This is a genomic window from Cupriavidus sp. YAF13 (assembly GCF_052113425.1).
Lineage (GTDB): Bacteria > Pseudomonadota > Gammaproteobacteria > Burkholderiales > Burkholderiaceae > Cupriavidus.
On record NZ_JBFRDD010000013.1, the window covers coordinates 55938 to 111375 of the forward strand.

A 55438-nucleotide genomic window follows, 5' to 3' on the forward strand; every position below is an offset into this window, starting at 1 on the left:
CGGTAACCCTCTGGTTCAGCCACGGCTTGAGGCGGTTCCAGTCGAAGGTCAGAATGATCACGACAAGCGCCGCGATCAGCACCAGCGGTGTCAGTACACTCCAGAGAACGGCCTTGCGGCGCAGGGGCATGGGATCGGTTTCCTGGTTGGCGCCGGCAGCCGCGCGCGCTCTGCGAGACAATGCGGCGATCGAACCACTGCTATGGGTATTGTATAGTTGCGCGCCCCGCTCCCCTGTCGGCGCTTGGCTGACAAGGTGCGGCAATGCGCGCTTTTCCCCTGCAGTGTCCTCCAATTCAGCCAGTTTCGAGCGTAGAAATGAGCAACCCCGTCCCCGCAACCTCCACCCCGCCGGAACCGGAGCTGGCACCACTGCCGCCTGCCCTTACCCACGAGAGCCCGGAGGATGACGACTACCACCGGCGCTTCGGCGGCGTGGCGCGCCTGTACGGCGCGGCGGGCCTGGCGCGGCTGGAGGCGGCCAACGTGTGCGTGGTTGGCATCGGCGGGGTGGGCAGCTGGGCGGCCGAGGCGCTGGCGCGCAACGCGGTCGGCCGCGTCACGCTGATCGATCTTGACCATATCGCGGTGTCCAACACCAACCGCCAGATCCACGCGCTGGGCGACGCCTATGGCCGCGCCAAGGTGCAGGCCATGGCGGAGCGCATGGTGCAGATCAACCCGCGCTGCCGGGTGACCGAGGTGGACGATTTCGTGACCCCGGAAAACCTTGTCGAACTGCTCGACGGGCACGACTACATCATTGATGCGATCGACTCGGTCAAGGTCAAGATCGCCATGCTGGGCTGGGCCCGCCGCGTGGGCCGGCGCATCATCACCTGCGGCGGCGCCGGCGGCCAGCTCGACCCGACCCGCATCCGCGTGGTGGACTTCTCCCGCACTGTGCAGGATCCGCTGCTGGCCAAGGTGCGCTCCACCCTGCGCAAGGACTGGGGCTGGCCACGCAACCCCAAGCGCAAGTTCGGCATCGACGCGGTCTTCTCCGACGAGCCGCTGCGCTATCCGGAGCCCGAGCAGCAGTCCTGCGAGATCGACGAGGCCCCGGAAGCCGCGCCAGGCGCCTCGGCCGAGTCCCCGGCCGGCCCGCAGGGGCTGGCCTGCGCCGGCTTCGGCTCCTCGGTGGCGGTCACCGCGGTGTTCGGGATGGTGGCGGCGTCCAGCGTGCTGGCCGCCCTCACGGCGCCGGACGTTCCGACGGCGCCGGAATGAGCATCGCGGCGGCTGGCTACGCCGCGAGCGTGGCGAGCAGGGCGTTCAGCGCGGTGTCGTCCGGCGCCGTATTGTCGAAGTAGGCCAGCTCGGGGTACAGCGCCGGCTCGGGCATGAAGCGCCGGGTCCGGTAGTCGTCCCAGTGCGCCAGCTTGTAGGCATCGTTGGGGTTGGCGCGCTTGACGATGCGCGCATGGGCCTCATCCTCCGGCAGGTGCACCCACAGGGTGCGCACGATGGTGCCGGCGGGCACGCGCAGCCAATCGGGATCGTGCAGCAGGTGGTCGCGCACCTCGCGCGATAGCGGGCCCACCACGATCACGCTGATGCCCAGCGCGAGGTTCTCCCGCGCGGTATCCAGCAGGCCATGATATTCCGCATTGCGCAGGTGCTTGAGGTAGGTCGGGCTGTCGCGGTCGTTCGGGTCGCCGGTCAGCGCGCCCATGGCCGCGGCGCTGTAGCCACCGTAGAGCGTGTCCTTGTCGAGCAGGCAGAACGGCTCGCCGGTGGCCTGCATCAGTGGGCCGATCAGGCGGTGGGCCAGGGTGGTCTTGCCGGTGCCGGCATGGCCGCAGAAGAAGAGCAGTCGGGGCATGGGAAGCCAGGGATCAGCCTGGTGCGGTGATAGGGCCAGCCTTGAGCATACCCTGCGCGTGCCGGCGGCCTTGGCGGCGCCGCGCTTTGTCCTGGATCAGTCCGAGCCGCCGCGGATTCGGTATCCTTGCGGTTTGCGTGATTTTGTCCCTTCCGATATGACCGATTCCTCTTCGCCTGGCACCGCCACGCTGGCCCCCGACCTGCTGTTGGGCGAGCCGGTCACCGATGCCACCCACGCCGAATTCGTCCAACTGCTGGACGCCGCCACGCGCGCCGACGATGCGGGCTTCCTGGCGGCCCTGGACGAGTGGATCGACCACACCCGCCATCATTTCGGCCAGGAGGAAGCCTGGATGGAGGCGATGGCCTTCGGCCCGCAGCATTGCCACCGCGGCGAGCACGAGCAGGTGCTGGCGGTGGCCGGCGCGGTGCGCGACAAGGTGGCCGAGGGCGACCTGGCGCTGGGCCGGCGGCTCTTGTCGGAGCTGCCCGGCTGGTTCGACCAGCACGTGAAGGCGATGGACGCGATGATGGTCAACCACATGCGCGAGAACGGCTTTAGCCTGATCGAGGCGCCGTCGGAGCAGGCGGGCTAGATGGCCGGATGACCTGGATGGCCCGATTGCCTAGATTGCGTCGGCGGCAGCCCGATCCAGCACGACAAAGTGCTTGCGCACCGGTTCGAGCACCTCGAACAGGCCGGTGAAGCCGGCCGGGATCACGCAGGCGTCGCCGGGCCCGAATTCACGGGCGTTGCCCGCGTCGTCGCTGATGCGCAGACGGCCGCTGATGACATGGAAGAACTCCTCCTTGCCGGCCGGAAACGCAATGCGCCACGCGCCCGGCTCGCAAGCCCAGATGCCGCAATCGAAATCGCCCTGGCTGGCGCTGTAGTGCGTCCAGGTGGTGCGGTCCGGGTTGCCGGCAACCAGCCGGTCTGGGCGTGGGCGATCGTGGCCGGGCAGCGGTTCGGGGTCGGTCTGGAAGTCGATCAGGCGGGGCGGGGAGGCAGTCACGGCGGAACAGGGAGGTTGCAGGGAAATAGAACGGCGGGCTCGGCCCGCCGCGTTCACCCGCCAGTTTAATTGAGCGCCGAGGCCAGCAGCCGGCGATAGCGCGACACCACGTCGGGCTGATCGCTCATCAGCTTGAATACCGACAACATGGCCGTGCGGCCGATATCGTCCTCGAAGGTGCGATCCGTGCGCGCGATGGCCAGCAGTTGCTCCAGCGCCGGCTCATATTGCCTGTGCGCGATCAGCGCGCGCGCCAGGTCCAGCCGCGCCTGCAGGTCGCCGGGGGTGTCGGCGACGCGGGCCGCCAGGGTGGCCGAGTCGGGCAGGCCGGAGGCGCCGCGCATGGCCTCGATCCGGGTGGCGAGCGCCGCGTAGCCGTCCTCCTGGGCCGCGTCGGGGTAGAGCATGCCGAACTCGGCCTGGGCCTGGTCCAGCGCGTCTTCATCCAGCAGGAAGCCAATGTATTCAAGGCGCGCCGCATCGAAGCCGGGGTCGAACGCCAGCGCCGCCTGGAACGCCGACCTGGCCGCCTCGCGGTCGCCCGCGGCTGCGGCGGCGCGGGCGGCACGCAGGGCCACCCTGCCCGGATCCGGCATCACGCGGGCAATAAACTCGCGCAGCCCGGATTCCGGCAGCACGCCGGTGAACTGGTCCACCGCCTGGCCGTCGGCGAACGCCACCACGTGGGGAATGCTGCGCACGCCGAAATGCGAGGCCAGCTCCTGGTTCTCATCCACGTTCACCTTGGCCAGCCGCCATTTGCCGGCCGCCTCGCCCTCAAGCTTTTCCAGCATCGGCCCCAAGGTGCGGCAAGGGCCGCACCACGGTGCCCAGAAATCCACCAGCACGGGGATGTGGCGCGACGTCTCGATCACGTTGGCGTCAAAATTCTGCAGGGTTACGTCGCTCATGGTTTGGCCTCGGAGTGTGGAACGCCGGCGCGAATGGCTCCACTCGCGCAAAGACGTCTTGCCTCTCATATTAGGACCGCCCCGCCGAATGCAACCTTTGCACGCTGCGCGGCATGGATGCTGGCGCAGGCAAGGGTAAGCGATGGATTGAAAAAAGAACGGTCGTTCGGTTATATTGCTCGACTGATTGCTGGTTTCGCCAGATTCACCTCTCGCCTCGCATCCAAGATCAGGTCGGATAGACCGCACAGGAGACCTTTATGCAGACCCCCCAGCCCGCACGCCCGCATTTCCAGTTCTGGCCCAAGCGCGTGCCTACCAAGATCGTGCTGCCGGAGACCTCGCTCTGGTACAACCTGGTGGTCTCCGCCCATCGCTACGCCGACAAGGCGGCTATCCGGTATTTCGGCAATGCCATCACCTTCCGGGCGCTGGAAGCCCAGGCCAGTGCCATGGCGGGCTGGCTGCAGCAAAAGGCCGGCGTGAAGAAGGGCGACCGGGTGCTGCTGTATATGCAGAACTGCCCGCAGTTCATCATTGCCTATTACGCGATCCTGCGCGCGGATGCCGTGGTCGTGCCGGTCAATCCGATGAACCGGTCTGAGGAATTCAAGCACTACATCACCGACGCGCAGGCCAGCGTGGCGATCTGCAGCGCGGATCTGGCCATGGGCGCCGAGCAGGCCAATGACGAGTTGCCGCCCGAGCAGCGCCTGCAGCACCTGCTGGTCACGCAATACAGCGATGCGCTGCCGGCCACCTACGAGAACCCCGAAGACGCACCGGGCGCCTGGCTGACCACGCAGCATCCGCTGCCGGCCGGCGCCACCCCCTGGGCCGAGGCGCTTGCCGCGCAACTGGTGCCTGGCCCGCATACCGCGGGCCCGGACGATATGGCGGTGATGCCCTACACCTCTGGCACCACCGGCTTTCCCAAGGGTTGCATCCACACTCACCGCTCCGTCATGCATAACGTGATCGGCGGCGGCATCTGGAGCGGCAGCGGCGCGGAATCGACGATCCTGGCGGTGCTGCCGCTGTTTCACGTGACCGGCATGCAGTACGGCATGAACGGCCCGATCTACAGCGGCGCTACCGTGGTGATGCTGCCGCGCTGGGACCGCGAAGTCGCGGGCCGGCTGATCTCGCGCTTCCAGATCACGCACTGGACCAATATCCCGACCATGGTGATCGACTTCCTGGGCAGCCCGAACCTGGACCAGTTCGACCTGTCGAGCCTGCGCTATATCGGCGGCGGCGGCGCGGCCATGCCGCAGGCGGTAGCGGAGCGCCTGAAGCAGCAGTTCGGCCTTAACTACATTGAAGGCTATGGCCTGTCCGAGACCATGGCGCCGACCCACAGCAATCCGGGCGACCGGCCCAAGCTGCAGTGCCTGGGCGTGCCCACCTTCAATACCGACGCGCGCGTGATCGATCCGGTCACGCTCGAGGAAGTGGCGGTCAACGAGACCGGCGAGATCATCGTGTGCGGCCCGCAGGTGTTCAAGGGCTACTGGGGCAAGCCGGATGCCACGCGCGATGCCTTCATCGAGTTCGATGGCAAGACCTTCTTCCGTACCGGCGACCTGGGCCGCATGGACGAAGAGGGCTACTACTTCATCACCGACCGGCTCAAGCGCATGATCAACGCGTCGGGCTTCAAGGTGTGGCCGGCTGAGGTGGAGAACCTGCTGTACAAGCATCCCGACGTGCAGGAGGCCTGCATCATCGGCACGCGCGATGCGTATCGGGGCGAAACCGTGAAGGCGGTGGTGGTGCTCAAGACGCACGCCAAGGGCAAGACCACGCCCGAGGAAATCATCGAGTGGGCCAAGGAAAACATGGCGGCCTACAAGTACCCGCGCGTGGTGGAGTTTGTCGACGCGCTGCCCAAGTCGGGCACGGGCAAGGTGATGTGGCGCGCGCTGCAGGAGAGCGAGAACGCGCGCAGCGCAGAGTCGAAGCCGGCAGCGGCCTGAGTGGCCTGAGCGGGTAGCGCCGCATCGGCGGGATGCGCGGGCACATCCGGGCCCGCGTCAGTGCCCGCGCACGCGCACCAGCATCTTCACCATGGTCTTGTAGCTGCGCTCGCGGGCGTGCCGGGTCGGGGTGGTGCCATCCCGGTCGGCGAGGTTGGCGTCCGCGCCCGCGTCCAGCAGCAACTGCACCGTGTCTTCATACCGCGCGCTGCCATCGCCCATGACGATGGTCTCCAGCAAGGCGGTCCAGCCCTGGCGGTTGATATGGTCGACCGCCACACCGGCTTTCAACAACACCTTCACCACTTCGGTATTGCCATGCTCGCACGCGGCGATCAGGGCAGTGTTGTCATAGCTGTCCGTGCTGTTGATGTCGGCCCCATGCGCCAGCGCCAGTTGCACCAGCTCGAGCTGCCCGGTGGACGCGGCCAGCAGGAAGGGGCTGTTGGATTCCATGTCCTTGTGGTTGACATCGGCGCCAGCCGCCACCAGCGCCTTGGCGACCTCGGTATGGCGGCTATAGACCGCCACCAGCAAGGCGCTGCGGCCGCGTTCGTCGGCGGCCTGCGCGGAAGCGCCCGAAGCCAGCAAGCGCTTGACCAGTTCGAGGTCTCCCAGTGTTGCCGCGGCAAGGAGATTGCGGTCGAGCCCGCCAACGCCGTCGTGCGCGGGAGCGGTGGAGCCGGCAGCGCCTTGCCCGTGCGAGCGCGGCGATGACTGGGCCGGGCCGCTGTTGGCCGGGCGCGCCGCCAGCGTCGATCCGCCGGGGCCGGCCAGCAGGGCGCCGCCCATCAGCAATCCGGTGAGCCCCAGCACTTCGGCAAGCACCAGTCGGCGGGGGCGGGCGGCAGGGCGTGGCATCCTGGTCGTTCCTGGGTCAGGCGGGTTCGCTGACAGCCTGTGCGGCCGTGGCATCCGTATCCTGCAGCCGGCGCCAGAGCCGGCCCAGGTAGGGGTCTTCGACCCCGTTGGTGGCAAGGCCAAGCAGCGTCTGCTGCAGGTATTCGCGGGCCGGGCCATACGGGCCGCAGGCGTGGCGCAGGCGGGCCACCACGCGGTCGTCCGGCAAGCGTCCGGCATAGGCTTCGTGCTCGCGGTTCATCACGAAGGCCAGGGCGCGCTGCGGCGGGCTGCCGGCCATCTTCACATTGAGCCAGCGCGGATGGTAGGCGCCGGTCAGCATCTCGCGGCGCCACAGCAGGCGGAATTCCTGCTCGATCATGTGATGGGGGATGCGGAAGACAACGCCCAGGCACGAGCCGCCGCGGTCCAGCGCGAGCACCAGGCCCGGGTCGTCCCAGGTGCCCCGGTTGATGCGCGAGTACAGGTAGAAGCCGCGGTGGTAGCCATGCACGGTAGCCAGTTGGCGGTCCGTGTGAATCACCATCGGGTTCCAGATCAGCGAGCCATAGCCGAACAGCAGGACATCGCCGGCCAGCCCGGGCGTATCCGGCCGCTGGTCCAGCGTAGCGCGCAGAGAGCGTTCGAAAACGTCTTCGGGAAGTAGCGAGGAAGCCACCGGCGTGCTGCAAAGAGAAGCACGCAGCCGATCTGTTTCGAGATCTTGTCGGGTGATGGCCATGATGCAAGCATAATCCAAAGCTGCGCGGCAGGCGGCATGGAAACCACATGGCACGCAGAAATGTCTGTAAGGTCCGGCAGGCTGTATGCGACTGACAACGGTCAGGCAGCCTTCGGAGGTCCAGCATGCACAAGCATCTCGAACAATCGGCGCAGGCCGATGCCATCGCGCACCGGCAAGCCGGGCCGTGCCCCCCATCCTGGAAATCCTGCAAGCCCAGGTCCTTGCCGGCGCGCTGGGCGCCGGTGCTGATGTTCGCCGCGCYGGCCGGCCCGGTGCGCGCGGCGGCCGGCGCCGTGCCGGCCGCATGCCTGCACGACAGCCCGCCCCAGCGGCTGGCGCTGATCGAGCTCTACACCTCGGAGGGCTGTAGCAGCTGTCCGCCGGCCGATCACTGGCTCGGCGCGCAGGCCGCTCGGCTGCCGGCCTCGCAGGCACTGGCGCTGGCGCTGCACGTCGACTACTGGGACAGCCTGGGCTGGCGCGACCGCTTTGCCAGCCCGGTGTTCACCGCCCGCCAGCGTACGCTCGCGGGCGCCGTCGGCAGTCATACGGTATATACGCCCGAGGTGTTTATCGGCGCGCGCGAGCAGCGCCGCTGGCACGATGCAGGCGAGGTCGCGGCGCGCGTCGCCGAGATCAACGCGCAAGCGCCCGGCGCCTCGCTTCGGCTGGGCTGGCAGGCGCTCGCCGCCGGACAGGTGCAGGTCGCGCTGAACGTGACACCGGCGGTCCGCTCCGGGCCACTGCAAGCCTATGCCGCGCTGGTCGAGGACGGGCTGGTGTCGTCGGTGAAGGCCGGCGAGAACCAGGGCGCCACGCTGCACCACGAGCGTGTCGTGCGGCTCTGGCTGGGCCCCTTCGCGGTGCCGGCCGAGGGGCTGGCCTGGTCAGGCAGCGTGCCGCTGCCAGCCGGGGCCGACCCGCACAGGCTGGCCTRGGTCGCCTTCGCGCAGCAGCCCGGCGCCGAGGTGGCGCAGGCGGTGCTGGCACCGCGCTGCGAATTGTCCGGGTGACGCAGGGATTCCTGTCGCGGGCTGGCACTATCTGCTGGGCAAGGTGGCGGTATCGCCTGCTATGTCTTTACAATGTGGCATCAACCAGGAGAACAGGCTATGGCGCGCACGCTCACGGTAGTTTTCGGTACCGGCAATGAATTTGGCTTCACCATTGGCGACGCAGAGTTGGCTGCGGTCACCGAGGATGCCGGCTGGCGCTGGTTCGACCGCGAATACGCCGAGCTCGATTGCCAGGCCTCCAGTCCGGTAGGCAAGGTGCTGGTGATCGACAAGATCCTCAGCGTGGCCAAGTTCTCCGGCGAGCAGCGCTTCAGCGGCGATGCCGCGTGGGCCCAGGACTACGCCCGCCATGCCGCCCGCCTGCTGGACCGCGACAAGGTCCGGGTCGACGTGGGCAACGCCGCGATCAGTTTCTGATCGCGGCCTGTCCGCGGCGCAATGCAAAGAGGGGCGCCCGTGGGCGCCCCTCTTGCTTGCGTTATCCGCGCAAGGTGCGGATGGATGCGATTGGCCGCTGCCGTAGCGGCGGCCAGGCGATCAGACTGCCAGCAGTTCCACTTCGAACAGCAGCGTGGCGTTCGGCGGGATCACGCCGCCCGCGCCGCGCGCGCCGTAGCCCAGCTCGGCCGGGATCACCAGGCGGCGGGTGCCGCCAACCTTCATGCCTTGCACGCCTTCATCCCAGCCGCGGATGACGTGGCCGGCGCCCAGCGGGAACACGAACGGGTCGTTGCGGTCCTTGCTCGAGTCGAACTTGCGGCCGGCTTGCTCGTTTTCGTAGAGCCAGCCGGTGTAGTGCACCGTGACATGCTTGCCTGCCGTGGCTTCGGCGCCTTCGCCGGTGACGGTGTCTTCAAATTGCAGGCCGGAGGGAGTGGTATTCATGGATGGCTTCCTTGTGCTGTATCAGCGAGGGTCACGGGTTCGGTGAGGCCGGCGGCAAACCGGCCGCACCGGGCGGATTGGTTGAACGGGTTTGGCTCAGCCCGCGGGCTGTTGCAGGACTTCGAGCGTGATGCGGACGTTATGGTCGTCGTCGCTGACCCAGATCTCGCTATCCTGGATCGTCACCGACAGCCGCATGGCGCGCTGGGCCAGGGCAGCAAGTGCTTCCACGGCCTCGGCCGGCACATTGTAAATGGTCACGTTGCGCAGCTTGCCCGCCTTGCCGGCCATGCCCTTCCACCATTCACGCGCGCTCGCACCATTGTAGGTGAACACGGTGACGCGATCGGCACGGGCCGCGGCGCGCTTCAGGCGCGATTCGTCGGGCTGGCCCAGCTCGATCCAGTGTGCGATGTCGCCGGTGAGGGTTTTTTCCCACAGGTCCGGCTCGTCGGGCTCGTCCAGGCCGCGGGTGAAGGTCAAGGTGTCGCTGGCTTCGCAGGCAAAGGCCAGCAACCGCACCATCATGCGCGCGTCGTTTTCCGACGGGTGCTTGGCAATGGTCAGGGCGTGGCTGCCGTAATAGGGCCGATCCATGTCGGATACGGACAGTTCGGCCTTGTAGATGGTGGATTTAAGAGCCATGAAGGAAGCGGGGGCGGCAAAGGCTGCGAGAAGCGAAAGGCCGCATCATACGTGAATCGGGCGGGGCGATCTCGCGCCGGACTTTCAAGTGCCCGCTCAGGCGCCCACGGCGCGCAGCGCGATCGCGCTCAGCCTGCCGGCAAAGCCGGGCTGGTTCTGCCAGGCCTCGCCCAGCAAGTGGCCGGTATCCGGCAGGTCGATCACCTCCACGCGCTCGGCCAGGACGGCGCGTTCGGCGAGCGCATCGGCGATGCCGGGTGGAATGACCGCATCCTCGGCGCCGCGCACCAGCGTCAGGCGGCCGCGGAACCCGGCAATGAGGTCGAAGGCGAGCGAGGCGCGCCAGCTGCCGGGGGTGCGCAGCACTGCCGTAAAGGCCGGGCCGAAGGGGAGCTCGAACGCGGCGGGGTCATAGGCGGCGCCCACTAGCGTCAGGAGCCGCCCAATGCGGTTGCGCGGATCGGCGGCCAGCCGCACGGCGATTTCCCCGCTCATGCTGATGCCAATCACGGCCCGGGGGCCGGTGCCGTCAAGGTGCGCCAGTGCCGCCTGGGCCTCGCGCAGGCGCTTGGCCAGCGAGTTCGGCGTGCGCGCCGAGCTATCGCCGTGTCCGGAAAAATCGATGGCAACGCTGCCCACGCCCTGCGCGGCAAGCGTTTGGCGCAAGGCCAGCCAGCGCGCGCGGTGGCTGGTGCCCGCGCCGTGCAGCAGCAGGCAGCTCGCGCCATTGCCCGCGTCCATGCGGTCGGCAGCCAGCGTTTCGGCGCCGGCCTCGATGTCAAAGCGCAGGGGGTTCATGGTGGGCCTGGCGGCGCTTCAGCGAGATTTCTTGTAATCGCTCAGGTAATAGCGCAGCAGCGCCGACGCCAGCGTCAGGCAGAGAAAAGCGAGGGCGATCACCATGGCGTGCCCGGCGGGGCTGTCGATCTGTCCCGACAGCGCCAGGCTGGCCAGCCAGCTGCCTACCGGCAGGATCATCAGGGGCACCAGCAGTGCGCGGCGCCCATAGGTGCGCAGCGCCCACGCGGGGAAATTGCGCAGGAAGGCCATCGGGATGCTGCAGATCAGGCAGGCGCCCGCGGCGGCTAGCGAGGCTGCCACCACATCCCCAACTTGAATCGTGATCATTGTTCTCGGGTTCCCCGTTCAGGCGGAGGCCGGGAAATGACCGGCCGGAAAAATGCAAACCGCTGATTCTACAGAAGAATTCCGGTTTTCAGGTGTCGCTGGGCCGACATGTCGCGGCGGCAAGAAGGCGAGCGTGACGTGGCTGTCACTCCAGCGGCGGAAGTGCCGGCGCGGCTTCCACTGACAGGGTCAGAACCACGGTATCGCCCACCTCCGGCAGGAAGCGCGTCATGCCAAACGCGCTGCGCGACAGCACGGCGCGGAAGTCTCCGCCGCACACATGGCGCTTGATGCCGAACAGGGAGGTCTCGCCGCAGCTGAAGCGCTCGGCTTCCAGCCGCAGCGGCTGCGTGACGCCATGCAGGGTCAGCTCGCCTTCCACGGCCACCAGCCGGTCCCCGTCCCGCACGAAGCGATTCGCGCGCAGCCGGACCACGGGAAAATTCTGGGCATCGAGAAACTGGGCCGAGCGCAGGATGCCGTCCAGCGTGCGGTTGCCGGAATCTACCGAGTCGGCATCGACCGTGAAATCGATCGCGCCGCTGCCGCTGGCTTCGTCGAAGCTGATGCGGCCATCGATCTTGCCGAAGCGCCCGCGCACCGAGGTCCGCTCAAAGTGGCTGGCGGCGAAGTATACGGTGGTGTGTGTCGGGTCCACCGTGAAGTTGATGGGCTCGGCCTGCACCGTGCCGGGCAGGCACGGCGCCAGCAGGCAGAGCGCGCAAGCGACGGTTGCCGAAAGCCGCATGATGCGTGTCCTCAGTGGACGAATACCGGCAACAGGAAGATGCCGATCACCGACAGGAAACCGATGGTCCAGCACAGCGTGCGCAAGGTGGCGCGATCGGCCAGGTAGCACACGGTGTACAGGATGCGTGCGGCGAGGAAGACCAGCGCCAGCTCATCGATGCGTGCCGCCGGCGCTTGCAGGTGCGTGGCGCACAGCACCGCCGCGGCGAAGAAGGGGAAGGCCTCGAAGTGATTGCGGTGCGCCATGTCGGCGCGCCGCGCGCGCCCGGCCTGCCTTTCCAGCCAGCCGCGCGGGTCGTGGTTGTCGTAGGCGCGTCCGCTCGCCTTGGCCACGCCCACCGTCATGACGGGCAGGATCCCCGCCAGCAGCACACACCAGAACGCAATCGGCATTGTCATTTCCTTTGCTTGGAGGAAAACGCCCGGCGACCGGACTGGCCGGCCGCCGGGCGTGCTCGCGAACGCGACGGCCTCAGGCCGCCACCACGCGGATTTTCACGCCAGCCACGCTGACCACCTGGCCGGCGCGGATCTTGGCGGTCTTGCGCGATTCCACCGCGCCGTCGACCGAGACTTCGCCGGCCGCCACCAGCGCCTTGCCGGCGCCGCCGCTGTCGCACACGCCGGCGACCTTGAGCAGGTCGTTCAGGGCGATATGCTCGCCCTCCAGCGGGAAGGTTACGGTTTGCATGGGCTTACTTCCCCCAGCTGTCGCGCAGCCCGACGATGCGGTTGAAGACCGGCTTGCCCGGCTTCGAATCCACGCGGTCGGCCACGAAGTAGCCCTGGCGCTCGAACTGGAAGCGATCTTCCGGAGCGGCTTGCGCCAGGCCGGGTTCCAGGTAGGCCGTGACGATCTTCTTCGAGTCCGGGTTCAGCGCGTCGAGGAAGTTCTTGCCGCCGGCGTCCGGGTTCGGGTCGTTGAAGAGGCGGTCGTACAGCCGCACCTCGGCTTCATAGGCATGCGCCACACTGACCCAATGGATGTTGCCCTTGACCTTGACGCTGTCCGCGCCCGGCGTGCCGCTGCGGGTTTCGGGCAGGTAGTTGGCGTGCACGGCGATGACCTTGCCGTCGGCGTCGCGGTCCACGCCCGTGCATTCGATCACGTAGCCGTGGCGCAGGCGCACCTTGCTGCCCGGGGTGCCGTCCTTGGGCGCGAACAGGCGGAAGTAGCCCTTGGGCGGCGCTTCGCTGAAGTCGTCGCGCTCGATCCACAGCTCGCGCGTGAGCGGGAAGACGCGCATGCCCAGTTCCGGCTTCTTCGGGTGCACCGGCGCCGTGCAGTCGTCGCTCTGGCCTTCGGGGTAGTTGTCGAGGATCAGCTTGAGCGGATCCAGCACGGCGGCGCCACGCGCGGCGCGCGCGTCGAGGTCGTCGCGCACGGCGCCTTCCAGCGTGCTCATGTCGATCCAGCTATCGGACTTGGCCACGCCGATGCGGTCACAGAACAACTGGATCGATTCCGGCGTAAAGCCGCGGCGGCGCACGCCCACGATGGTGGGCATGCGCGGATCGTCCCAGCCGTCCACGCGGTTTTCAACGACCAGTTGCAGCAGGCGGCGCTTGCTGGTGATGGCGTAGGTCAGGTTCAGGCGGGCGAACTCGTACTGATGCGGCAGCGGCTCGCTGAACACGCCGCATTCGCGCAACTGCGCCAGCACCCAGTCGTACAGCGGGCGGTTGTTCTCGAACTCCAGCGTGCACAGCGAATGCGTGATGTTTTCCAGCGCGTCCGAGATGCAGTGGGTGAAGTCGTACATCGGGTAGATGCACCACTTGTCGCCCGTGCGGTGGTGATGCGCGTGGCGGATCCGGTAGATCACCGGGTCGCGCATCACGATGTTGGGCGCGTTCATGTCGATCTTCGCGCGCAGCACGTGCTCGCCGTCGGCGTACTTGTCGTCGCGCATGTCGCGGAACAGCTGCAGGTTTTCCTCGACGCTGCGGTCGCGGAACGGCGAGGGCGTGCCCGGGCGGGAGAAGTCGCCGCGGTTGGTGGCGATCTGCTCGGCGCTCTGGCTGTCCACGTAGGCGACGCCGCGCTCGATCAGCTTTTCGGCGAAGGCGTAGAGCTGGTCGAAGTAGTCGCTGGCGTAGTACAGGTGCGGCTGCTTGCTGCCGTCCTTGGCCGTGGTGTCCCAGCTGAAGCCGAGCCAGTGCACCGCGTCGATGATGGAATCGACGTATTCGGTGTCTTCCTTGACCGGGTTGGTGTCGTCGAAGCGCAGGTGGCAGCGGCCACCGAAATCGCGCGCCATGCCGAAGTTCACGCAGATGCTCTTGGCGTGGCCGATATGCAGGTAGCCATTGGGCTCCGGCGGGAAGCGGGTGATGACGGGGGGCAACGGCTCGCCCTGGGCATCCTGGCGGCCGGCGTAGGTGCCGGCGGCGAGGTCCTGGTCGATGATGCTGCGCAGGAAATTGGATGCGGCGGTCGTGCTGTCGTTGGCTTTGGGGTCGTTGCTCATGGTGGCGCCGGTGGGCGGTTAAGTCAGGAGGCGGGGCGGCGGCCGGAGTCTGGCGCGCAGCCTGCCGCGCTGCTCGATTGCATGGCGGAATGCCGGATCGGGTGATTTTACCGTGCCGGGGACCCGAGTCGTGCAAACTCCGCGCACGGGCGCAAAAACACCCGGCGCGGCCTAGGATGGAGAGAGCGCACCCGCCCTGTGGAGCCTTGCCGCCATGCCGACGCCAACTATTTCCCAAGCCACTCGCCCAACCCCGCTGGAGGCCGTAGCCGGGCTCTGGCTGGCCGCCGGGCTGCCAGCCGCTGCCCTGGACCGGCTGCAGCTCAGCGGTGCCGATCCGGTGCTGCCGTCGTCGTTCGCCGTGGGCACGGCCGCCCAGGCCAGCCTGGGCGCGTCGGCGCTGGCCGCCGCCATGCTGTGGCAGCAGCGCAGCGGGCGCTGGCAGGACGTGGCCGTCGACATGCGCCACGCCGTGGCCGAGTTCCGCAGCGAGCGCTACCTGCGCGTGGGCGGCGAGCCCGCGGCGGAGTTCCGCGACAAGGTGTCTGGCCTCTACCGCTGCGGCGACGGCCGCTGGGTACGCGTGCATGCCAATTTTCCCCATCACCGGGACGGCGTGCTGCGCATCCTGGGCTGCCCGCACGATCTCGCCGCGGTGCGCTCAGCCTTGCAGAAATGGGACGCCGAGGCCTTCGAGGCCACCACCTCCGAGGCCGGCCTGGTCGTGGCCGCCCTGCGCAGCTTCGACGAATGGGACCGCCATCCGCAGGGGCAGGCGTTGCATGGCATGCCGCCACTCAACATCGAGCGCATCGGCGAAGCGCCGCCGCAGCCGCTCGCCGCGCTGCCCACGGCCGGCGCGCGCCCGCTCGGCGGCGTGCGCGTGCTGGATTTCACCCGCATCATTGCCGGGCCGGTAGCCGGACGCACGCTGGCCGCCCACGGCGCCGATGTGCTGCAGGTGAGCGCGGCCCACCTACCCAGTATTGCCCCGCTGGTGATCGACACTGGGCGCGGCAAGCGCGCCTGCCAGCTGGACCTGCGCGACCCCGACGACAAACGCACCCTGCACAAGCTGTTGCACGGCGCCGACGTGCTGATCCAGGGCTATCGCCCGCAGGGGCTGGCGGAGTTGGGCGTGGGGCCGGAGGCGGTGGCCCGCGCCCGCCCCGGCATCGTCTATGTGACGCTAAGTGCCTACGGGCATTTGGGTCCTTGGGCTGGCAAGCGCGGCTTCGATTCGCTGGTGCAGACCGCCAGCGGCTTCAATCAGGCGGAAGCGTCCGCGGCGCGCAGCGAGGAGCCGCTGCCGCTGCCGGCGCAAGTGCTGGACCATGCGGCTGGCTACCTGCTGGCGCTTGGCGCCATGGCCGGGCTGCATCGCCGTGCGGCCGAGGGCGGCAGCTGGCATGTGCGGGTGTCGCTGGCGCAGGTTGGCCAGTGGTTGCGCGGCCTGGGCCGAATCGACGGTGGCCTGGAGGCGCCGGACCAGCGCTTCGAGGACGTGTCCGACCTGTTGGTGACCCTGCCGTCGGGCTTTGGCGAACTGCGCGCGGTGTCGCACGCGGGACGCTTGTCCGAGACGCCCGCGCACTGGGCGCTGCCTTCAGTTCCGCTGGGCACGCACGCGCCAGAGTGGCTGCCGCGCGCCTGAGCGGCGCGAGAGCCGGGTTCGAAGCTGGCCGTGCGGGGGGGCTTCAGGCGTTCTTCAGGCGCGCTTCAGGCGCCCATCATGCGTGCCATCCACGCTGCCATGTCGCGCTCGATGGGGCTGCCTTCCTGCTGGGCCGCGAGAATGCGGGCGCGGTCGCCCGCCGGGCGGTTCTGGCTGAGCTTGAACTTGGCTTCGATGCGTGTGGGCACGATGCGCAGGCCCACGATCGCGCCCAGCATTTTCTGCTGGAAATCCTCCGGCAGCGCGCGCCACTGCGCAGCGTAGCCGGGCTCGTTCTGCGCGATCAACCGCTTGAGCAACGCATCCTTGGCATCGGCGTCATGGATCGTAGCGATCTCCGCATACACATGCACGGCCACGTAGTTCCAGGTCGGCACCGACAGCTTTTGCTCGTACAACGCTGGCGACACATAGCCATGCGGCCCCTGGAACACCAGCAGGGCGCTGGGCGTCTGCTCCAGCCAGCGCCAGTGCGGGTTGGCACGCGCCATATGGCCTTCGATCTGCCAGGCATCGCCGCTGCGCTGGGCCACCACCGGCAGGTGGGTGGCGAACGGCAGCCCGTCGGCGTCGTTGCCGATCAGCGTGGCAAAGGGGTAGCGGCGCATGACCTCGTCGATGGCGTCGCTTTCGGTGCTGGCGAAGTGGGATGGCGTGTACATGGGGTCAATACAGGGTTTGCTTCATCCGCGCGGGCTGCGACTCGTCGTAGGCGACGCCGTCGAAGGGATCCCGGCTCACGGCGGCAAGGATGGTGCCGTTGCTCGGCAGGCTGCTGCGCGCCACCTGTGTTTCCAGTGCCCAAAGCTTGGAGCGCACCAGCGCGCGGGCGCACTGGAAGAACACCGACTGGATTGAAATTACCAGCACGGTGGCCGGCGCCTTGCCATCCACGACGCAGCGCGCGATCAGCGCCGGGTCCACCGAGACATGGGCGGTGCCCGCCACGCGGATGGTCTCGTTCACGCCCGGGATCAGGAACAGCAGGCCAACGCGCGGGTCGGCGATGATGTTGCGCAGGCTGTCCAGGCGGTTGTTGCCACGCCGGTCCGGCAGCAGCAGCGTGCGCTCATCCAGCACCTGCACAAAGCCCGGCGCATCGCCGCGCGGGGAGACTTCCGCGTACTCGCCGCCCACCGTGGACAGCATGCAGAGCGGGGCGGCCTCGACGAAGGCACGGTAGTGCGGGTGCAGGTAGTCGACTTCCTTGGCGAGCGAGGCTTCGCCGGCTTCGGCGTAGTGGGCCTCCAGCTCGGCCAGCGTGGTCAGGGCGTGCGGCGTGGTCATGTCGGGCGGCGCATGTGGGGCGCTCGTTAGGGCGGTGGGAAGACCGGGCAGACGCTCACTGTAACGCAGTACCGCGCCTTTTGTCGCGTTGACGCCGCAAGCCTGCGCGTTACAGGTTGATGGTGCCGCGTCCCAGCTCGATCACGCGACCGCCCACGCGGATGGCCCGCTCGCCGGTGACTTCCAGGCGCAGCGTGCACGGCCGGTCGACCGCCTCGCCCTGCGAGACCTGATAGGCGGCCGGCAGCGCGTAATCGTTGGCGATCAGCCAGCCGCCCAGATTGGCGCAGGCCGAGCCGGTGCCCGGGTCCTCGGCCACGCCACCGCCTTGCTTGGTGAAGAAATAACGCGACACCACCTGGCCCGGCCGCGTCGGGTCGAAGGCGAAGACGTAGGTCGTCTTGCGGCCCAGGCTGCTCTGCGGCCAGGACGCCAGGCGTGCGCTGTCAGGCTGCGCGCGGCGCACCGCGTCCACGGTTTTCACGGGCACCATCAGCTGGTCGGCGCCGGTGTCGACCCAGATCGGCGCCGCCAGCAGGTCGGTCTCGGCGAGCCCGAGCAGCGATGCCATCTGCGCGTCCGGCAGGCCCGCCGGCGCGGTCCTGGGCGCACCCGCATGCGGCGCGGTGAAGGTCCACACGTCGCCCTGCGCGGTCACCGGCACCACGCCCGCTTTGAACTCCAGCGTGAGCGCGTCGCCGGTAGCGGCCAGGTCGCGCACCACATGAGCGGTGCCCAACGTGGGATGGCCGGCAAAGGGCATCTCGTAGCCCGTGGTGAAAATCCGGACGTGCGCGCTGGCCTGTTCGGAGGGGAGGATGAAGGTGGTTTCGGACAGGTTGAACTGCAGCGCCAGGGCCTGCATGGTGGCCGTGTCGAGCCCGCGCGCATCCTCGAACACGCACAGGGGATTGCCGCCGAAGGTGGATTCGGCGAAGACGTTGAGCAGGCGGAAAGCGTAGGTGGTCATGGCGGTCGGGGTGAAAGCAAAGGCGAAGGCCTCAGTGTAGTGCCGCAAGCGGCGTACACCATGCACAGTCGCCGCCATGGCAAGCAGGCCAGTTGCAGACAGTCGGGTGAGGCGCCCGACTCAGCGCCGACTCAGCGCCGGCCCGGCGTGCAGACGCCGTCCGCGCAGCCGTAGCCCAGCAGCCGGCTGGCCCGATAGCGGTTGCGCGCAAACCAGCGGTAGAGGTGCTGCCACGCGGGGCGGGTAGCCCGCAGCCTGAGCGGCCACACCAGCCAGCCCAGGCCGATCAGCGCATAGCTCTCGGCGATGCAGTCGATACCAACCAGCAAGTGTCCGTCGGCGCGCACGCCATGCAGTTCCGTATCCATGGCGGCGAAGGTGGTGCCGTAGGCCGCGGGATCGAAGCCCTCGCCGCGCATGTCGAGGTATCCCAGCCGGCCGTGGCGGTCGAGTCTCGCCATGCGCCGCATTTCGGCGGCACAGAGCGGGCAACCGCCGTCGAAGAACAGCGTCAGTGCGGGCGCGCTCATGTCATGTTCTCCTTCGCGTGGTGCGATCTGGCTTGCGTTTTGTCAGTAATTTCTGTCAATACAGAAATTTAGGATGAGATCGGCCGCCACGTCAAGGGGATCCGCACTGGCGGTGCACAGGCAAAAAAAAGCCCGCCTTGCGGCGGGCGCTCCCAGTGCTACCTACGGGTACTCAAAACCCTACGGCCTGCCCGTCGCGCCGGCTGTCGCTGGCGGCCACATAGCCATGCTCGGCATCGTCCGACAGGCGCCAGATAAACTGGCCCGAGCCAAAATCCATGTATGGGTCGTCGACCGACTTGAGCTGGTGGCCGCGAGCCTTCAGGCCAGCAACGACCGCCGGATCCATGGTGGATTCGACGTCCAGCGTGAAGTCGCGGTTGACCTTCCAGCGCGGCGCGCAGCACGCGGCCTGCGGCTGCTGGTTGTAGTCCACCATGCGCACCACGGTCTGCAGATGGCCCTGCGGCTGCATGTCGCCGCCCATCACGCCGAAGCTCATCACTGGCTGGCCGTCCTTGGTCAGGAAGGCCGGGATGATGGTGTGGAAGGGGCGCTTGCCGCCGGCCACCACGTTGGGGGATTTCGGATCCATCGAGAAGCCCACGCCGCGGTTCTGCAGGCTGATGCCGGTGCCCGGCACGACCACGCCGGAGCCGAAGCCCATGTAGTTCGACTGGATGAACGAGATCATCATGCCGTTCTCGTCGGCGGCGGTCAGGTAGATGGTGCCGCCGACCTTGGGCATGCCGAAATCGAAGTGCGTGGCGCGCTCCATGTCGATCAGCTTGGCGCGCGACTTCAGGTATGCGTCGTCCAGCATCTGCTCGGGCGTGACTTCCATGCTGCCAGGGTCGGCCACGTAGCGGTAGAGATCGGCAAAAGCCAGCTTCATCGCCTCGATCTGCAGATGCTGCGACTCGACCGAATCCACCGGCAGCGCGGCCATGTCGAACTGGTCCAGGATGCCCAGCGCCACCAGCGCGGCGATGCCCTGGCCATTCGGCGGGATCTCGTGCAGCTCGTAGCCGCGGTAGGCCTTGCTGATCGGCTTGACCCAGTCGGGCTTGTAGTTGCGCAGGTCGTCGGCCGTCATGGCGCCGCCGCATTCCTGGCTGAAGGCGACGATCTTCTCGGCGATCTCGCCTTCGTAGTAGGCGCGGCCTTTGCTGGCGCCGATCTTGCGCAGCGTGTCGGCGGCAGCCTTGAGCGTGAACTTCTCGCCCACATTGGGTGCCCGGCCATTCGGCATGAAGGCCTCGGCGTAGCCAGGCTGGTCCTTGAGTTCCGGCACGGCGGCTGCCCATTTGTGCGCCACCACCGGCGGCACGGCGTAGCCGCGCTCGGCGATCTCGATGGCGGGTTCCATCAGCTCGGCAAAGGGCAGCTTGCCAAAGCGCTCATGCAGCGCGGCCCAGCCGGCGATCACGCCCGGCACGGTGACGGCGTCCCAGCCGCGCACGGGGCGTTTGGCGATGCCGTTGGCATCCGTGCCGTACTTGCTCTTGAAGTACTCGGGGCTCCATGCCGCCGGCGCCACGCCCGAAGCGTTCAGGCCATGCATTTCCTTGCCGTCCCACAGGATCGCGAAAGCGTCGCTGCCCAGGCCGCACGAGACCGGCTCGACGATGGTGATGGCTGCCGCCGCGGCGATGGCTGCATCGACCGCGTTGCCGCCCTTGAGCAGCATGCGCAGGCCGGCCTGCGCCGCCAGCGGGTGCGAGGTGGACACCACGTTGCGCGCGAACAGCGGGATGCGCACGGAAGGGTAGGGATTGGTCCAGTTGAAGTTCTGCATGCTTGTCTCGGTTCGATGCGCTGGCAGCGCTTGGCCGCGATGCCGCGGCCGGCTTGCCAGCGTTCGTACGTTATTCCACGATGATCTTGCGATCCTTGATCAGCTTACCCCAGCGCGCGCTGTCCTTCTTGACCATCGCGGCGAACTGGGCCGGCGTGCCGCCAACGGGTTCCGCACCCAGCTTGCCCAGGCGCTCCTTCACGTCGGGCGCCTGGATCGCCTTGTTGAACTCGGCGTTGAGGCGGTTCACCAGCTCGGCCGGCATCTGCTTGGGGCCGTAGATGCCGAACCAGGTATCGGACTCGAAGCCGGGCAGGCCGGACTCGCTGGCGGTCGGGATCTCGGGCGCCAGCGGCGAGCGCTTCAGGCTGGTCACGGCTAGCGCCTTGAGCTTGCCGTCCTTCACGTGCGGCAGGCCCGAGACGATGCTGTCGAACAAAATCTGCACCTTGTTGGAGATCAGGTCGGGCACGGCCAGCGCGGTGCCGCGATACGGGATGTGCGTGATGAACACGCCGGCTTGCGCCTTGAAGGCTTCGGCGGTCAGGTGCACCACCGTGCCGTTGCCGCTGGACGCGTAGTTCAGCTCGCCAGGATGCTTCTTGGCGTAGTCGATCAGCTCCTTGACGTTCTTCACCGGCAGGCTGTTCGGCACCACCAGCACGTTGGTGGCGATGGCCACCTGGCCGATCGGCGTGAAGTCGGTCTCGGTGTTGTACGGCAGGCGCGTGTTGATGTACGGCCCGATCGAATGCGTGCTGGTCGTGGCGATCAGCAGCGTGTAGCCGTCGGCCGGGGCCTTGGCGGCCATGTCGGAGCCGATGGCGCCGCCGGCGCCGGGCCGGTTGTCGACCACGATCTGCTGGCCCATGTTGGTGCCCACCTTCTGCGCGATGGCGCGAGCCAGCAAATCGGTGGCGCCGCTGGCCGGGAACGGCACGATCAGGCGGATCGGCTTGTTCGGGTAGGTGTCGGCGAGTGCCGGGACGGCGCTCAGCGCAAGTCCCGTGGCGAGGCTCGTGCCAAAGAGGCGCAGCCAGTGTTTCATGGTGATCTCCGGATCGGGGAAGCAAAGCATCGCAGGCCGGGGCCGGCCCTCGGGCAACACACTCCGCTGCGGATGCTGCCAGGCGGTGCTGCGGATCCATTATTCCGTGCAGGTCATCATAATGAAAGCTAATATTTCTTTCTTATGTCTAAAGGTTTTCTTAAGTATTGATGTCGATAATAAGTAACATGACAAGCCACCCACCAAGCCACCCACCAAGCCACCCACCAAGCCACCCACCAAGCCGCACATCATGACTTTCTCCCCATGAGCACCATCCGTTTCCTGCGCACCTTCGTTGCCGTGGCCGACCACGGCTCCTTTGCCGCCGCCTCCGAGCGGGTGGCCCTGACCCAGGCCGCGGTCAGCCTGCAGATGCGCGCGCTGGAGATGGAGCTGCGCCGCGAGCTGTTCGACCGGGGAGGCCGGGTGGTGGCGCTCAATGCCGGCGGGCGCGAGCTGTTGCCGCAGGCGCGCCGCATGCTCGCACTCTACGACGAGATGCGCCTGCCCCCGGAAGCGCCGGACGTGATGGCCGGCGCGGTAGCGGTGGGCGCCGTGGTGTCGGTCATGGGCGGCCTGTCGCATGTGGTGGCGCGCATGAAGCGCGAATACCCGGCGCTGGACGTGCGCCTGGTCAGCGCCAAGTCGATCGAGCTGGCGGCGCAGGTGGAAGCCGGTGAGCTGGACGCGGCGATGCTGGTGGAAGGGGCGGGCCGCTTGCCCGGCACGTTGGTGTGGACGCCGCTTTACCAGGAGCCGCTGGTGGCGATTGCCGGGCGCGACAGCCTGGGCGCGAACGCGCGCGAAGCGCTGGCGGCCAACCCCTTCCTGCGTTTCGACCGCGGCCAGCGCACTGGCATGCTGGTTGCGCGGGCGCTGCGCCGCGCGCATCTGCGCGTCAATGAGTTCCTCGAGCTGAACTCGATCGAGGCGCTCGTTGAACTGGTGCGCCAGCAGGTGGGCGTGACCGTGGTGCCGTTGCTGCAGCGCGCGCGCTGGCTGGAGGACGAAGCCCTGCGCATCCTGCCGCTCGAAATCGGCGGTGCGCCGGTGCTGCGCACCATTGGCATGCTGGAGCGGCGCGACCAGGCGCGCCGCCACGTCACGGCAGCCGTGCGGGACGCCTGTGCGGGCCTGTTCGATGCCCCTGGCGCTGGCGTGGCGGCGCAGGGGCAAGGGTCCGGGCAGGGCTAGGGTAGGGGTAGGGGCACTCCGAGGGAGCTTGACTCTGCCCCTAAGGGCAAGCCTTACCCTGTGCAGCGCTTGCGGCAAGGTTCGCGCCATAAGCCAAGCCAGGGCAAGCAAGCAGGATGCCACTGGCGTTTCGTACTTTCGTACCAATGCAAGGGAGGAACGGGGATGTTCATCGGAGAAATTGCCAGGCGCACGGGCGCGTCGCCGAAGGCGATCCGCCACTACGAATCGCTTGGCTTGCTAGGGCAGGTCACGCGCGCCGGCTCATACCGCGTCTATGCGGACGACGCAGTCAGGCAGGTCGGGCTGATCCGGCAGGCGCAGGCCCTGGGCTTTCGCCTGTCCGAGCTGCTCCCGGTGATGGATGCGGGCGCGGGGGAGCCGGACTGGCACCGGCTCGTGCAGCAGCTCGATAGCAAGCGTGCGAGCCTGCGCGAGGAAATCCACAGGTTGCGCAAGCTGGACGCCGAGCTTGGCGAGATCGGCGCGGAAATCCGTGCGTGCCTTGGCCGTGGCGAAGCGCGCGAAGCGGCCAGCGATGCACCGCACGGCGCGATGGCGTGCCCGCGGCCTTGACTCTGCCTCAAGGGGCAAGCCTTACCCTCGCGGCGTCGACCTTTTTTGGAGAGCATCGCGATGCGGCAGCGAATACTGGTGATCATGGGTCACCCTTCGAACGACGGCTTGTGCGGCGCCATCGCCAGGACCTATGCGGCCGGCGCGGAAGCCGCGGGGCACGAAGTCCGGCTGCTCAGGCTGGATATGCTGAAGTTCGATCCCATCCTGCATGCGGGCTACAACGCCATCCAGGGCCTCGAGCCCGATCTGGTCGACGCGCAGGAAGCCATGGCCTGGGCGGGACACCTTGCGTTCGTCTTCCCGATCTGGTGGGGCGGCCCGCCCGCCTTGCTCAAGGGCTTCCTGGACCGCGTGCTGCTGCCCGGCTTCGCCTTCAAGTACCGCGCTGGCAAAGCGTTCCCTGATCAGCTCCTGAAGGGCCGCTCGGCGCATCTCCTGGTGACCATGGATACGCCGCCCTGGTATTTCAAATGGATCTACCGCATGCCGGGCATCCGCCAGATGCGCAAGACCACGCTGGAGTTCTGCGGGATCAAGCCGGTCAGCACCATGGCGTTCGGCCCGGTATTGGGCTCGCAGCCCGGGCAGAGGGATGCCTGGCTGGCGCGAGCCGGCGCGCTTGCCGCCAGCATCTGAGCGCCGCAGCGGGCAAGGCATGAAAAAAGGTGCCTTGCGGCACCTTGAGGGTCTTCTTTCTCTGGCAGCGTCGCCCGCGGCCGGCACGGATACCGGCCGCGGGACTTGCTCTCTTATTCTTCCTGGAAAGCTTCCTCGCGCTTGTTCTTGATCGACGGCAGCGCCACGATCAGGACCAGCACGGCGGCTGCGATCAGCAGGCCGAGCGACAGCGGGCGGGTCAGGAACACGCTGAACTCGCCGCGCGACAGCAGCAGGGAGCGGCGGAAATTCTCTTCCATCATCGGCCCCAGCACGAAGCCCAGCAGCAACGGCGCCGGCTCGCACTTGAGCTTGATGAACAGGTAGCCGATCACGCCGAAGGCCGCGGTCTGGAACACGTCGAACGTGGTGTTCTGGACCGAGTACACGCCGATGCAGCAGAACACCAGGATGGCCGGGTACAGGTAGCGGTAAGGCACCTTGAGCAGCTTGACCCAGATCCCGATCAGCGGCAGGTTCAGGATGATCAGCATGAAGTTGCCGATCCACATCGAGGCGATCAGGCCCCAGAACAGCGCGGGGTTGCTGGTCATGACCTGCGGGCCCGGCTGGATGTTGTGGATGGTCATCGCGCCCACCATCAGCGCCATCACGGCGTTGGGCGGAATGCCCAGCGTGAGCAGCGGGATGAAGGAGGTCTGCGCCGCGGCGTTGTTGGCCGATTCCGGACCCGCCACGCCTTCGATAGCGCCCTTGCCGAACTCATGCGAGAACTTCGAGGTCTTCTTTTCCAGCGAGTAGGCTGCAAACGAAGCCAGCGCCGCACCGCCGCCCGGCAGGATGCCCAGCGCGGAGCCCAGGAACGTGCCGCGAAGCACTGCCGGGATCATGCGCTTGAAGTCTTCCTTGGTCGGGAACAGGTTGGTGATGTGGTCCGTGAAGGTTTCGCGGGCATCTTTTTGTTCCAGGTTCGCGATGATTTCCGCGAAGCCGAACACACCCATGGCGACCGAGACGAAGTTCAGGCCGTCGGTCAGCTCCGGCACGTCGAACGAGAAGCGCGCGGCGCCCGAGTTCACGTCGGTGCCGACCAGGCCCAGCAGCAGGCCCAGCACGATCATGGCGATGGCCTTGACCAGCGAGCCCGAAGCCAGCACCACGGCGCCGATCAGGCCCAGCACCATCAGCGAGAAGTACTCGGCGGGGCCGAACTTGAAGGCCAGTTCCGACAGCGGCGCTGCGAACGCGGCCAGGATCAGGGTTGCCACGCAGCCGGCGAAGAACGAGCCTAGGCCGGCGGTGGCTAACGCCACCCCCGCTCGCCCTCGCCTGGCCATCTGGTAGCCATCGATGGTAGTCACCACCGACGACGATTCACCCGGCAGGTTGACCAGAATGGCGGTGGTCGAGCCACCGTACTGGGCGCCGTAATAAATACCGGCCAGCATGATGAGCGCGGCCACCGGCGGCAGCGTGTAGGTCACCGGCAGCAGCATGGCGATGGTGGCCAGAGGCCCCAGGCCCGGCAGCACGCCGATCAGGGTGCCCAGCACGCAGCCCAGGAAGGCGTAGGCGAGGTTTTGCAGGGTCAGGGCGGTCGAGAAGCCCAGGCCCAGGTTGGCTAGTAGTTCCATATGGCCGTCTCCTTATCCTGCCAAGAATGCCGGCCACACCGGCATCTGAAGATTGATGCCGTAGACGAAGGCGCCCAGGCTGATGATCACCAGGACGATGGCGTTGACAACGGCACCCTTCCAGCTGAATTCATGGCTGGCCATCGACGACACCAGCACCAGCACCAGCACCGACAGCACCATGCCCAGCGGCTTGAGCATCAGGCCGAACAGCACCACCGAGCCCAGGATCCACAGCAAGGTCTTGATGTCCCAGCGTGCGAGCTGGTCTTCTTCCTTCTTGGCGGACAGGGAACTCCACAGCACCAGCGCGCCCAGCAAGGCGAGCACGATGCCGAGCCAGAACGGGAAATACCCGGGGCCCATCTTCGCGGCTGTACCCATGGAATACCCGCGTGCGACCCAGGAAAAGCTGAATCCGACCAGGATGAACATCAGGCCGGAGGCAAAGTCCTTTTGGCTACGAATGCGCAAAATGATTCTCCTCGAAAAAACTGCTTGAAATCCGTGCGGCGATGGATGTTGCGGTGCGTCAAAAACGCGCGCGCAACCGTCCCGCCGCTGGCAGGGAGGAAATTAAGGGGAAGACCTTTCAGCTACCTTTCAGATGTCTGCAAAAATGGTCAATCTGCGGGTATCTCCCTAGGAGACATCCAGGGCCCGCTTGCTCCGTTGCCGGGTGCTGCTTCACGCGCCCCGCGGCAGAGTGGTCATAGGGCTGCGCTATCATCGCTGGCTGCACTGCCGTTGCCGAAGCGTCCGCAGCTTGTGGCCGATGCGGCACGGCATGGAAAGTGAAAAGTGAAAAGGGAAAGCCGTTTTGGAAAGCATTGACCATGTCATCCTGATCGGCGCCGTCGTGATGTCGCTGGGCATTGTGGTGGGCGCCTTCTCGGCGCGCGTGGGCGTGCCCTTCCTGCTTGTCTTTTTATCGGTCGGCATGCTGGCCGGGGTGGATGGCCCCGGCGGCATCCGCTTCTCCAATACCTGGCTGAGCTTCCTGGTCGGCAACCTCGCGCTGGCGGTGATCCTGCTCGATGGCGGCTTGCGCACCCGGCTGGCCACCTTCCGGGTGGCGCTGAAACCCTCGCTGTCGCTGGCGACCGTAGGCGTGCTGGTCACGACCGGGCTGGTGGGCCTGTTTGCCGCCTGGGTGCTGGAGATCGACTGGAAGCTGGGCCTGCTGCTGGGCGCCATCGTCGGCTCGACCGATGCGGCGGCGGTGTTCTCGCTGCTCAATACCAGCGGCATCCGGCTCAAGGAGCGGGTGGCGAGTGTGCTGGAGATCGAATCCGGCATCAACGACCCGATGGCCATCTTCCTGACCCTCACCCTGATCGACTGGATTGCCGCGCCCGCGGGCCTGAGCCCAGGCGCGCTGTTGTGGCGCCTGGTGGTGCAGTTCGGGGTCGGCGGATTGCTCGGGTTGGGCCTGGGCTACTGCATGGCCAACGTGATGGAGCGCATCCGCGTGGCCGAAGGCCTGCAGGCCATCCTGCTGTGCTCGGGCGGCGCCATGGTGTTCGCCATCGTGCAGACGGCGGGCGGCAGCGGCTTCCTGGCCGTCTACCTGACCGGCATCCTGGTGGGCAACCGCGACCGCGCGGTAGGCCCCGACACCATGCGGGCGATGGACGGCATGGCCTGGCTGTCGCAGTCCGTGATGTTCCTGCTGCTTGGCCTGCTGGTGGCGCCGCACCGGATCTGGGAAGTGGCGCTGCCGGCGGTGGCGGTGGCGGCATTCCTGATGCTGGTGGCGCGCCCGGCGGCGGTCTGGCTGGCGCTGCTGCCGTTTCGCTTCAGTGCCCGGGAGAAGGGCTTCGTGGCCTGGATGGGCTTGCGTGGGGCGGTGCCTATCGTGCTGGCGCTGTTTCCCATGCTGCAGGGCATGCCGGATTCTGGCTTGCTGTTTCGCATCGCCTTTGCGGTGGTGCTGACCAGCCTGCTGCTGCAGGGCACCACCGTGCCGCTGGCGGCGCGGCTGGCGCGCGTGCTGCGTCCCGCCTATCCGGAGCCGCTGGCCCGCTCGCGGCTGCAGGGCACCCATGCGCCTGCGCTGGAGGTGATGCAGTTCAGGGTCGAGGCCGATTCGCCGGCGGAGAGCCTGCGCGCCGACCAGCTCGAATTGCCGCCCCGTTGCCGGCTGCTGACCGTGGTGCGGGACGAAGCGCTGGCTGCGCCCGGCCAGACCGTGCTGCGGGCTGGGGATATGGTGTCGATCCTGGCGCCGGGGACCAGCGTGCCGATGCTGGCGCTGTTGTTCCATCGGCCTGGGCCGGCACCTGCCTGGGGCAAGGCTAGCCATGATTTCCTGCTGTCCGGGGAGGCCATGCTGCGGGATGTGGCGGGGCTTTATGGGACGCGGGAGTTGAGTCCTGCCGAGGCGCAACGGACGCTGGAAGCCGCTATGCAGGAGGCCTTTACATCACCGCCAGTAGAGGGTGACGCCGTGGAGATCGCCGGGCTGAAGCTGACGGTGACGCGGATGGATGGGCCGCGGATTATTCAGGTGGGGTTGTTGTTGCCGCGGGCGGCGCCGGAGGCGATCTGACAGGTCCGGGTTTTGCGCGGGGACTGGGGGAGAGGGTGGATGCTCGTTACGGCGTCGTGCCGGACAACACCACGGGCTTCGCTTCAAGTTGCTCCTAGCTAAGCCACCCCTCTCCCCGGCCCTCTCCCCCTGAGGGGAGAGGGAGAGACAGCCGTCGTCATGGCGCGCGGCTTTGGCCTGTTCGGCGGCTTTGGCAAATGCCCCGAGCGTGTCAATCCACCTTGGCGCCCGACACCTTCACGATCTGCGCGTACTTCTTCAGTTCGCGCTGCACCAGTGCGCCGAACTGCTCCGGCGTGGTCGGTGCCGGCTGGGCGCCGATGCGGGCCAGCTTTGCCTTCATGTCGTCGGTCTTGAGAATGGCCACGATCTCGTGGTTGAGGCGSTCGACGATCTCTTTCGGCGTGTTGGCCGGGGCGAACACCCCGAACCACGTGGAGATGTCGAAGCCTTCCAGGCCGAGCCCCTTGCCGGCTTCGGCGATCGTGGGCAGTTCGGGCAGGGCGGCGGCGCGGGTGGCGGTGGTGACGGCGAACGCCTTGAGCTTGCCGGCCTTGATGTTGGCCGAGGCGGAGGCGAGGTTATCGAAGATCATGTCGGTCTGGCCGGACAGCACCGACAGCTGCGCGGGCGAGGCGCCGTTGTACGGGATGTGGACCATGCTGACCTTGGCCATGCTCTTGAACAGCTCGCCCGACAAATGTCCCGCGCTGCCGTTGCCACCCGAGGCGTAGTCCAGCTTGCCGGGGTTCTTGCGCGCGTATTCCACCAGTTCACGCACATTGCTGATATGCAGCTCGGCGGCCTTGCCGGGGTGCATGACGAGTACGTTGGGCACGTCGGCCACCAGCGTGATCGGGCTGAAGTCCTTCACCGGGTCGTACGGCATCTTGGCGAAGAGGCTGGGGTTGATGGCGTGGGTGGCCACGGCGCCCATCACGATGGTGTAGCCGTCGGCCGGCTGCTTGGCCACGTAGTCGGCGCCGATATTGCCGCCGGCGCCCGGGCGGTTTTCCACCACCACGGGCTGGCCCAGGCTGTCCTTGAGCTTGTCGCCGATGGCGCGCGCCACCGTGTCCAGCGGGCCGCCGGCCGGGTAGGGCACGACGAACTTGAGCGGCTTGGTCGGGTAGGCGGCCGCTGCGGCGGCCGGCGTGGCGCTAAAGGCGATAACGGTGCCAAAGGCGATAAAGGTGCCGATAGCGGGCAGGGCGGCGGCGAGCAATGCCGCGGCGAGTTTCTTCTTGAGCATGGAGATGCGTCGGGTTGGATTGGGAATCTGGGTGCGCCAGGCGCTGCGGCCTATTTCATGCCGATGCCGCGCGCCATCATCACCGCGCACAGCGGCAGCAGGATCAGCAGGTGGGCCTGGATCATGACCCAGCGCCGCGCGGACTTCAGTTCGGCGGGCATGGGCACGAAGTCCGGCAGGCTGCGCGCCTGGCGGCGCCACCGCTGGATGGCGAAGGTGGGCGGCAGCGAGCACAGGGCGATCACCACGAACACGGTGATCTTGGCGTGGAACCACGGGTTGTGCAGGTAGAACTGTGCACCCTTGGCGCCGTAGAACAGCCGCAGCAAGCCGGTTGCCAGCACCGCCATGGCAGTGAGGAAGTAGAGCAGGTCGTAGATCGACAGGCGTTTGAGCACGGGCGGCGTCATGCCGGGGCGCAGCACGACCGCTTCGGCGGTCATCAAGGCGATCAGCAGGAAGATGAAGGTGTAGTGCAGGAAGGCCAGCAGGGCGTCGGTCAGCATCCAAACTCCTTTTGTGGTTAGGCATGCGCCGTACGCCGGCGCGCGCGGGGTCAGGGTTCTTGCTTTTTTCGCTACGGCAACGGCTATGGCAACAACGACAGCAACAACGAAGGCAACGACAACGAGCTTCGGCTTGCCGCCCGCGCGCCGCCACTGCAGGCACGCAGCGGCAAGTACCCTACAGCACGCCCTTGGCGCGCAGCGCGGCAATCTGCTCCGGCGTGTAGCCCAGCATGTCGCCAAGCACCGCGTCGGTGTGCTCGCCCAGCAGCGGCGGGTGGCGCACGGCCTCGGGCGGCGTCGCGCTCATCTTGATCGGGCTGCCCACCAGCTTGACCTCGCCGGCGCTCGGGTGCGGTAGGTCCACGCGCAGGCCGCGCGCCTTGACCTGGGCATCCTCGAACACGTCGTCCAGCGTGTTGATCGGGCCGCACGGCACGCCGGCGGCTTCCAGGTCGAGGATCCACTGGGCGCGGGTGCGCGGCTTGACCATGTCGGCGATGATCGGCACCAGCACATCGCGATGCGCAACCCGCTGCGGGTTGGTGGCGAAGCGCGGGTCGTCGGCCAGTTCGGGGCGTCCGCCGGCAACGACGAACTTGCGGAACTGGCCGTCGTTGCCCACCGCCACGATGATCCAGCCGTCGGCGGCCTGGAAGGTCTGGTAGGGGACGATATTGGGGTGCGCGTTGCCCCAGCGCCTGGGCGCTTCGCCGCTGGCCAGGTAGTTGGTGTTCATGTTGGCCAGCATGGCTACCTGCACGTCGAGCAGGGCCATGTCGATGTATTGGCCTTCGCCCGTTCGCTCGCGGTGGGCCAGCGCGGCCAGCACGGCGATGGTGGCGTACTGCCCGGTCATCAGGTCGGAGATGGCCACGCCGGCCTTCTGCGGGCCGCCGCCGGGCAGGTCGTCGCGCTCGCCGGTCAGGCTCATGAAGCCGCCCATGCCCTGGATGATGAAGTCGTAGCCCGGGCGCGCCGCGTAGGGGCCGGTCTGGCCGAAGCCGGTCACCGAGCAATAGATCAGGCCCGGTTTGATCGCCTTGAGGGAGTCGTAGTCCAGCCCGTACTTCTTCAGTTGGCCGACCTTGTAGTTTTCCAGCACCACATCGCTCTGGGCGGCCAGCGCGCGCACCAGTTCCTGGCCCTCGGGCGTGCTGATATCGCAGGTCACCGAGCGCTTGTTGCGGTTGGCGGCCAGGTAATAGGCAGCTTCCGCGGTATCGCGGCCTTCGCCGTCCTGCAGCCAGGGCGGGCCCCAGGTGCGGGTATCGTCGCCGGCGCCGGGGCGCTCGATCTTGATCACGTCGGCGCCGAAGTCGGCAAGGTTCTGGGCGCACCATGGCCCGGCGAGAACGCGGGTCAGGTCGAGGACGCGGAGGTGGCTTAAAGCTCCCATGGGGTGTATTGCGGATCCGGCAAGGGGTGGGCGAGGGAAGGCCGGGCGGCCCCGCCGTCTGGTCTGGGTGGCGGCTTGCAGGGCAATCGGAGGCTGGCGCGAAACCAGGCTCGGGGGCGTCCGGCTGGGACAGCCAGCACTTTACCACCGGCAGGCCGCCGGGAGCACATCGCGGCCGGCCCGGATCGCGGCGGGGCGCGGTGTTGCGGGCGGCGCGAGGCGAATCCCCGGCGGAATGCCGCGCGGTCAGGCTTCCCCGTATAATCAACGGTTTGCAAAACCATCTTGACCGACAGCGCCCTGCCACGACGTGGGACGCCCTTGCCCAGAACATGAAAGTCTCCGACATCCGCAGCAAGTTCCTGCAGTACTTCGAATCGAAGGGCCATACCGTGGTCCGCTCGTCCAGCCTGGTGCCGGGGAACGATCCGACGTTGCTGTTTACCAACTCCGGCATGGTGCAGTTCAAGGACGTGTTCCTGGGCACCGACAAGCGCCCGTACACCCGCGCGACCTCGTCGCAGCGCTCGGTGCGCGCCGGCGGCAAGCACAACGACCTGGAGAACGTGGGTTACACCGCGCGTCACCACACCTTCTTTGAAATGCTCGGCAACTTCTCGTTTGGCGACTATTTCAAGCGCGAGGCGATCCAGTACGCGTGGGAGCTGCTGACCAAGGTCTACCAGCTGCCTGCCGATAAGCTGTGGGTCACGGTGTACGCGGAAGATGACGAAGCCTATGACATCTGGGCCAAGGAAGTCGGCGTGCCGCCCGAGCGCATCGTGCGCATCGGCGACAACAAGGGCGCGCGCTACGCCTCCGACAACTTCTGGCAGATGGCCGACACCGGCCCCTGCGGCCCGTGCTCGGAAATCTTCTACGACCACGGCCCTGACGTGTGGGGCGGCCCCCCGGGATCTCCCGAGGAAGACGGCGACCGCTACATCGAAATCTGGAACCTGGTGTTCATGCAGTTCAACCGGGACGAGCAAGGCAATATGCCGCGCCTGCCCAAGCCCTGCGTCGACACCGGCATGGGCCTGGAGCGCATCGCCGCGGTGCTGCAGCACGTGCACAGCAACTATGAGATCGACCTGTTCCAGGCACTGATCAAGGGCGCCGCGCGCGAGACCGGCACCACCGATCTCAACAACAACTCGCTGAAGGTCATCGCCGACCACATCCGCGCGTGCTCCTTCCTGATCGTCGACGGTGTGATCCCCGGCAATGAAGGCCGCGGCTACGTGCTGCGCCGTATCATCCGCCGCGCCATCCGCCACGGTTACAAGCTGGGCCGCAAGACCCCGTTCTTCCACAAGCTGGTGGGCGATCTGGTGGGTCAGATGGGCCAAGCCTATCCGGAACTGTCCGACGCCGAATCGCGCGTCGTGGAAGTGCTCAAGGCCGAAGAGGAGCGCTTCTTCGAAACCATCGAGAACGGCATGTCCATCCTTGACGCGGCACTGGCCGACGTCAAGGCCAAGGGCGGCACCGTGCTCGACGGCGAACTGGCCTTCAAGCTGCACGACACCTTTGGCTTCCCGCTGGACCTGACGCAGGACGTGTGCCGTGAGCAGGAAATGACGGTGGACGAAGCCGCCTTCGACGCGGCCATGAACCGCCAGCGCGAGCAGGCCCGCGCCGCCGGCAAGTTCAAGATGGCGGCCGGCCTGGAGTACAAGGGCGACAAGACCACCTTCCACGGCTACGAGAAGCTGGGCGTGGACGGTGCGAAGATCACCGCGCTGTATGTGGACGGCGCAGCCGTCGACACGATGCAGCCCGGCCAGACCGGCGTGATCGTGCTGGATAACACGCCGTTCTACGCCGAGTCCGGCGGCCAGGCCGGCGACCAGGGCGAGCTGAAGAGCGGCAGCGCAGTATTCAGCGTGGTCGATACCACCAAGGTGCAGGCCGATGTGTTCGGCCACCAGGGCACGCTGGCGGGCGGCGCGCTCAAGGTGGGCGACAGCGTCACCGCGCAGGTGGACGCGCAACGCCGCGCGCGCACCGTGCGCAACCACTCGGCCACCCACCTGATGCACAAGGCATTGCGTGAAGTGCTGGGCAGCCACGTGCAGCAGAAGGGCTCGCTGGTCGACGCGGACAAGACCCGCTTTGACTTCTCGCACAACGCGCCGATGACCGACGAGCAGATCCGTCGCGTCGAGGAAATCGTCAACGCCGAGATCCTGCACAACGCAGCCACCGGTGCTGAAGTCATGCCCTTCGACGACGCGGTCAAGAGCGGCGCGATGGCGCTGTTCGGCGAGAAGTACGCCGACGACGTGCGCGTGCTGTCGATCGGCAGTTCCAAGGAACTGTGCGGCGGCACCCACGTGACCCGCACCGGCGATATCGGCGTGTTCAAGATCGTGGTGGAAAGCGGCGTGGCAGCGGGCATCCGCCGCGTCGAAGCCATCACCGGCGACAACGCGCTGCATTACCTGCAAGCACTGGACGCCAAGCTGAACGAAGCCGCCGCCGCGCTCAAGGCGCAGCCGTCCGAACTGGTGCCGCGTATCGGGCAGGTGCAGGAGCAAGTGCGCGCGCTGGAGAAGGAACTGGAGCGCCTCAAGAGCAAGCTGGCTGCCTCGCAGGGCGACGAGCTGGCGGCGCAGGCCATCGACGTCAAGGGCATCAAGGTGCTGGCCGCACAGCTCGACGGCGCCGACGTCAAGACGCTGCGCGAGACCATGGACAAGCTCAAGGACAAGCTGGGCACTGCGGCCATCGTGCTGGGCGCAGTGGCCGACGGCAAGGTCAGCCTGATCGCTGGTGTGACCGCCGATGCCACCGCCAAGGTCAAGGCCGGCGAGCTGGTCAACTTTGTCGCGCAGCAGGTTGGCGGCAAGGGCGGCGGCCGTCCGGACATGGCGCAAGCTGGCGGCACGGAGCCGGCCAACCTGCCGAAGGCGCTGGCTGGCGTCGGCGAGTGGGTCGCGGGCAAGGTTTGAGGCAGATCTGAGGCATTCGCCGAAGCCGAGGAACGGGCCAAAACCGCGTGCCATGACGACGGCTGTCTCTCCCTCTCCCCTCAGGGGGAGAGGGGAGCAAACCGGCAGGAGTCTGCATCCCCCCGTAGCATCCAAAAGGCGCCTTGGCGCCTTTTTTCACGTCTGTTCGCGGCTTAGCTTTCCTATCAGCGTCAGGATGTCGATGGGCAGCGGAAACACGATCGTCGAGCTCTTGTCCCCGGCAATCTGCGTCAGCGTCTGCAGATAACGCAGTTGCATCGCCTGGGGTTCCCTTGCCAGCATTTGCGCGGCTTCCAGCAGTTTCACCGAGGCCTGCAACTCGCCCTCGGCATGAATGACCTTGGCGCGCCGTTCGCGTTCGGCCTCGGCCTGGCGCGCGATGGCGCGGATCATCGTTTCGTTGAGGTCGACGTGCTTGATCTCCACGTTGGAGACCTTGATGCCCCAGCTATCGGTCTGGGCATCGAGCGCTTTCTGGATGTCGATGTTGAGCTGCTCGCGCTCGGCCAGCATCTCGTCGAGCTCATGCTTGCCCAGCACCGAGCGCAAGGTGGTCTGCGCCARCTGGCTGGTGGCCTCGAGGAAGTTCGCCACCTGGATGATGGCGCGCTCCGGGTCGATCACGCGGAAATACACCACCGCATTCACCTTTACCGACACGTTGTCGCGCGAGATCACGTCTTGCGGCGGCACGTCCATCACCACCGTGCGCAAGTCCACGCGCACCATCTGCTGCACCGCCGGGATCAGGATCACCAGCCCTGGCCCTTTCACCTTCCAGAAGCGTCCCAGCATGAACACCACGCCGCGTTCGTACTCGCGCAGCACGCGGATCGAGGAAACGATGAGCAAGGCAATGATGAAGACCAGACCGCCTGCGCTGAATCCAAATGCCATGATCATGCTCCTTGGGTGGATGGGGGAATCGGGCCGGCAGTCGTTCCAGAGGCATGGAGGGCGCGCACTTCGAGCAGCAGCCCATTGCGCCCGATGACCAGCACCGGCTCGCCGCGCGCTAGCGGCCGCACGCTATGTACCCGCCAGCGCTCGCCGCGCACCTCGGCCCAGCCGTCCTCCTGGAGATCGTCCAGGATCACGCCGGGCGTGCCGATCATCGCATCGCCGCCGTTGATCGCGGGCATGCGCCGCGCGCGCCAGAGCAGCGTCCAGACGGCGAACAGGAACACCGCGCTGGCCAGCGCCAGGCTGCCGATCAGCCATAGCGGAATGCCGAAGCCGGGCACATTCGTATCGATCAGCATCACCGCCCCGAAGATGAAGGCGATGATGCCGCCCACGCCCAGCGCGCCAAAGGTGGGCAGGTATAGCTCCGCCACCATGCAGCCGATGCCCAGTGCGATCAGCCCCAGGCCCGCGTAGCTGACAGGCAGCATATGCAGCGCGAACAGCGCCAGCAGCAGGCAGATCGCGCCGCCAATGCCGGGCACCACCATGCCCGGCGTGGAGAACTCGAAGATCAGGCCGTAGATGCCGGCCATCATCAGGATCAGCGCCACGCTGGGATCGGTGATGACCTCCAGGAAGCTGTCGCGCCAGTCCGGCTCCAGCACCTGCACCGGCGCGTGCGCCGTGCGCAGCACGCGGTCCACGCCGGCGGCCTGGATGTGCTTGCCGTCCACGGCGCGCAGCAGCGCAGGCAGGTCGGGCGCGATCAGGTCCGCGACCTTCTGCGCGACCGCCTCGCTGGCCGACAGGCTGACCGCCTCGCGCACCGCGCGCTCGCCCCACTCGGCATTGCGCCCGCGCAATTGCGCCAGGCCGCGGATATAGGCCGAGGCGTCGTGCATCTGCTTGCGCTCCATGGTGTCCTGCGGCGGCGCGCCGGCAGGGGCCGAGGCTGGGGCCGCCTCCGGCTTTTGCGGCCCGCCGATGCCGATCTGCACCGGGCTGGCCGCGCCCAGGTTGGTGCCGGGCGCCATCGCGGCGATGTGGCTGGCGTAGAGGATGTAGGTGCCGGCGCTGGCCGCGCGCGCGCCGCCCGGATAGACGTAGCTCGCCACCGGTACCGGCGAGGCCAGGATGCCCTGGATGATCTCGCGCATCGACAGGTCCAGCCCGCCCGGGGTGTCCATTTCCAGCACGATCAATTGCGCGCCGGCGTCGCGCGCGCGCGCCATGCCGCGCTCGATAAAGCTTGCGCTGGCCGGGCCGATCGCGCCTTTGAGCGGGATGACGAAAACGGGGGGGGCGGTGCCGGCGGCCGCGGGCGCGCTCGCCTGCGCATTGGCCGGCGTGGCGGGGACCAGCGGCGTCGCCACCAAGGCAACGAGGGTCAGCCACAAGGTCGCGGCAAACCATCGCAGGAGCATCGGGACATGCGTCATGGCAGTGGCGCCGGCACGTGGGGTGCAAACGCGGCGCCACTTCAAGTGTAGGCGACCGGGCACATCTTGCCGGGCGCGGCGGCCGCTGGCGGACTCAGGCGGCCGCAGCCAGTCCTGGCCGTGGGGTGCGGAAAGTGTCGGCCAAGGCGCCCAGGGCGGTATTGGCCATGGCCGGATGCCAGGCCAGCAACGTGGTGACTTTGCCAGCCTGGCCGAGGTCGTGGAGGCTGATCTTGGGCAGGTCGCGGTACAGGCCAAGTACCGAGCGCGGCACAATCGCTACGCCAATACCGGCTGCCGCACAGGCAATGATGGCGTGATACGAGCCCAGCTCCAGCACCCGGCGCGGCGGGCTGCCGCTGGCGCCGAACCAGGCTTCGAGCCGGCCGCGGTAATTGCAGCCGGACTCGAACGACAACATGGTGCGGGTTTCCAGGTCGGCCGCGCTATGGATGGGAGCATGGCGCTCGCGGGCGATCAGCACCAGCTCTTCCTCGAACGCCGGCAGCGACGCCAGCGCTGGATCGTCCAGCGGCTGGGCCACAAAGGCGCAGTCCACCTCGAAGCGCGCCAGTGCCTGCAAGGCCTGGCGCGTGGGGCAGGTCACCAGCTCAAGCTCCACGTCCGGCCACGCCTGGTGATACGCGGCCAGCACGGCGGGCAGGCGGCTGGCCGCCGTGCTCTCCATCGAGGCGATGCGCAGGCGGCCTTGCGGCCTGGCCGGCAGCACGGCCTGGCGGGCTTCTTCGGCCAGGTCCAGCACGCGGCGGGCGTAGTCGAACAAAGTCTGTCCGGCCGGCGTCAGCACCATGCGCTTGCCGTCACGCAGGAACAGCTTGACGCCGAGCGAGGCCTCCAGCTGGCGGATGCGGGTGGTGACGTTGGACTGCACGCGATGCAGGCGGGTAGCGGCGCGGGTGATGCCGCCTTCCTCCACGACGGAGCGAAAGATTTCCAGGGAAGCCAGGTCCATTGCGATCCCCTTGCCGGGTGTGATGATGAAGTGACGACGAACAAGTGACGACGAACAAAAGATCATCTCTGAAAAAGATGATTGAGTTCTCAATTATTCATTTTTCGGTTCGCCAATCCGAGCGTAGCATGCGCCTATGAAATCCACATCCACCCTGGCATCCGGCGACGCCGCCGCCGCCGCCGCGCAGGCACAGCCTGGCGTCTGGGCCGTGGCCCTGGCGGGGCTGGTGGCGCTGGGCGTGGCGATGGGCGTTGGCCGCTTCGCCTTTACGCCGCTGCTGCCCATGATGCTGCACGACGGCAGCGTCACGCTGGGCGAGGGCGGCTGGCTGGCCACGCTGAACTACCTGGGCTACTTCGCCGGCGCCGCCGCTTGCCTGTTCATCCGGCCCGACCCGGCGCGCATGGTCCGGCTTGGCATGGTGGCCACCGTCGTGCTGACGCTTGGCATGGCGGCGCCCGGCGGCATGGCGGCCTGGGGCCTGTGGCGAGCCGCGGCCGGCGTGGCCAGCGCGATGGTCATGGTCTACGGCTCGGCCTGGTGCATGCACCGGCTGGCCGAACTGGGCCGGGCGTCGCTGGGCGGCGTGATCTTTTGCGGGCCGGGCATCGGCATCGTCATCACGGGCGTTTCCGTCTTCGTCATGGTGAGCGCCGGCTGGCGGGCCAGCTGGGGCTGGCTGGCCTTCGGCGCGCTGGCGGTGCTGCTGGTCGGCGCGGTCTGGCATGTCTTCACGCCCGCGCCGCGCACCGCGCACGCAGCCAGCCCGGCCGCGCCGGCGCAAGCGGCGCCGCGGCTGGGCCGCGAGACCTGGCTGCTGACCTTTGCCTACGGCCTGGCGGGCTTCGGCTACATCATCACCGCCACGTTCCTGCCGGTGATCGCGCGCCAGGCCATGCCGGGCTCGCTGTGGGCAGACCTGTTCTGGCCCATCTTCGGCGTGGGGGTGACCATCGGCGCCTTCGTCGCCTCGCGCGTCAGCACGGAGCGCGACAATCGCCGGCTGCTGGCCTTTACCTATGTGATGCAGGCGATCGGCGTGGCCATCGCGGTGGTCTGGCCAACGGTGGCGGGTTTCGCGCTCAGCAGCATGCTGGCCGGGTTGCCGTTCAATGCGCTGGTGTCCTTCGCCATGCGCGAGGCGCGCCGGCTGTGGGGCGCGCAGGCGCAGCGCCTGATGGGCCTGATGACCGCCAGCTACGGCCTCGGCCAGATCGTCGGGCCGCCTCTGGCCACGGCGCTGGTGACACGTACCGGCGGCTTCGCCGCCTCGCTTGGCTGCGCAGTGGCGGCCCTGTTGCTGGGTGGCGCGATCTTCGCCTGGATGAGCCGGCAACAACGCAGATAATCCGGCCCTGCCAAGGTGCCGGGGCGCGTCCTGACGCAGCGCCTGCCTTGCGCTACAGTATCGCCTTTGCCGCCCCCGGCGCCGGTTGGCTGAACCGGCGCGCGGCACCCGCGCGGCGCAGGAGCCGAACCATGTCCTTTGCCTTGCAGCCCGCCCGCGCCGCGGGCGCCACTCAACCCGTCACGCAAGCCGAGTCGCGCATGCGCGTCGACCTGGCCGCGGCTTACCGCCTGTGCGCCCAGCAGGGTTGGGACGACCTCATCTACACCCATATCTCCGCCGCCGTGCCGGATGAGCCCGATCACTTCCTGATCAATCCGTTCGGCTTTGCCTTCGACGAAATCCGCGCCAGCGACCTGGTCAAGATCAATGGGCGCGGCGAGGTGGTGGGCGACAGCAGCCATGCGGTCAACGTCACCGGCTTTGCGCTGCATGGCGCGGTGCATGCAGCACGCCCCGATGCGGTGTGCGTGATGCACTTGCACAACAGCGCTGGCGTGTCGGTATCGGCCCAGGCCTGCGGCCTGCTGGCGCTCTCGCAGCACGCCTTGCGCTTCTATGGCCGGCTGGCCTATCACGACTACGAAGGCCTGGCGTTCACGCCCGCCGAGGGCGCGAGGCTGACCGCGTCGCTTGGCCGGCATCCCGCCATGCTGCTGCGCAACCATGGCACGCTGACGGTTGGCCGGACCGTAGCCGAGGCGTACGTGCTGATGGCGACGCTCATCAAGGCCTGCGAGATCCAGCTTGGCGCGCAGGCTGGCGGACAGGTCGTGCAGCCACCGCATGCGCTGGCGCAACGCGCGTCCGAACAGCTTGACGACGGCGGCGCCGTCGAGGGCGAACTGGAATGGCCGTCGCTGTTGCGCAAACTCGATAGAATCGATGCTTCGTACCGCGATTGACCTTGACGGGTGCTGGCAGATCCCTCCGCGCATCGCCAGGGCAATCCGCAACGGACAACGAAAAACAAAACGACAACAGGAAACAGGAAACAAGCCATGCCGACTTACCACGTAGAACTCTTCGAAGGCCGCACCATCRAGCAAAAGCGCAAGCTGGTCGAGGAAGTCACCCGCGTCACCTGCGAGACGCTCGGCTGTTCGGCCTCGGCCGTGGATATCATCATCACCGACATCAAGCGCGAGAACTGGTCCACCGGCGGCCAGTTGTGGGCTGACAAGAAGTAAGCCACACACAGCTTCGCAACAGACAGCCCCCTGCCAAAAACCGCCCCGGACCAAAGGCCACAAGCCCCGAGGCCCATGGCACGCGCCACGCCACCCGCCACGGATCTCCCATGCAGCATTTCGCCTCCGACAACTACGCCGGCTTCTGTCCGGAATCGCTCAAGTATTTTCTCGAAGCCAACGGCAGCGGCCACGAGCAGGCCTATGGCGACGATTCGTGGACGCAAAAAGTCTGCGACCGGATCCGCGAGCTGTTCCAGACCGATTGCGAGGTGTTTTTCGTCTTCAACGGCACCGCGGCGAACTCGCTGGCGCTGTCGGCGCTGTGCCAGTCCTACCACTCGGTGATCTGCCATGAGCTGGCGCATATCGAGACCGATGAGTGCGGCGGCCCGGAGTTTTTCTCCAACGGCTCCAAGCTGCTGACCGCGCCAGGCGCCAACGGCAAGCTCACGCCCGATGCGGTGGAAGCGCTGGTGACGCGCCGCTCCGATATCCACTATCCCAAGCCCAAGGTGGTGTCGCTGACGCAGTCGACCGAGGTCGGCACGGTGTACACGGTGGAGGAAGTGCGAGCCATTGCCGCCATCGCCAGGCGCCACCAGTTGCGCGTGCACATGGACGGCGCACGCTTTGCCAACGCCGTGGCATCACTCGGCGTGCATCCGTCGGAGATCACCTGGCGAGCAGGGGTGGACGTGCTGTGCTTCGGCGGCACCAAGAACGGCCTGCCGGTGGGCGAGGCGGTGGTGTTCTTCGACCGCAAGCTGGCCGAGGACTTTGCTTACCGCGTCAAGCAGGCCGGGCAACTGGCTTCCAAGATGCGTTTTATCTCGGCCCCGTGGCTGGGCTTGCTCGAGAACGATGTGTGGCTCGGCAACGCCCGCCATGCCAATGCCATGGCGCAGTTGCTGCATGAGCGCATCGCCGGCATCCCCGGCGTGCGCATCATGTTCCCGACCGAGTCCAACGCCGTCTTTGCCGAGCTGCCGCTCGCGGCCATCGAGGCGCTGCGTGCCAAGGGCTGGCGCTTCTATACGTTTATCGGTGCCGGCGGCTGCCGCTTCATGTGCTCGTGGGATCTGCAGCCGGAAACCGTCGAGGCGCTGGCCGCGGATATGCGCGTGGCCTGCGGTGCGTGAATGCCGCCGTCCTTATAAAATGACAACATAACAAGACAACAAAACAACAAAGACAGGAGCTCCCGCATGGCCGTTTACCGATACTGTCCGCAATGTGGCTCGCCGCTGGAATTGCTGCCGCATTCCGGGCGCGAACGTGATGCCTGCATCCAGCCAGAGTGCGGCTTTGTCCACTGGAACAACCCGCTGCCCGTGCTGGCTGCGGTGGTGGAATATGAGGGCAAGCTGCTGCTGGCGCGCAACGCCGCGTGGCCGGAAAAAATGTTCGCGCTGGTGACCGGCTTCATGGAGCGCGACGAGACGCCGGAGCAGGGCGTGGCCCGGGAGCTCAAGGAAGAAACCAACCTGGACGCGCATTCGGTATCGCTGATCGGTGTGTACGAGTTCATGCGCAAGAACGAGCTGATCATCGCCTACCATGTGCAGGCGAGCGGCACCATCGCGTTGTCCGAGGAGCTGGTCGACTACAAGCTGGTGGCGCCGGAGGACATGCGGATCTGGTCGGCGGGCACGGGCTTCGCGGTGGCGGACTGGCTGGCCTCGCGTGGCCATCCGGTGCGGTTCTTCGATCGCCAGACCGGCGAGGACATTCCCGACCCGCGCCGGCGCGATGGCCAGGGGCAGCCGGGCATTTCGCTACAATACCGGCCATAATCATCAGTCATCGATGCGACAGCGGCAGGCATGGTCCCAATGGCCCTAAAACGGCCACAATGGGCCATGCCGGCTCCTGAGCGCACAGAACCAAGGAAGAGAGGAATGGAGTTCCAGAAAGAAGTGGATGCGCGCGGCCTGAACTGCCCGCTGCCGATCCTGCGCACCAAGAAGGCGCTGGCCGACATGCCCAGCGGCGATGTTCTCAAGATTCTCGCCACCGATCCCGGCGCCACGCGGGATTTCCAGGCGTTTGCCAAGCAGACCGGCAACGAGCTGCTGTCGCACCAGGAAGTGGACAAGGTGTTCGTGTTCTACATGCGCCGGCGTTGAATCGGCGACAGTTCGACGCGGGCGCGCCCCGCGCCAAATGAAAAAAGCCGCGTTTGCGGCTTTTTTCATGGCTCCAGATCTTCAGGCACTCAGATGCTATTGGCGCGCGCGCGCAGGTAGGTGCTGAATTCGTCCATCACCTCCGTGTGCTTGAGCGCAAACTCCACGGTGGCCTTCAGGTAGCCCAGCTTGCTGCCGCAGTCGTAGCGCACGCCCTTGTAGCGGTAGGCCAGCACCTGTTCCTGGCTGAGCAGGGACTGGATGGCATCAGTGAGCTGGAACTCGCCGCCCGCGCCCGGCTTGAGGTTGCGGATATGGTCGAAGATGCGCGGGGTCAGGATGTAGCGGCCGACCACGCCCAGGTTGGACGGCGCATTCTCGGGCGCCGGTTTCTCGACAATGTCCGACACCTTGATCACGCCTTCGTCCCATTCGCGGCCATCCACCACGCCGTAGGAGCGGCTCTGCTCCGGCGCGATCTCTTCCACGCCCAGCACCGAGCAGTTGTAGTGGCCGTACATGTCCACCATCTGCTTCATGACTGGCGGATCGCCATCCAGCAGGTCATCGGCCAGCATCACGGCGAACGGTGCGTCGCCCACCAGCTTTTCCGCGCAGAGCACGGCATGGCCAAGGCCGAGGGCCTCGGGCTGGCGCACATAGAAGCACTCCACGTGCGACGGCTTGATCGAGCGCACCAGGCTGAGCAGGGCCTGCTTGTTCTTTGCCTCGAGCTCCGCTTCGAGCTCGTAGGCCTTGTCGAAGTGATCCTCGATGGCGCGCTTGGAGCGGCCGGTGACGAAGATCATCTCGGTGATGCCGGCAGCCATGGCTTCTTCCACGGCGTACTGGATCAGGGGTTTGTCGACCACCGGCAGCATTTCCTTCGGGCTTGCCTTGGTAGCCGGCAAAAAACGAGTGCCGAGACCGGCTACCGGGAAGACAGCCTTGGTGACGCGGGTTTCCATATCGGTTTTCCTTATCAATTCGGTGTAGACAACCCTGCTGGTGATGCAAAGCTCATGCCGGCAAACGCTGCAGTTGATCCTGCAGCTTGACCAGCGTCTGTTCGAAATCCGACAAACGCTGGGTTTCTTGCGCGACAACGGCGGGCGGTGCCTTGGCGACAAAGCTCTCGTTGGAGAGCTTGCCACGGCACTTGCCGAGTTCGGCGCTGATGCGCTCTATTTCCTTGGACAGGCGCACGCGTTCCGCGGCCACGTCGATTTCGATCTTCAGCAGCAGATGGTTGCCGCCCACGATGGCCACCGGCGCGCCGGCACCTTCCGCCATCAAGGTATTCTGATCTTCGAACACCTTGACCTCCGAAAGTTTCGCCAGCGCCTGCACATAAGCCTGGGCCGACGTCAGGAACGCGCTGTCGCCTTCAGCGTACAGCGGAATGCGCTGGGCCGGCGAGATGTTCATTTCGCCGCGCAGGTTGCGGCAGGCGTCGACCACGGCCTTGAGCTGCGCGGTCCATTGCTCGGCGGCCTCATCGACCTTTGCCATGGCGGGCAGGGGATAGGCCTGCAGCGCCAGCGTCTCGCTGCCGTCGCCCTTGGCGCGGCCGGCCAGCGGCGCTACCTTTTGCCACAGCTCTTCGGTGATGAAGGGGATGATCGGGTGGGCCAGGCGCAACACGGTTTCCAGGACGCGCAACAGCGTGCGGCGGGTGGCGCGCTGCTGTGCAGGCGTGCCGTTCTGGATCTGGACCTTGGCCAGTTCCAGGTACCAGTCGCAGTACTCGTCCCAGACGAACTTGTAGATGGCGCTGGCGATATTGTCGAAGCGGTACTCGGCAAAGCCCTTTTCCACTTCGGCTTCCACGCGCTGCAGCAGCGACACGATCCAGCGGTCCGGCTGCGAGAAATGCAGGTAACCGTCGGGGCCGCAGTCGTTGCTGCACGGGCCCATGCCGCAGTCGTGCCCTTCGGTGTTCATCAGCACGAAGCGCGTGGCGTTCCACAGCTTGTTGCAGAAGTTGCGATAGCCTTCGCAGCGGCCGGTGTCGAAGTTGATGTTACGGCCCAGCGTGGCGAGCGAGGCGAAGGTGAAGCGCAGGGCATCGGCGCCAAATGCCGGAATGCCATCGGGGAATTCCTTCTTGGTCTTTTTCTCGATCTTGGGCGCGTCCTTGGGGCGGCGCAGGCCGGTGGTGCGCTTCTTGAGCAGCGGCTCGAGCTCGATGCCGTCGATCAGGTCGACCGGGTCCAGGGTGTTGCCCTCGGACTTGCTCATCTTCTTGCCTTCCGAATCCCGCACCAGACCGTGCACATAGACGGTATGGAACGGCACCTTGCCGGTGAAGTGCTTGGTCATCATGACCATGCGCGCCACCCAGAAGAAGATGATGTCGTAACCGGTAACAAGTGCCGACGACGGCAGAAAATGTTGCAAATCCGGCGTCTCGGCGGGCCAGCCCAGCGACGAGAAGGGCACCAGGGCCGAGGAGAACCAGGTGTCGAGCACATCGTCCTCGCGGCGCAGCGGCCCGGTGCTGCCGGCCGCGCGCGCCTGGGCCTGCGCCTCTTCCTCGGTACGGGCGACGAAGCACTTGCCGGCCTCATCGTACCAGGCCGGGATCTGGTGGCCCCACCACAGCTGGCGCGAGATGCACCAGTCCTGGATGTTCTCCAGCCACTGGTTGTAGGTGCTGTTCCAGTTATCGGGGATCAGCTTGATCTCGCCGCTCTGCACGGCGTCCAGCGCCACTTCGGCAATCGAGCGGCCCGGGTGGAAGGTGCCTTCCGGCGCCGGCTTGCTCATGGCCACGAACCACTGGTCGGTCAGCATCGGCTCGATGGCGCTGCCAGTGCGCTCGCTGCGCGGCGTCATCAGCTTGTGCTTCTTGACCTCGGCCAGCAGGCCCTGGGCATCCAGGTCCGCCACGATGCGGGTGCGCGCCTCGAAGCGGTCCAGGCCGGCATAGGCGGCGGGCGCGTCGGCGACGATCTTGGCGTCGAGCGTCAGGATGGACAGCTGTGGCAGCTTGTGGCGCTGGCCAACCGCATAGTCGTTGAAATCGTGGGCGGGAGTCACCTTGACCACGCCGGTGCCGAATTCGCGGTCGACGTAGTCGTCGGCGATCACCGGGATATCGCGGCCGGTGAGCGGCAGGCGCACAAACTTGCCGATCAGGTGCGCATAACGCTCGTCTTCCGGGTGCACCATCACGGCCACGTCGCCCAGCATGGTTTCGGGGCGGGTGGTGGCCACCGTCAGGTGGGTCAGGCCGTGCACGGTATCGGCTTCGGCCAGCGGATAGCGGATGTGCCACATCGAGCCATCTTCCTCGACGTTGTCCACTTCCAGGTCGGACACCGCGGTGCCCAGCACCGGGTCCCAGTTGACCAGGCGCTTGCCGYGGTAGATCAGGCCTTGCTCGAACAGGCGCACGAAGACTTCGGTGACCGCCTTGGACATCTCCGGCGACATTGTGAAGTACTCATGGCTCCAGTCGATCGACGCGCCCATGCGGCGAATCTGGCGCGTAATCGTCGAGCCGGACTCTTCCTTCCACTCCCACACCTTCTCGACGAACTTCTCGCGGCCCAGCTCATGGCGCGATACGCCTTGCGTTTCCAGCTGGCGCTCCACCACGATCTGGGTGGCGATGCCGGCGTGGTCGGTGCCCGGCACCCACAGGGTGTTTGCGCCGCTCATGCGGGCATGGCGGGCCAGGCCGTCCATGATGGTCTGGTTGAAGGCATGGCCCATGTGCAGCGTGCCGGTCACATTGGGCGGCGGCAGCTGGATGCAGAAGTCCGGACGGTCCGGGTCGAGGGTCGGCTTCGCGATGCCGCGCTTCTCCCACTCTGGGCCCCACTTTGTCTCAATGGCGGCGGGTTCGAAGCTCTTGGCAAGGGACTGGTCTTGGGCGGTCATGCTCGGATGTCGATGATTACGTCGGATTCTGCGGGCCAGGCGGGCAGGGGGAACGCGCCGGGAAAACGTCAAATTATAGGGGAGGCGGGTGGGGGGTGCGCGATTTCGGCCCGGGCTCGGACGCGTGGCGTCATTTTGCCGGTGCTTTGCCCTGCCAGAAAGTGCTCTGCTTACCGCTCGCGAGGGGATCCGCCGTGCTGTTTTGTGCCATTTTGTGTGGTTCCCGGCCCGCTGCCGGGCCATCCCCCCGTCCGGCAGCGGGCGCCGTACTGGCACGAGGGGCGCCCCGGTATAATTCGGGGCACTCCACAAGGCCTCCCCGATGTCCGACCTGCTTGCCAATCTCAATGCTGAACAACTAGCCGCCGTCACTTTGCCTGACGAGCCGGCGCTGATCCTGGCTGGCGCGGGCAGCGGCAAGACGCGTGTGCTGACCACCCGCATCGCGTGGCTGATCCAGAACGGCCGGGTGTCGCCCGCCGGCCTGCTGGCGGTGACCTTTACCAACAAGGCCGCCAAGGAAATGATGACGCGGCTGACCTCGATGCTGCCGATCAACACGCGCGGCATGTGGATCGGCACCTTCCACGGGCTGTGCAACCGCATGTTGCGCGCGCATTACCGCGACGCCGGCCTGCCGCAGACCTTCGCCATCCTCGACAGCCAGGACCAGCTCTCCGCCCTCAAGCGCCTGCTCAAGTCGCTGAACGTGGATGATGAGAAGTACCCGGCCAAGAACCTGCAGTACTTCATCAACAACGCCAAGGAGCAAGGCCTGCGCCCGGCCGACGTGGAGGCCAACGACGACTTCAACCGCCGCTTCGTCGATCTCTACGCCGCTTACGATGTGCAGTGCCAGCGCGAAGGCGTGGTCGACTTCGCCGAGCTGCTGCTGCGCTGCTACGAGCTGCTGCGCTACAACGACGCGATCCGCCAGCACTACCAGCACCGCTTCCGCCATGTGCTGGTGGACGAGTTCCAGGACACCAACGTGCTGCAGTACCAGTGGCTTAAGATGCTGGCCGGCTTCGGCACGCAGAATCCGGCCGCGGTATTCGCGGTCGGCGACGACGACCAGAGCATCTACGCGTTCCGTGGCGCCAATGTCGGCAACATGCGCGACTTCGAACACGAGTTCCGCGTGCGCCACATGATCAAGCTGGAGCAGAACTACCGCTCCCATGGCCACATCCTGGATTCGGCCAACCATCTGATCGCCCATAATTCGCGCCGCCTGGGCAAGAACCTGCGCACCGATGCCGGCCACGGCGAGCCGGTGCGGGTGTACCAGGCCGGCACCGACGGCCAGGAAGCCGGCTGGATCGTGGAGGAAATCCGTGACCTGATCGCGCAGGGCATGAGCCGCTCGGAGATCGCCATCCTCTACCGCAGCAACGCGCAGTCGCGGGTGATCGAGCACGCGCTCTTCTCGGCCAGCATTTCCTATCGCGTGTACGGCGGCTTGCGCTTTTTCGAACGTGCCGAAGTCAAGCACGCGCTGGCTTACCTGCAATTGCTGGAAAACCCGCGCAACGACGCTGCCTTCGGCCGCGTGGTGAATTTCCCCACGCGCGGGATCGGCGTGCGCTCGCTGGAAGCCCTGCAGGATGCGGCGCGCCAGTACAGCTGCTCGCTGGCCGAAGCCGTGGCCTTCGTGCCCGGCAAGGCCGGCAGCACGCTGGGCGCCTTTGTGCGGCTGATCGAGCAGATGCGTGCCGAGACGCGCCGCATGACGCTGCCGGAAACAGTCGAGTACGTGACCAACACCAGCGGCCTGATCACGCACTACCGCGCTGAAAAAGAAGGCCAGGACCGCATCGAGAACTTGCAGGAACTGGTGACGGCGGCGCAGGCGTTCGTGACGGAGGAAGGCTTTGGGCTGGACGCGCTGGCCAGCGCGATTCCGGTCGGGCGCGATGGCGCGCAGCCCCTGCCCGCGCTGGCCGAGGGCGACCAGGCCCAGCAGGTGCTGGATCCCGAGGCGCTGCCGGCGGTGATGACCCCGCTGGTGGCCTTCCTCACCCATGCCTCGCTGGAAGCCGGCGACAACCAGGCGCAGGCGGGCCAGGACGCCGTGCAGATGATGACGGTGCATGCCGCCAAGGGGCTGGAGTTCAACGCGGTCTTCATCACCGGGCTGGAAGAAGGGCTGTTCCCGCACGAGAACAGCGCCACGGAGGCCGACGGGCTGGAGGAGGAGCGTCGCCTGATGTACGTGGCCATCACGCGTGCGCGCGTGCGCCTCTATCTCTCGTTCGCGCAAAGCCGCGTGCTGCACGGGCAGATGCGCTACCACGTGCGCTCGCGCTTTTTCGAGGAGCTGCCCGAGGAATCGCTCAAGTGGCTGATGCCGCCTGCGCAGGCCTATGGCGGCGGCGGTGGTTCGCAGCGCCGCCAGCAGAACGAGGGCGGCTGGGGCCGCGACTGGTTCAAGAAGGCGGAGGACGTTCCCTATTCTGGCACCCAGCCTACCGGCGGCATGGACACCGGCAACGGCTATGCCGACGCCAAGCGCCAGGCTGGCTCCGGCTTGCGCATTGGCCAGAGCGTGTTCCACAACAAGTTTGGCGAAGGCGTGATCGCCGGGTTGGAAGGCGAGGGCGAAGCCGCCCGCGCGAATATCAAGTTCAAGCGCCACGGCGCCAAATGGCTGGTGCTGTCGGTCGCCAAGCTGGACCCGATCGACTGAGCGGACGGGCGCCCAGGCGGAGGGATCAGTCCAGCTGGATGTTGCCTTCCTTGATCACCTTGGCCCATTCGGCGGTCTGGGCCTGGATGAACTTCGCCGCCTCGGCGGGCGTACCGGCCACGATCTCCCCGCCCAGGCTGGTCACGCGCTCGCGATTCTCCGGCAGGTTGATGACCTTGCGGATCGCATCCGACAGCCGCTTGACGATCTCCGGCGGCGTGCCCGCCGGCAAGAACACGCCATTCCACTCGTAGACCTCATAGTGCGGCACGCCCGCCTCGGCCAGCGTTGGCGTGTCCGGCAGGATGGCCGTGCGGTTGGCGCCAGTCACGCCCAGCGCGCGCAGCTTGCCCGCGCGCACATGCTGCAGGCCCGACGCCGTGTTGGCAAAGAACACCGGCACCTGCCCCGCAATCACATCGGCCATGGCCGGGCCGCCGCCCTTGTAGGGCACGTGCAGCAGGTCCAGTTTCATGCGCTGCGCAAACAGCGCGCCCGCCAGGTGCTGGGCCGAACCGTTGCCCGAGGACGCATAGGCAATGCTGCCTGGCTTGGCGCGTGCCATCGCGATCAGCTCCTGCGTGGTCTTGGCCGGGAACTTCGGGTTCACGACCAGCATGTTGGGATACAGCGCCAGCACCGAGACCGGGACGAAGGACTTGACCGGGTCGTAGGGCAGCCGCTTGTAGAGCGAAGGGTTGGCGGCAAACGAGGCGGCGTCGAGCAGCACCGTATAGCCATCCGGGGCGGACTTGGCGACCAGGTCCGTGCCGATCTGGCCGCCCGCGCCGGGCCGGTTGTCCACCACGATGGTCTGTCCCAACTCCTGGCCCAGGCGCGGCGAGATCATGCGGGCCATGGTGTCGGCGCCGCCGCCGGGCGCGTACGTGACCACCAGCCGGATGGGCTTGGCCGCGGGCCAGGCCTGCGCGTGCGCAAGGCTGCTGGTGCCGGCGGCGAGCCAGCACAGGGCGGTGGCGCAAAGACGGATCGGGAATCGCATGGGTCTCCTCGGGATGTGTAGGTCTGGGTGCTGCGCCGGCCCGCGCTTGCGGTGGCGCCGCGCGCGGGTTCAGCGAACCTCGGCGCGATAGTGGAAATCGTCGGCATTGCCCAGCGTCTGGCGGAACTCCACGCGCCGGCCCGCCAGGTCAAACGCCACGCGGCTGACCGCCAGTGCGGGATGGCCCTCTGGCAAGCTCAGCTGGGCGGCCTCGCGCGCGCCCAGCCGGGTGAAGCGCAGGTCGTCGACGGCACGGCCGACCGTGACGCCGCAACGCTCGGCATACATCGGGTAGAGCAGGGGCGCGAACTCGGCCGGCTTGAGCGTGGCCAGCGCGCCAAACAGCGGCGCCGGCAGCCAGATGGTCTCTAGCAGGCGGACCTGGCCTTCCCAGCCGCGCTGGCGCAGTACGCGCAGTACCGGCGTGCCCGCAGCCAGGCCAAGCTGCACGGCGACATCCGCCGGCGCCGCCAGCGTGCGCAGCGATACGATGCGCGACTCGGGGATCTCCGAGCCAGCATCGCCAAAGCGGAAGAACCGCGCCATGGTGGCGCCGGTCAGCGCGCCGCGCACAAAGGTGCCGCGGCCATGCACGCGTTCCAGCAAGCCTTCGTCCACCAGTGCCTGGATGGCGGCGCGCATGGTGCCCAGCGCCACGCCGTAGTGCTCGGCCAGTGCGCTCTCGGCCGCAATGGCGGTGCCGGAAGCCCATTCGCCGGCCAGGATGCGGCCCTTGAGCGCGGTCGCGATGCGGGCCCAGCGCGGCGCCGCCAGGCTGGCTGGCGAGGCGTCGAGGCCGGCTCCCGTCGGGTCGGGCAGGGCGGAACGGTCTGGCATTCGTGTCTCCATGCGTGCCCCGGCGGCGGTGCCTGTTCGGGGAGAGTAGTGAACTCTAGTCATCTATAGGACTAGAGCATAGAATGGAGGGGCGCGGGTGTCAACCGGCGCTACCATTCATGGCGGCACGCGCCGTTCCTTGGGCCAGAACATGTTTCAGATCGATTCCCATTTCCACGTGTTTTCCGCCGATGCACCCGCCGTGGGCGGGGCGCGCTACCGGCCCGCCTACGGCGCCAGCCTGGCGCAGTGGCAAGCCATCTCCGGGGCGCATGGCGTGCGCGCGGGCGTGGTGGTGCAGCCAAGCTTTTTCGGCTGCGACAACAGCGAGCTGGAAGCAGCGCTGGCGGCTTCGCCCGCGCTGCGTGGTGTTTGCGTGGTGGGCCCGGAGGCATCCGCTGGCGAGCTGGCGCGGCTGCACGGCCTGGGCGTGCGCGGCCTGCGCTGGAATATGGTGGGGCGGCACAACGACGCGTCATGGCGCGATGCGCGCTGGCCCGCGCTGCTGGAGGCGGCCCATGCGCTGGGCTGGCACCTGGAGCTGCACACCGATCCGGGCCGGCTCAACGAACTGCGGGCCTGGCTGCCGGCGGTGCCGATCGCGCTGGTGCTGGATCATTTTGGCAAGCCCGCGCCTGGCGCGCAGGCCGACGCGCCGATGCTGGCTTGCGCCGCGCACTGGCGCCGGCAGAGGGAGGTCTACGTCAAGCTGAGTGCGCCGTATCGCTTGGCGGCGGACATGGCGGACCTGGCAGGCGTGGTGGCTGGCTGGCACCACTGCCTGGGCGAGCAAGGCTTGCTATGGGGATCGGACTGGCCTTGGACCAATCACGAGGCCGAGGCCGGCTATGCCGGCCTGCAGCGCAAGGTGTGGGAGTGGCTGGGCCCGCTGTGCGAGGCGCCGGACCGAAACGCGGCCCGGCTGTTTGGCCTGCGAGCCGCGTGACCCGGGTGACCGGCGTGACCCGCCTTCAGGCGGCCAGGTCCGGCCTGCCGGCGGCTTCTTCCGGCACGACATTGAAGCAGCCGCGGTAGGTGGCGTAGAACGAGCAATACATGATCGCGAGCATCAGCAGCGAGTACGGTGTGACCAGGAAGGACAGCACCGCCTCAGCGCCCAATGCGCCGAACAACGCCTCCAGGAAAAAAGGCACCGCCACCAGCAAGACCGCGAACACCACGCCATAAGCCAGGAACGCGCCACGGTTGCGCCAGCACGCGGTCCAGCTGAAGAACAGTGCTTTGACCGGCGGCACGTTGTGCCATGCGGTGAGCAGCGGCGCAAACCAGAACAGCATGGCAATCGGCGTGTACAGCGCGGCCCCGATCATCAGCGCGAAGTAAAGCTGCCGCACGGATTCCGCCGACGGCGCTTCTTCCTTGAGCAGGATCGGCACCAGCGTGCTGATGTCCACGAGGCTGCCCGCGATGAGGCTCAGCACGAAGACCAGGCCTGCATAGATGCCGCCCAGCACCAGCAGGTTGCGGCTCGCTTGCTTGCCGTTGCCGCGAAATCCCGCCAGTAATACGGTCGGCAGCACACGCTTGTTCAGGATCACCTCGCGGCAGGCGGTCATGATGCCGACCGACAGGCCCGGGGTGACCACCAGCAGCGCGATGATGCCGATCAACGGCACGAACACGGCCAGTTGCGCGGCGATCAGGTAGACAAACAACAGCATCAGGAAGGCGAGCGGGTTCTTGCGGAACAGCCAGACACCCTGGCGGAACCAGACATAACCTTCCTTGGCGGAGACTTCCAGTAATTGCATGACGGTCAGGTCCAGGGCAGCGCGGCGGCTTCGATGCGCCGGCGCAGGATGCGTTCAAAGTGGGTCGGGTCATGCGGTTGCAGCATGTCGGCCTCGCGTGGCAGGTAGAAGTCCCACAGGCGGGAAATCCAGAAGCGCAATGCGCCGGCGCGCAGCATGTCGCGCCAGTGCTGCGCCTCGATGGGGCCCAGCGGCCTCACGGCATGATAAGCCCGCAGCAAGGCCTGGCCGCGGGCGGCGTCGAGCGCGCCGCTGGCCAGGTCGATGCACCAGTCGTTGACGGTGACAGCCAGGTCGAACAGCCACTTGTCATTGCCGGCGAAGTAGAAATCGAAGAAGCCCCCCAGTTTCTCCTGCCCGGCAGGGCCATCCTCGAACAGCGCGTTGTCACGGAACAGATCGCAATGGCAAGGGCCGCCGGGCAGCGCCGCGTACTCCGCGCCGCCGAAGAAAGCGGTCTGGTGGGCCAGTTCCTCGCGCAACAATGCTTGCTGGCCGGCATCCAGGAAGGGCAGGATCTCGCCTTCCGTTTGCTGCCACCACGGCAGGCTGCGCAGGTTGGGCTGCTGGCGCGGATAGCTCTGGCCGGCGAGGTGCATGCGGGCGAGCATGTCACCCACTTGCGCGCAGTGCCCCACGCCAGGCGTCAGCTGCGAGCCGCCCGGCAGGCGCGTGACGATGGTCGCCGGCTTGCCCTTGAGGGCGCGCAGGATCTCGCCGTCGCGGCCCGGGATGGGCGCCGGCACGCGGATGTCGTGCGCGGCCAGGTGGGCCATCAGGTGCAGGTAATACGGCAGTTGCTCGAACGTCAGGCGCTCGAAGATGGTCAGCACGTACTCGCGTGTGACCCCGTCCTGCTCCATGGTCAGGAAGAAGTTACTGTTCTCGATGCCCGAGGCAATGCCGCGCAAGTCGCGCATTTCGCCCAGGTTGTAGTCAAGGAGCCAACTGGCGATCTCGTCCGGCGAGACCGTGGTGAATACGGCCATACTCTTTGTGTGAATCGAAACGGATGGCGGCGGGCGCAAGCAGAGCTTGGCTTTCGCGGCATGGATGCCGCAAGCGCCGGCGCGGCCCCGCCGTGATCATCTGGCGGGGTCGTGGGAAATCAGAAACAAGACAGCAGAAACCAGACAGCAGAAACAAGAACGGACGCGAAAATCAGGGTGCGCAAGCCGGGATTCTAAAACCTGGCGCCCCGATACTCAGAATTGCAGCACTTTGACCGATGGTACGCGGTTCGTGTCATGGTCCCGGATCTTCGGCGAGCTGTCTTCCGGCTTGCTCATCTGGTATTTGGTGCCCATGCCGGACTTGACCTCGATATCGGTGGCCTGGCCTTTGTTCTTGTACTCGCGGATCTGGGTGCCATCCCGCTCATTGAGCTGGAAGCTCGGTTCGCGAGGCTGGTTTAGCTGGGTCTTGGCCGGTGAGGTGATCGGCTTGTTGTTGATCTGGTTCAGCTCTTGCTGGGTCAGCGCGCCGCCTGCCTGCTCGGCCGGCTGCGCCATCACCGCGGCCGGGGCGCCGAGCGCCACCAGTGCCGCAAAAGCCAGCGCGCGGACGGCGGCCGTACGGGGGGCTCCAAGCGGCTCCGGCGCTTGCGCGCGGGCGGTGGCCAGGAGTGAGGGGGAGGTCATTGAAGGCTCCTGCGCGGTGCAGCAGGCCGGGGGCATGCTGCGCCACAAATGGCGCTGCAGCCCGGCGGCGCCGGGCTTTGGCAGTTGTGTCAGGCTTCCATTCTAGCAATTCCTGCCCGCGCCGGGCCCATCGCGGTGACCCTGCGGGCACCTTTGCGGGGCGGGCGGCGCGCCCGGAAGCAGCCAGGCGGGCCTGTTCTTACCTGGCTTACAGGTAGAACATCACAGGTAGAACATCTCTTCCTTGGGCGGGATCGGGTTGTCGCCACCGCGCTGCTCGTAGTACTCATATACCGCTTCGAGCACTTCGTGCGGCTCGTCCACGATCTTCATCAGGTCGAGGTCATGCTCGGCGATCAGGCCCATCGGCAGAAGCGTGAAGCGGAACCAGTCAAGCAGGCCCTTCCAGAATCGGCTGCCGAACAGCACCACCGGCACGGCGCGGGACTTGCCGGTCTGCACCAGCGTCAGCACTTCGGCCAGCTCATCCAGCGTGCCGAAGCCGCCCGGCATCACGATAAAGGCGTCCGAATTCTTGACGAAGGTGACCTTGCGCGTGAAGAAGTGGCGAAAGCGCATGGCGATGTCCTGGTAGGGATTGCCTTGCTGCTCGTGCGGAAGCTCGATGTTCAGGCCCACGCTGGCCGACTTGCCCGCGTGGGCGCCCTTGTTGGCCGCCTCCATGATGCCCGGGCCGCCGCCCGAGATCACCGCGAAGCCGGCGTCGGAGAACAGGCGGGCGATCTCGATGGTGCGCTGGTAGTAAGGCGAATCCTCGCGCAGGCGCGCGCTGCCGTAGATCGACACCGCCGGGCGGATCTCCGAAAGGTACTCGGTCGCCTCGATGAACTCTGCCATAATCGTGAACATTTGCCACGAAGCGCGCGCCTTCTTTGCAGTCGCGCGGTCTTCGTCGGCCAGCGCACGCAGGCTGGGAATCATCTTGCGTGGGTTGGCGCGGATGCCGGCGGCGGGAGACGTATCTCCCGGGCCATCGGCAGCGGCGCTGACCGTCACGTTCACGTCCATATCGGCCGCGGTGGTAATACTGCCATGCGCGGCCTGCTTGAGGGCTGCCGCCGGGTTATCGGCGCCGGCTGCGTCGGAAGGGGGGGCGGCGTTCGCACCGCCTGCGGCGGCACCAGTCAATTTTGAGTCCATGGGAATGTCGGATAGTCCAAAAACACTCTTGCTCGTCGATGGGTCGAGCTATCTGTATCGTGCGTATCACGCTCTGCCGGACCTGAGGAACGGTGAGGGCCTGCCCACAGGGGCAATCTACGGCATGATCAATATGCTGCGCAAGCTGCGCAGCGATTTCCCGGCAGAGTATAGCGCCTGCGTGTTCGACGCCAAGGGTAAGACCTTCCGCGACGACCTGTATCC

The 55438-nt window shown here is 67.0% G+C and carries 56 protein-coding genes (2 of these 56 only partly in view); 20 read left to right on the top strand and 36 right to left on the bottom strand.

The genetic code is table 11. The annotated features are described in order from the left end of the window. A protein-coding gene (locus tag AB4061_RS13185) for an AsmA family protein (protein WP_441634369.1) crosses the window boundary here: on the bottom strand, positions 1 to 130 show its 5' end (the start). It extends 2111 nt beyond the left edge of the window; the window shows 130 of its 2241 coding nt (coding positions 1–130); it begins with the start codon at positions 128 to 130; the stop codon falls past the left edge of the window. Positions 131 to 318: 188 nt separating this feature from the next. Between AB4061_RS13185 and tcdA the strand changes: the two genes are divergently transcribed. After that, positions 319 to 1230, top strand: a complete 912-nt coding sequence (gene tcdA, locus AB4061_RS13190; RefSeq protein ID WP_441634371.1) for a tRNA cyclic N6-threonylcarbamoyladenosine(37) synthase TcdA — start codon at positions 319 to 321, stop codon at positions 1228 to 1230. 16 nt (positions 1231 to 1246) lie between these two features. Here the strand turns inward: tcdA and AB4061_RS13195 are convergent, their stop codons facing one another. Continuing rightward, on the bottom strand, positions 1247 to 1825 hold the full coding sequence (locus AB4061_RS13195; RefSeq protein ID WP_441634373.1) for an AAA family ATPase: 579 nt from the start codon (positions 1823 to 1825) through the stop codon (positions 1247 to 1249). A gap of 157 nt (positions 1826 to 1982) precedes the next feature. On the opposite strand from AB4061_RS13195, the gene AB4061_RS13200 reads away from it, so the two are divergent. Beyond that, on the top strand, positions 1983 to 2423 hold the full coding sequence (locus AB4061_RS13200) for a bacteriohemerythrin (RefSeq protein ID WP_174422549.1): 441 nt from the start codon (positions 1983 to 1985) through the stop codon (positions 2421 to 2423). 30 nt (positions 2424 to 2453) lie between these two features. On the opposite strand, the gene AB4061_RS13205 is transcribed toward AB4061_RS13200, so the two are convergent. After that, positions 2454 to 2843 carry a cupin domain-containing protein gene (locus AB4061_RS13205; RefSeq protein ID WP_441634376.1) on the bottom strand — a complete coding sequence of 130 codons (390 nt, stop codon included), beginning with the start codon at positions 2841 to 2843 and terminating at the stop codon, positions 2454 to 2456. Positions 2844 to 2908: 65 nt separating this feature from the next. Then, on the bottom strand, positions 2909 to 3754 hold the full coding sequence (gene trxA / locus AB4061_RS13210; protein WP_441634378.1) for a thioredoxin: 846 nt from the start codon (positions 3752 to 3754) through the stop codon (positions 2909 to 2911). A gap of 260 nt (positions 3755 to 4014) precedes the next feature. Here trxA and AB4061_RS13215 point away from each other — a divergent pair, with 260 nt between their 5' ends. Next, the gene (locus AB4061_RS13215) at positions 4015 to 5733 is read left to right on the top strand and encodes a long-chain fatty acid--CoA ligase (protein WP_441634380.1); all 1719 of its coding nucleotides are present in this window, start codon (positions 4015 to 4017) and stop codon (positions 5731 to 5733) included. A gap of 57 nt (positions 5734 to 5790) precedes the next feature. On the opposite strand, the gene AB4061_RS13220 is transcribed toward AB4061_RS13215, so the two are convergent. Together AB4061_RS13220 and AB4061_RS13225 are read right to left on the bottom strand one after the other, a co-directional pair. Beyond that, entirely contained in the window at positions 5791 to 6594 is an 804-nt protein-coding gene (locus tag AB4061_RS13220) for an ankyrin repeat domain-containing protein (RefSeq protein ID WP_441634382.1), read from the bottom strand. A 16-nt stretch (positions 6595 to 6610) separates the two neighbouring features. Further along, a complete protein-coding gene (locus tag AB4061_RS13225; protein ID WP_441634384.1) occupies positions 6611 to 7315 on the bottom strand; it encodes a gamma-glutamylcyclotransferase in 705 nt (234 codons plus the stop codon). A 125-nt stretch (positions 7316 to 7440) separates the two neighbouring features. Here AB4061_RS13225 and AB4061_RS13230 point away from each other — a divergent pair, with 125 nt between their 5' ends. Both AB4061_RS13230 and AB4061_RS13235 read left to right on the top strand, forming a co-directional pair. Further along, positions 7441 to 8331, top strand: coding sequence for a DUF1223 domain-containing protein (locus AB4061_RS13230; RefSeq protein WP_441634386.1), 891 nt, complete (start codon positions 7441 to 7443; stop codon positions 8329 to 8331). A 99-nt stretch (positions 8332 to 8430) separates the two neighbouring features. After that, a complete protein-coding gene (locus AB4061_RS13235) occupies positions 8431 to 8751 on the top strand; it encodes a hypothetical protein (RefSeq protein ID WP_441634387.1) in 321 nt (106 codons plus the stop codon). A 120-nt stretch (positions 8752 to 8871) separates the two neighbouring features. Here the strand turns inward: AB4061_RS13235 and AB4061_RS13240 are convergent, their stop codons facing one another. The 8 genes from AB4061_RS13240 to AB4061_RS13275 form a co-directional block, all read right to left on the bottom strand. Next, positions 8872 to 9219, bottom strand: coding sequence for an FKBP-type peptidyl-prolyl cis-trans isomerase (locus AB4061_RS13240; RefSeq protein ID WP_006162999.1), 348 nt, complete (start codon positions 9217 to 9219; stop codon positions 8872 to 8874). 96 nt (positions 9220 to 9315) lie between these two features. Then, positions 9316 to 9864, bottom strand: coding sequence for a YaeQ family protein (locus AB4061_RS13245; RefSeq protein ID WP_043348422.1), 549 nt, complete (start codon positions 9862 to 9864; stop codon positions 9316 to 9318). A 96-nt stretch (positions 9865 to 9960) separates the two neighbouring features. Further along, the gene (locus tag AB4061_RS13250) at positions 9961 to 10662 is read right to left on the bottom strand and encodes an alpha/beta hydrolase (protein WP_441634390.1); all 702 of its coding nucleotides are present in this window, start codon (positions 10660 to 10662) and stop codon (positions 9961 to 9963) included. 18 nt (positions 10663 to 10680) lie between these two features. After that, positions 10681 to 10992, bottom strand: coding sequence for a hypothetical protein (locus AB4061_RS13255; protein ID WP_441634391.1), 312 nt, complete (start codon positions 10990 to 10992; stop codon positions 10681 to 10683). 145 nt (positions 10993 to 11137) lie between these two features. After that, complete coding sequence (locus tag AB4061_RS13260; protein ID WP_441634393.1) at positions 11138 to 11740, bottom strand: YceI family protein; 603 nt, start codon at positions 11738 to 11740, stop codon at positions 11138 to 11140. A gap of 11 nt (positions 11741 to 11751) precedes the next feature. Then, on the bottom strand, positions 11752 to 12135 hold the full coding sequence (locus tag AB4061_RS13265; RefSeq protein WP_441634523.1) for an MAPEG family protein: 384 nt from the start codon (positions 12133 to 12135) through the stop codon (positions 11752 to 11754). A 79-nt stretch (positions 12136 to 12214) separates the two neighbouring features. Next, positions 12215 to 12433, bottom strand: coding sequence for an RNA-binding S4 domain-containing protein (locus AB4061_RS13270; protein ID WP_043348411.1), 219 nt, complete (start codon positions 12431 to 12433; stop codon positions 12215 to 12217). 4 nt (positions 12434 to 12437) lie between these two features. Then, positions 12438 to 14213 carry a glutamine--tRNA ligase/YqeY domain fusion protein gene (locus tag AB4061_RS13275; protein WP_441634395.1) on the bottom strand — a complete coding sequence of 592 codons (1776 nt, stop codon included), beginning with the start codon at positions 14211 to 14213 and terminating at the stop codon, positions 12438 to 12440. A gap of 214 nt (positions 14214 to 14427) precedes the next feature. Between AB4061_RS13275 and AB4061_RS13280 the strand changes: the two genes are divergently transcribed. Continuing rightward, a complete protein-coding gene (locus AB4061_RS13280; RefSeq protein WP_441634397.1) occupies positions 14428 to 15867 on the top strand; it encodes a CoA transferase in 1440 nt (479 codons plus the stop codon). Between the two features lie 65 nt (positions 15868 to 15932). Here AB4061_RS13280 and AB4061_RS13285 read toward each other — a convergent pair whose 3' ends face one another. From AB4061_RS13285 to AB4061_RS13310, 6 genes are all read right to left on the bottom strand, one after another. Next, positions 15933 to 16550, bottom strand: coding sequence for an FMN-binding negative transcriptional regulator (locus AB4061_RS13285; RefSeq protein ID WP_441634399.1), 618 nt, complete (start codon positions 16548 to 16550; stop codon positions 15933 to 15935). Positions 16551 to 16554: 4 nt separating this feature from the next. Continuing rightward, positions 16555 to 17175: a pyridoxamine 5'-phosphate oxidase family protein gene (locus tag AB4061_RS13290; protein ID WP_441634401.1), complete on the bottom strand. Its 621-nt coding sequence runs from the start codon at positions 17173 to 17175 to the stop codon at positions 16555 to 16557. A gap of 109 nt (positions 17176 to 17284) precedes the next feature. Continuing rightward, positions 17285 to 18145, bottom strand: coding sequence for a PhzF family phenazine biosynthesis protein (locus tag AB4061_RS13295; RefSeq protein WP_441634403.1), 861 nt, complete (start codon positions 18143 to 18145; stop codon positions 17285 to 17287). Between the two features lie 131 nt (positions 18146 to 18276). Further along, positions 18277 to 18675, bottom strand: a complete 399-nt coding sequence (locus AB4061_RS13300; protein WP_441634405.1) for a thiol-disulfide oxidoreductase DCC family protein — start codon at positions 18673 to 18675, stop codon at positions 18277 to 18279. 172 nt (positions 18676 to 18847) lie between these two features. Beyond that, the gene (gene ggt / locus AB4061_RS13305) at positions 18848 to 20473 is read right to left on the bottom strand and encodes a gamma-glutamyltransferase (protein WP_441634407.1); all 1626 of its coding nucleotides are present in this window, start codon (positions 20471 to 20473) and stop codon (positions 18848 to 18850) included. 70 nt (positions 20474 to 20543) lie between these two features. Next, complete coding sequence (locus AB4061_RS13310) at positions 20544 to 21521, bottom strand: Bug family tripartite tricarboxylate transporter substrate binding protein (protein ID WP_441634409.1); 978 nt, start codon at positions 21519 to 21521, stop codon at positions 20544 to 20546. 267 nt (positions 21522 to 21788) lie between these two features. Between AB4061_RS13310 and AB4061_RS13315 the strand changes: the two genes are divergently transcribed. The 3 genes from AB4061_RS13315 (at position 21789) to AB4061_RS13325 (ending at position 23933) form a co-directional block, all read left to right on the top strand. After that, positions 21789 to 22718, top strand: coding sequence for a LysR substrate-binding domain-containing protein (locus AB4061_RS13315; protein WP_441634411.1), 930 nt, complete (start codon positions 21789 to 21791; stop codon positions 22716 to 22718). A 165-nt stretch (positions 22719 to 22883) separates the two neighbouring features. Next, positions 22884 to 23294: a MerR family transcriptional regulator gene (locus AB4061_RS13320; RefSeq protein WP_441634413.1), complete on the top strand. Its 411-nt coding sequence runs from the start codon at positions 22884 to 22886 to the stop codon at positions 23292 to 23294. 60 nt (positions 23295 to 23354) lie between these two features. Then, positions 23355 to 23933: an NAD(P)H-dependent oxidoreductase gene (locus AB4061_RS13325; RefSeq protein ID WP_441634415.1), complete on the top strand. Its 579-nt coding sequence runs from the start codon at positions 23355 to 23357 to the stop codon at positions 23931 to 23933. Between the two features lie 113 nt (positions 23934 to 24046). On the opposite strand, the gene AB4061_RS13330 is transcribed toward AB4061_RS13325, so the two are convergent. Together AB4061_RS13330 and AB4061_RS13335 are read right to left on the bottom strand one after the other, a co-directional pair. Then, positions 24047 to 25549, bottom strand: coding sequence for a tripartite tricarboxylate transporter permease (locus AB4061_RS13330; protein ID WP_174422528.1), 1503 nt, complete (start codon positions 25547 to 25549; stop codon positions 24047 to 24049). A gap of 12 nt (positions 25550 to 25561) precedes the next feature. Beyond that, the gene (locus AB4061_RS13335; protein ID WP_043348382.1) at positions 25562 to 26023 is read right to left on the bottom strand and encodes a tripartite tricarboxylate transporter TctB family protein; all 462 of its coding nucleotides are present in this window, start codon (positions 26021 to 26023) and stop codon (positions 25562 to 25564) included. A gap of 346 nt (positions 26024 to 26369) precedes the next feature. Here AB4061_RS13335 and AB4061_RS13340 point away from each other — a divergent pair, with 346 nt between their 5' ends. Next, complete coding sequence (locus tag AB4061_RS13340; RefSeq protein WP_441634417.1) at positions 26370 to 28100, top strand: potassium/proton antiporter; 1731 nt, start codon at positions 26370 to 26372, stop codon at positions 28098 to 28100. Positions 28101 to 28311: 211 nt separating this feature from the next. Here the strand turns inward: AB4061_RS13340 and AB4061_RS13345 are convergent, their stop codons facing one another. From AB4061_RS13345 to AB4061_RS13355, 3 genes are all read right to left on the bottom strand, one after another. Beyond that, entirely contained in the window at positions 28312 to 29352 is a 1041-nt protein-coding gene (locus tag AB4061_RS13345; RefSeq protein WP_441634419.1) for a tripartite tricarboxylate transporter substrate binding protein, read from the bottom strand. Between the two features lie 50 nt (positions 29353 to 29402). After that, positions 29403 to 29858 (bottom strand): DUF2214 family protein, encoded by a 456-nt coding sequence (locus AB4061_RS13350; RefSeq protein ID WP_150984164.1) that lies wholly within the window; start codon positions 29856 to 29858, stop codon positions 29403 to 29405. A gap of 178 nt (positions 29859 to 30036) precedes the next feature. Then, positions 30037 to 31257: a CaiB/BaiF CoA transferase family protein gene (locus tag AB4061_RS13355; protein ID WP_441634421.1), complete on the bottom strand. Its 1221-nt coding sequence runs from the start codon at positions 31255 to 31257 to the stop codon at positions 30037 to 30039. A gap of 332 nt (positions 31258 to 31589) precedes the next feature. On the opposite strand from AB4061_RS13355, the gene alaS reads away from it, so the two are divergent. Beyond that, the gene (gene alaS / locus AB4061_RS13360; RefSeq protein WP_441634423.1) at positions 31590 to 34214 is read left to right on the top strand and encodes an alanine--tRNA ligase; all 2625 of its coding nucleotides are present in this window, start codon (positions 31590 to 31592) and stop codon (positions 34212 to 34214) included. Between the two features lie 156 nt (positions 34215 to 34370). Here the strand turns inward: alaS and AB4061_RS13365 are convergent, their stop codons facing one another. The 3 genes from AB4061_RS13365 to AB4061_RS13375 all read right to left on the bottom strand — a co-directional run bounded on the left by AB4061_RS13365 (position 34371) and on the right by AB4061_RS13375 (position 37553). Further along, complete coding sequence (locus AB4061_RS13365; protein WP_441634425.1) at positions 34371 to 35132, bottom strand: slipin family protein; 762 nt, start codon at positions 35130 to 35132, stop codon at positions 34371 to 34373. A gap of 2 nt (positions 35133 to 35134) precedes the next feature. Beyond that, positions 35135 to 36580, bottom strand: a complete 1446-nt coding sequence (locus tag AB4061_RS13370; RefSeq protein WP_441634427.1) for an NfeD family protein — start codon at positions 36578 to 36580, stop codon at positions 35135 to 35137. A gap of 94 nt (positions 36581 to 36674) precedes the next feature. Continuing rightward, a complete protein-coding gene (locus AB4061_RS13375) occupies positions 36675 to 37553 on the bottom strand; it encodes a LysR family transcriptional regulator (protein WP_441634429.1) in 879 nt (292 codons plus the stop codon). 136 nt (positions 37554 to 37689) lie between these two features. Between AB4061_RS13375 and AB4061_RS13380 the strand changes: the two genes are divergently transcribed. From AB4061_RS13380 to AB4061_RS13405, 6 genes are all read left to right on the top strand, one after another. Next, positions 37690 to 38904: a YbfB/YjiJ family MFS transporter gene (locus AB4061_RS13380; protein WP_441634431.1), complete on the top strand. Its 1215-nt coding sequence runs from the start codon at positions 37690 to 37692 to the stop codon at positions 38902 to 38904. Positions 38905 to 39035: 131 nt separating this feature from the next. Continuing rightward, positions 39036 to 39809 (top strand): class II aldolase/adducin family protein, encoded by a 774-nt coding sequence (locus AB4061_RS13385; protein ID WP_441634433.1) that lies wholly within the window; start codon positions 39036 to 39038, stop codon positions 39807 to 39809. Between the two features lie 96 nt (positions 39810 to 39905). After that, positions 39906 to 40094 carry a 4-oxalocrotonate tautomerase gene (locus AB4061_RS13390; protein WP_441634435.1) on the top strand — a complete coding sequence of 63 codons (189 nt, stop codon included), beginning with the start codon at positions 39906 to 39908 and terminating at the stop codon, positions 40092 to 40094. A 110-nt stretch (positions 40095 to 40204) separates the two neighbouring features. Then, the gene (locus AB4061_RS13395; RefSeq protein WP_441634437.1) at positions 40205 to 41236 is read left to right on the top strand and encodes a threonine aldolase family protein; all 1032 of its coding nucleotides are present in this window, start codon (positions 40205 to 40207) and stop codon (positions 41234 to 41236) included. 66 nt (positions 41237 to 41302) lie between these two features. Next, positions 41303 to 41890: an NUDIX domain-containing protein gene (locus tag AB4061_RS13400; RefSeq protein ID WP_441634439.1), complete on the top strand. Its 588-nt coding sequence runs from the start codon at positions 41303 to 41305 to the stop codon at positions 41888 to 41890. A 105-nt stretch (positions 41891 to 41995) separates the two neighbouring features. Next, the gene (locus tag AB4061_RS13405) at positions 41996 to 42223 is read left to right on the top strand and encodes a sulfurtransferase TusA family protein (RefSeq protein WP_043348346.1); all 228 of its coding nucleotides are present in this window, start codon (positions 41996 to 41998) and stop codon (positions 42221 to 42223) included. 89 nt (positions 42224 to 42312) lie between these two features. Here AB4061_RS13405 and galU read toward each other — a convergent pair whose 3' ends face one another. Together galU and AB4061_RS13415 are read right to left on the bottom strand one after the other, a co-directional pair. Next, positions 42313 to 43191: a UTP--glucose-1-phosphate uridylyltransferase GalU gene (galU, locus tag AB4061_RS13410; protein ID WP_441634441.1), complete on the bottom strand. Its 879-nt coding sequence runs from the start codon at positions 43189 to 43191 to the stop codon at positions 42313 to 42315. Positions 43192 to 43243: 52 nt separating this feature from the next. After that, positions 43244 to 46111: a valine--tRNA ligase gene (locus AB4061_RS13415; RefSeq protein ID WP_441634443.1), complete on the bottom strand. Its 2868-nt coding sequence runs from the start codon at positions 46109 to 46111 to the stop codon at positions 43244 to 43246. Positions 46112 to 46433: 322 nt separating this feature from the next. On the opposite strand from AB4061_RS13415, the gene AB4061_RS13420 reads away from it, so the two are divergent. Then, a complete protein-coding gene (locus AB4061_RS13420) occupies positions 46434 to 48800 on the top strand; it encodes a UvrD-helicase domain-containing protein (protein WP_441634445.1) in 2367 nt (788 codons plus the stop codon). Between the two features lie 25 nt (positions 48801 to 48825). Here AB4061_RS13420 and AB4061_RS13425 read toward each other — a convergent pair whose 3' ends face one another. Then, entirely contained in the window at positions 48826 to 49803 is a 978-nt protein-coding gene (locus tag AB4061_RS13425) for a tripartite tricarboxylate transporter substrate binding protein (protein ID WP_441634447.1), read from the bottom strand. 69 nt (positions 49804 to 49872) lie between these two features. Further along, on the bottom strand, positions 49873 to 50640 hold the full coding sequence (locus tag AB4061_RS13430; protein WP_441634449.1) for a GntR family transcriptional regulator: 768 nt from the start codon (positions 50638 to 50640) through the stop codon (positions 49873 to 49875). A 151-nt stretch (positions 50641 to 50791) separates the two neighbouring features. Here AB4061_RS13430 and AB4061_RS13435 point away from each other — a divergent pair, with 151 nt between their 5' ends. Beyond that, positions 50792 to 51586: an amidohydrolase family protein gene (locus AB4061_RS13435; RefSeq protein WP_441634451.1), complete on the top strand. Its 795-nt coding sequence runs from the start codon at positions 50792 to 50794 to the stop codon at positions 51584 to 51586. A 25-nt stretch (positions 51587 to 51611) separates the two neighbouring features. Here the strand turns inward: AB4061_RS13435 and AB4061_RS13440 are convergent, their stop codons facing one another. The 4 genes from AB4061_RS13440 to AB4061_RS13455 form a co-directional block, all read right to left on the bottom strand. Then, a complete protein-coding gene (locus AB4061_RS13440) occupies positions 51612 to 52412 on the bottom strand; it encodes a BPSS1780 family membrane protein (RefSeq protein ID WP_006159000.1) in 801 nt (266 codons plus the stop codon). A 5-nt stretch (positions 52413 to 52417) separates the two neighbouring features. Continuing rightward, positions 52418 to 53401 carry a homoserine kinase gene (locus tag AB4061_RS13445; RefSeq protein WP_441634453.1) on the bottom strand — a complete coding sequence of 328 codons (984 nt, stop codon included), beginning with the start codon at positions 53399 to 53401 and terminating at the stop codon, positions 52418 to 52420. Positions 53402 to 53617: 216 nt separating this feature from the next. After that, on the bottom strand, positions 53618 to 54052 hold the full coding sequence (locus AB4061_RS13450) for a hypothetical protein (RefSeq protein WP_441634455.1): 435 nt from the start codon (positions 54050 to 54052) through the stop codon (positions 53618 to 53620). A 222-nt stretch (positions 54053 to 54274) separates the two neighbouring features. Further along, positions 54275 to 55213 carry a TIGR00730 family Rossman fold protein gene (locus AB4061_RS13455; protein WP_441634457.1) on the bottom strand — a complete coding sequence of 313 codons (939 nt, stop codon included), beginning with the start codon at positions 55211 to 55213 and terminating at the stop codon, positions 54275 to 54277. 4 nt (positions 55214 to 55217) lie between these two features. Between AB4061_RS13455 and polA the strand changes: the two genes are divergently transcribed. Further along, positions 55218 to 55438, top strand: partial view of a DNA polymerase I gene (gene polA / locus AB4061_RS13460; RefSeq protein WP_441634459.1) — the 5' end (the start) only. It continues 2578 nt past the right edge of the window; the window shows 221 of its 2799 coding nt (coding positions 1–221); its start codon is at positions 55218 to 55220; its stop codon lies off the right edge, out of view.

Bases quoted from the DNA above. Each gene is read 5' to 3' on its own strand.
- AB4061_RS13450 (WP_441634455.1), bottom strand. From the start codon at position 54,052: ATGACCTCCCCCTCACTCCTGGCCACCGCCCGCGCGCAAGCGCCGGAG.
- AB4061_RS13245 (WP_043348422.1), bottom strand. From the start codon at position 9,864: ATGGCTCTTAAATCCACCATCTACAAGGCCGAACTGTCCGTATCCGAC.
- AB4061_RS13200 (WP_174422549.1), top strand. From the start codon at position 1,983: ATGACCGATTCCTCTTCGCCTGGCACCGCCACGCTGGCCCCCGACCTG.
- tcdA (WP_441634371.1), top strand. From the start codon at position 319: ATGAGCAACCCCGTCCCCGCAACCTCCACCCCGCCGGAACCGGAGCTG.
- ggt (WP_441634407.1), bottom strand. From the start codon at position 20,473: ATGCAGAACTTCAACTGGACCAATCCCTACCCTTCCGTGCGCATCCCG.
- AB4061_RS13380 (WP_441634431.1), top strand. From the start codon at position 37,690: ATGAAATCCACATCCACCCTGGCATCCGGCGACGCCGCCGCCGCCGCC.
- AB4061_RS13235 (WP_441634387.1), top strand. From the start codon at position 8,431: ATGGCGCGCACGCTCACGGTAGTTTTCGGTACCGGCAATGAATTTGGC.
- AB4061_RS13375 (WP_441634429.1), bottom strand. From the start codon at position 37,553: ATGGACCTGGCTTCCCTGGAAATCTTTCGCTCCGTCGTGGAGGAAGGC.
- AB4061_RS13285 (WP_441634399.1), bottom strand. From the start codon at position 16,550: ATGTACACGCCATCCCACTTCGCCAGCACCGAAAGCGACGCCATCGAC.
- AB4061_RS13355 (WP_441634421.1), bottom strand. From the start codon at position 31,257: ATGGGAGCTTTAAGCCACCTCCGCGTCCTCGACCTGACCCGCGTTCTC.
- AB4061_RS13420 (WP_441634445.1), top strand. From the start codon at position 46,434: ATGTCCGACCTGCTTGCCAATCTCAATGCTGAACAACTAGCCGCCGTC.
- AB4061_RS13435 (WP_441634451.1), top strand. From the start codon at position 50,792: ATGTTTCAGATCGATTCCCATTTCCACGTGTTTTCCGCCGATGCACCC.
- AB4061_RS13195 (WP_441634373.1), bottom strand. From the start codon at position 1,825: ATGCCCCGACTGCTCTTCTTCTGCGGCCATGCCGGCACCGGCAAGACC.
- AB4061_RS13275 (WP_441634395.1), bottom strand. From the start codon at position 14,213: ATGAGCAACGACCCCAAAGCCAACGACAGCACGACCGCCGCATCCAAT.
- AB4061_RS13270 (WP_043348411.1), bottom strand. From the start codon at position 12,433: ATGCAAACCGTAACCTTCCCGCTGGAGGGCGAGCATATCGCCCTGAAC.
- AB4061_RS13250 (WP_441634390.1), bottom strand. From the start codon at position 10,662: ATGAACCCCCTGCGCTTTGACATCGAGGCCGGCGCCGAAACGCTGGCT.
- AB4061_RS13220 (WP_441634382.1), bottom strand. From the start codon at position 6,594: ATGCCACGCCCTGCCGCCCGCCCCCGCCGACTGGTGCTTGCCGAAGTG.
- AB4061_RS13455 (WP_441634457.1), bottom strand. From the start codon at position 55,213: ATGGACTCAAAATTGACTGGTGCCGCCGCAGGCGGTGCGAACGCCGCC.
- AB4061_RS13430 (WP_441634449.1), bottom strand. From the start codon at position 50,640: ATGCCAGACCGTTCCGCCCTGCCCGACCCGACGGGAGCCGGCCTCGAC.
- AB4061_RS13425 (WP_441634447.1), bottom strand. From the start codon at position 49,803: ATGCGATTCCCGATCCGTCTTTGCGCCACCGCCCTGTGCTGGCTCGCC.
- AB4061_RS13405 (WP_043348346.1), top strand. From the start codon at position 41,996: ATGGAGTTCCAGAAAGAAGTGGATGCGCGCGGCCTGAACTGCCCGCTG.
- AB4061_RS13385 (WP_441634433.1), top strand. From the start codon at position 39,036: ATGTCCTTTGCCTTGCAGCCCGCCCGCGCCGCGGGCGCCACTCAACCC.
- AB4061_RS13320 (WP_441634413.1), top strand. From the start codon at position 22,884: ATGTTCATCGGAGAAATTGCCAGGCGCACGGGCGCGTCGCCGAAGGCG.
- AB4061_RS13225 (WP_441634384.1), bottom strand. From the start codon at position 7,315: ATGGCCATCACCCGACAAGATCTCGAAACAGATCGGCTGCGTGCTTCT.
- AB4061_RS13215 (WP_441634380.1), top strand. From the start codon at position 4,015: ATGCAGACCCCCCAGCCCGCACGCCCGCATTTCCAGTTCTGGCCCAAG.
- AB4061_RS13395 (WP_441634437.1), top strand. From the start codon at position 40,205: ATGCAGCATTTCGCCTCCGACAACTACGCCGGCTTCTGTCCGGAATCG.
- trxA (WP_441634378.1), bottom strand. From the start codon at position 3,754: ATGAGCGACGTAACCCTGCAGAATTTTGACGCCAACGTGATCGAGACG.
- AB4061_RS13440 (WP_006159000.1), bottom strand. From the start codon at position 52,412: ATGCAATTACTGGAAGTCTCCGCCAAGGAAGGTTATGTCTGGTTCCGC.
- AB4061_RS13290 (WP_441634401.1), bottom strand. From the start codon at position 17,175: ATGACCACGCCGCACGCCCTGACCACGCTGGCCGAGCTGGAGGCCCAC.
- AB4061_RS13240 (WP_006162999.1), bottom strand. From the start codon at position 9,219: ATGAATACCACTCCCTCCGGCCTGCAATTTGAAGACACCGTCACCGGC.
- AB4061_RS13445 (WP_441634453.1), bottom strand. From the start codon at position 53,401: ATGGCCGTATTCACCACGGTCTCGCCGGACGAGATCGCCAGTTGGCTC.
- AB4061_RS13330 (WP_174422528.1), bottom strand. From the start codon at position 25,549: ATGGAACTACTAGCCAACCTGGGCCTGGGCTTCTCGACCGCCCTGACC.
- AB4061_RS13310 (WP_441634409.1), bottom strand. From the start codon at position 21,521: ATGAAACACTGGCTGCGCCTCTTTGGCACGAGCCTCGCCACGGGACTT.
- AB4061_RS13350 (WP_150984164.1), bottom strand. From the start codon at position 29,858: ATGCTGACCGACGCCCTGCTGGCCTTCCTGCACTACACCTTCATCTTC.
- AB4061_RS13300 (WP_441634405.1), bottom strand. From the start codon at position 18,675: ATGAGCGCGCCCGCACTGACGCTGTTCTTCGACGGCGGTTGCCCGCTC.
- AB4061_RS13295 (WP_441634403.1), bottom strand. From the start codon at position 18,145: ATGACCACCTACGCTTTCCGCCTGCTCAACGTCTTCGCCGAATCCACC.
- AB4061_RS13370 (WP_441634427.1), bottom strand. From the start codon at position 36,580: ATGACGCATGTCCCGATGCTCCTGCGATGGTTTGCCGCGACCTTGTGG.
- AB4061_RS13260 (WP_441634393.1), bottom strand. From the start codon at position 11,740: ATGCGGCTTTCGGCAACCGTCGCTTGCGCGCTCTGCCTGCTGGCGCCG.
- AB4061_RS13315 (WP_441634411.1), top strand. From the start codon at position 21,789: ATGAGCACCATCCGTTTCCTGCGCACCTTCGTTGCCGTGGCCGACCAC.
- AB4061_RS13400 (WP_441634439.1), top strand. From the start codon at position 41,303: ATGGCCGTTTACCGATACTGTCCGCAATGTGGCTCGCCGCTGGAATTG.
- AB4061_RS13325 (WP_441634415.1), top strand. From the start codon at position 23,355: ATGCGGCAGCGAATACTGGTGATCATGGGTCACCCTTCGAACGACGGC.
- galU (WP_441634441.1), bottom strand. From the start codon at position 43,191: ATGGAAACCCGCGTCACCAAGGCTGTCTTCCCGGTAGCCGGTCTCGGC.
- AB4061_RS13280 (WP_441634397.1), top strand. From the start codon at position 14,428: ATGCCGACGCCAACTATTTCCCAAGCCACTCGCCCAACCCCGCTGGAG.
- AB4061_RS13255 (WP_441634391.1), bottom strand. From the start codon at position 10,992: ATGATCACGATTCAAGTTGGGGATGTGGTGGCAGCCTCGCTAGCCGCC.
- AB4061_RS13265 (WP_441634523.1), bottom strand. From the start codon at position 12,135: ATGCCGATTGCGTTCTGGTGTGTGCTGCTGGCGGGGATCCTGCCCGTC.
- alaS (WP_441634423.1), top strand. From the start codon at position 31,590: ATGAAAGTCTCCGACATCCGCAGCAAGTTCCTGCAGTACTTCGAATCG.